This is a genomic window from Candidatus Eisenbacteria bacterium (assembly GCA_030017955.1).
GTDB lineage: Bacteria > Eisenbacteria > RBG-16-71-46 > JASEGR01 > JASEGR01 > JASEGR01.
The window spans coordinates 1-57,671 of record JASEGR010000003.1; the positions used below are offsets into that span (position 1 = coordinate 1).

The following is a 57,671-nucleotide window of genomic DNA, read 5'->3' on the forward strand; positions in this document are numbered from 1 at the left end:
TCAGAGGGGCGAGAAGCCCCTATGAAAGTGTCGTGTCGCGGTGCAAAAGACATAGACAAGGAACTTCCGGGACACGACACTAGACTCTGACCCGTGAAAGGTCATTAAATTGCAGAACAATGAGGCGGCTGAACTGAGGAGGCAGGGGACGGAGCTCCTCAGGAAATCCAAGCTTGATTCAGCGAGCAAAGTCTTTGAGAAACTTCTCGATCACAGGGACGCCGCACCGTACGACTTTGTTGTTGCGGCCGATACATTTGCAGGGGTGGGGCAGCTCGACAAGGCAGTAACGTGCTACGAGAGGGCCGTTGATTCCTATGAGAAAGAAGGGCTCAACGTGAACGCGGCTGCGGTCTGCAAGAAGATCATAAGACTCGGGTTAGGAGGGTCTGGAATTCATGAGAGACTCGGGCGACTCTACATGACAGAGGGATTCGTCAAGGAGGCTCAAGGGAGTTTCCTGACATGTGCCGAGCTCAGGGCAAGGCAAGGTGAATGGGACACCACCCTGGAGGCGCTTGCATCGGCGTCGGAGGAATCCGTTCTCGATGCCGACTCTGCGCTCAGATTATCGGAGCTCCTCGTCGATGCCGGGAGGAAGAAAGAGGCAGCGGCAATGCTGAGGTCGCACCTCGGGAACTTCGAGAGTTCCCGAAAGCTTGATGAAGCGGAGACCGTGAGAGAAAAGCTCGCAGTAATTGAGGGAAGCCCGGTCGGCGAAACTCCGGCGCTTGAGATCGAGGACCTTGAGAAAATTGTCAGGGAATATGGCGACATTCTTTCGAAAAAGGGAGAGGAATACGGAGGACACTTCGAACTGGCGCAGGCATACATGGAGATCGATAACTATGCCGATGCGATTGAGGAATTCGTCCTGGCATCCAGGGAAGATTCTCTCCGGGAACGCTCACTTGAGCTCATAGATATATGCAGGGAGAAAATGGAAGAGAAAGAGGAGGAATGGTTCTGAAGAAGAGAGTATCTCCAAAGAGAACTCCAGACTTGTCCTACGTCGATCTGCACATTCACTCGATCTACTCCGACAGTTCAAGCACGCCTCATGATATTCTGAAAGCAGCTCAGGAGAAACCGCTCGCGGCAATTTCTTTGACAGATCATGATTCTGCAGGTGGAATCTCCAGCCTTGTTGAACTCGCAGAAGGTTCGGGTATTGAAATCATCCCAGGCGTCGAGCTGAGCGTAACTGATGGAAAGGCCGACATCCACATTCTGGGATACTTCATCGACTACAGAGATGAGTGGTTTGTGTCACAATTAGCGATATTCAAGCTTGCAAGATTGGAGCGCGCAAAGAAGATCCTCCTCAAACTCAAAGAGCTCAAGATAGAGCTTGATATTGAGTCGGTTCTGGAGATTGCCGAGATGGGGGCGGTCGGGAGACCGCATATCGCAGAGGCATTGCTCAGAAGCGGCCATGTCGGAACATTTGAGGAGGCATTTCACCGCTACATAGGCCACAATTCGCCTGCCTACGTTCCGAAATTGGTCCTTGAGCCGAAAGAGGCATTTGACTTGATAAAGAAAGTCGACGGCGTATCTGTGCTTGCCCACCCAGGGACGATGATGAGAGATGACCTGATTCCCGAGTTCGTTGAGCAGGGCCTGGATGGGCTCGAGGTATGGCACCCGAAGCATGACAGGGATACTGCAAAGTATTACAAAGAGATTGCCAAGAGATATGACCTTGTCGTGACAGGCGGGTCGGATAGTCACGGCCTCCTGGCAGGTGGAAGCGAAATCGGAAGCGGCAAAGTCCCTTTTGAGATCGTGGAGAAACTCAGGGAAAGAAAACGCTCGCCAAAGTCCGACTCCACTCGGACTGTCTAACAACGAGTTTATTCTTCGTTATCTCCTCGCTGGACCTCATTTCCGCAAAATAACTCTTGACACTCTGCATACGTAAACATAATCTGACAGAAATGTCATAAGGAAGCGGGTTGAAGCTACGATTCTAGGGAAGCTGGTGAAAATCCAGCGCGGCCCCGCCACTGTAAGCGACAACGAAAGCTAGATTATTGCCACTGGGACATCCCCGGGAAGGCCTAGCAAGTAGGCAGCCGGTCGCAAGCCAGGAAACCTGCCCGCATCCTCTCAATCTAGGGCCTTCGATGGGAAGGCAGGATGAGATGTTACCCCGTGCGAAGGCGGGGTTTTTTTGTTGCCGGGGGAACATCGAACAAGACTGTGAAAGGAGACTCCAGTTCTATGAATCGCGAAGAGACGGGGAAGGGAAGAGGTGAACTTCAATCGTATCCTGGCTCAATTCTCGCAATTGGAGATGACGAGACACATCAGAAACTGCGGAGACTGCAGCGGCTTTCTCTTATTGCGCTTCTTATTGCGCTTTCAGTTGCCGGGGGATATGCAGTTCCATTTCCGAATGTTGAGCTGATTACCTTTTTCGTTTTTGTCTCCGGCTATATTCTTGGGATATCCGGGGGATTGGCTGTCGGCATATCATCTGAGCTGATCTATAGCCTGCTTAATCCGATGGGAGCGCCATTTCCACTGGTTCTCATATCTCAGATTGCCGGTATGGGCGTGGCAGGGGCGTGCGGAGGTCTCGCGAGAAAAGTCATCGCAAAGACGCACTTCCCGGAGAATCCCGGCAGTGTGGGTTCTGCAAGGGCCCTGGATAGCGGTGAAAGATCTTTTCGGAAGGCCCGCACCGGAGTTCTCTGCATATTGCTCTTTCTTCTCGGATTCTTGGTGACAATTTCCTTTGACCTCATAACGAACATTGCCCTTGCCTTAACAATTGGTGACGGGAGTCTGGCCAAAGTCGGAGTTGTGCTTGTCGGCGGCGCCTACTTTGCGCTCCTTCACTCCGTGAGCAATGCAATCATTTTTGGTGTTGCGGGAGCGGCTGCTCTGAGGTTTCTCGGTTCGAAGTTGCAGACAATAGCTCCCGGATGCCTGGTCCTCGTCGCTGTCGGCCTCCTGTCGTCGACAGGGCTCGCATCCGGTGGAGATGATGCTGACACCGCACGGGTGAAGAGCGATATCGCTTCGTTGCCGAAGGAAATGCTTGCCGCAAGAACCGGCATGACGGGAGAGATTGCCACGATTGTTCCGGAGATAGTCGTAACGGCCACAAGGCTTGGGCTTTCTCCATTCAGACTTCCGGTCTCGGTTGTCCTCTTGTCGCACGATGATATCGAGAGGAAGCCGGGAGTATCATGCGGAGACATAGTGAATGAGGCGCCCGGAGCAGCACTTGGAGACTACGGCGGGAAGGGACAGCTTCAGGTTCTTTCGCTCCGCGGCTCAAGCAGCGAGCAGGTACAGGTCCTCATCGACGGTATCCCGGTCAAGAGCCCTCAGAATGGCGGTTTCGATTTCAACCTCGTATCTCCCAAGGAAATCGAAAGCATCGAGATCGTGAAGGGCGTTGGCTCGAGTCTGTATGGCGCAGACGGGGTCGGCGGACTTGTGAATCTGGTCACAAGACGAAGGAATGAAGCCGGTCCGTACTCGAGCGTCAGACTTCAGAATGGCATGTTTGGCGGGAAGAGGTACATGGCAGAAGTTTCGAGAAGTCTCTACACTACTCTCACAGTGCACTTACTCTTTGACCTCGAGCAGAGCTCCGGCGCGAGAGAAAACAGCATCTTCGACTCGAACCGATATTTTGGAAAGGTGAGATGGGATGCGACTAACTCACTGTCTTTGCAATATGTTGGAAAGCTTGTCTCAAGTGAATGTGGAACGCCTGGCCCAGAACCCGATCCTTCTGAGCTAACCGGAAGTCTCGGCTACGACATCTACACAAACTACTATCGAGCAGTGAACCTGGGGCTCGGCGATTCCCGGGTTTCCTCACTTGCGAACAGAGTAGACGGGAGATTCTTTCTCTCGACGCTGTCTCTCGATGCCGCAGGTCCCGCGGAGACCAGGAATTCCTTCAAGCTCTTCAGATTAACGGAGCAGTCGCTTTTCAAGAGCGTCTTCATCAACGTTGACTATGACACGTTGTTCAATCCCTATCCTCTCTTCTATGACGGAGAGGAGGACAGCAAGACAGAAACGCGTGGCTTCAGGGTCGAGAGCTCAAGAAAGGGGAAATCCTACGGTATCTCTGCCGGACTTGAGGGAAGGCAGGACGAGCTTCGCTTCTCAAGAAAAGCACTGCCAAGGGGCGCCGGGGCTTCAGGTCTGACCACGCTCCACCCCGCTGTCTCTTCGTTTGGTGTTTTTTCTGAGGCGCACATCTCTCCGCTCAGGAGAGCGAGTGTCTCGACCGGGGTTCGCCTGGACCGGCACTCGACGTATGGAGTTGAAGTCAACCCGTGGCTTGGTCTCTCCTTCTTCGTGCGGGAGAACGTGGCGATGCAAGCCTCCCTGGCAAGAGGCTTCAGGGCACCGACATTCAACGACCTCTACTGGCCAGAAGATTCATGGACAAAGGGAAATCCTCACATAAAACCTGAAAGGAGCGTGAGCGGCTCTCTTGTAGGAAAGTACTCCGGCGGGTTCACCGGCATCGAGGCAAGCCTATTCAGGACAGACGCAACGAATCTGATTGAATGGGCGCCGGATCCGCTCGATACGTTTTATCAGAAATGGATGCCCACAAATGTCGGGAAGTCGCTCACCAGAGGAGGAGAGGTCGAGCTGTCAGTCGGCCGTGGAGAGAGCCGGATTGCCTCATTTACCTACACATATCTTGAGGCGAAGGACAAAAGAAGCAATCTCCCGCTTCTCTATAGACCGAAGCACAAGGCGGGTGGGGATATTCACTTGGGATTCTGGCTCTTCTCACGAAGTCTCAGGGTATCGCCCGGGATAGCTGGTGAGTTCGTCGGAACCAGATTCCGGGAGGGTGGAGCCGGGAAAACCATGCCTTGGTACAGCCTTCTTCACGCCAATCTTCGTCTTCAAATCACGGATGTGACATTCTATGGCTCGCTGAGAAATCTGACCGATGCAACGTACGAGACAAGAAAAGGCTACCCGATGCCGGGCAGAAACTATGTCTTCGGATTCTCCTGGGAGTTCTTGGACTAGTTAACGTCTGATCCTGGCACGTCAGACGGTTGACGCAATCCGGCATCTGAGCTAGGGTTTTTACTGAAACCCCGGATGTAGATAGAGTCCCATCATCTCCTTTCCTCCATACGTACTTCCTTTCTGAACCAGAGAGTTACCGACTGACCTGGAGGCACTATGCTCACAAGGCAGGAGAGAGTATTCATTGCAGTTCTTGTTCTCGCGGTTGCATGTGGCGGAATCGTCCGTGAGCTCAAGAGCAGGAATCCGGAGTTTGCCAGGGATTTTCTCATCGAACGGCCTGAGAAAGAACTCACTAAGGACGACGGAGAAACAGATGCAGCAAACACAGCTTCTGGTATGTATGTTCCGATGCCTTCTCCAGCGAACATGTCGGAGGAGAAAGACCGCTACTTCCCCGGGGGAGAACAGCAAGGAAACTTAACCGGTTATCACAAGAAACCCGGGAGCTTTGGGAGGGTGAACATAAACACTGCCACTCAGGAAGAGCTCGAAGCGCTCCCGGGCATAGGGCCGGCCCTTTCGGCCAGAATCATCAAATACAGGAATGAAAACGGGCCCTTCGAATCAGTTGACGGACTTCTCTCGGTGCGGGGAATAGGGAGGAAAACTCTCGAAAAGCTCAGAAGCGAGCTTCAGCCGGTGGAATGACGAAGAACATGTCCCGGGAGTTCAAATAAACCTCACGGGAATGCCCCGAAAATCCCAAGAATAACCTCAACTTTGGCAGGCCCAAGCCGATTCGTTAATAAAGGGAAATTTGCGGCAGGAGTCCGACCTACCGACGGCCACATGCGTACACTTACACAGGAAACACTAGGAAAAAAGCTTGTCGAAGCCGGCCTAGTCGCGCGCGAGAAGCTCGAAGAGGCAACTCAGCAGAGGAAATCATCCGGCGGGAGCCTGACTCAGAACCTGGTGAGAGTCGGGGCGATTGCCGAGTGCGAGCTCCTGAACTTCATCGCGGCGAACTACAACGTGAGATCGTTGGATCTCACGCCGGATATTATCGAGCAGGCAGCTGTCGATCTCATTCCATCGGAAGTTGCGACGCGGTTCCAGTTGATCCCTATCCGGCGGACCGGCAGAAAACTAGTCGTGGCAATGGCTGATCCGGGGAATTTCTTCGCGATAGACGACATCAAGTTCATCACCGGGTGCGATGTTGAGCCTGTCGTATGCAACGAGACTCAGATCAAGAAGGCCATCGACAGGTTCTACGGTTCGTCAGGTGGCTCGCTTGATGATCTTGTAAAGGGACTCACTGAGGAGCTTGAGATTGTTGAGAGGACCGAGGAGACAGATATTGGTCAACTCTCAGAAGAAGAACAAGCTCCAATCGTCAGACTTGCAAATAGTCTGATTGCGGATGCTGTCAGAAGAGGAGCCTCCGATATTCACATCGAACCCTATGAGAACCACTTCAGAGTCAGGTTCAGGATAGATGGTGTCCTGAGGGAGGTGGCGTCGCCGCCCTTCAAGAGCAAGAGCGCGGTTATCTCAAGGCTCAAGATTCTTTCCGAGCTTGATATCTCGGAGAAGAGGCTCCCCCAGGACGGGAGGATCGGGATCAGAATCGCGGAAAAGACTGTCGATCTGAGAGTCTCGACGCTGCCGACGGTGCATGGGGAGAAGGTTGTCCTCAGAATCCTGGACAGGTCAACACTTACAGTCGACCTGGGGAGACTCGGATTTCCTGAGTCCGGACTCCAGAACTTCAGACAGGCGATAAAGAGTCCGTATGGAATGGTGCTCGTCACGGGTCCCACCGGCAGCGGGAAGACAACGACCCTCTATTCCGCGCTGAGTTTCATAAATACTCCGGAGGTCAATATAATGACTGCGGAAGACCCGGTCGAGTTCAGCATGGACGGCATCAATCAGATTCAGATCAATGAACCGATAGGACTTACGTTCGCCGCCGCACTCAGATCATTCTTGAGGCAGGATCCGAACATAATAATGGTGGGAGAGATCAGGGACGGAGAGACAGGCTCAATAGCAACGAGGGCGGCACTGACCGGGCATCTGGTTCTGTCCACGCTGCACACAAACGATGCTCCGAGCGCTGTATCTAGGATGATAGACATGGGAATTGAGCCCTTCCTTGTTGCTGCCTCAACCAATCTGATTCTTGCGCAACGGCTCTTGAGAAAGGTGTGCAAATCCTGCAAGGAAGAAATAAAACTCCACCCTGAGACACTGGAGGAATGCGGGATCGAACCGGAAGAAGAGAAGGATTGCCATTTCATGAAAGGAAGAGGATGTTCAGAGTGCGACGGATCCGGATACAGGGGAAGAACAGGCGCTTACGAGGTCCTTCCCGTCTCTCCGGCAGTAAAAGACCTGATCCTTGACAGAGCGCCCACTTCCGAGATCAAGAAGCAAGCCATAGCCGAAGGGATGAAGACCCTGAGAGTGGACGGCATCGAAAAACTCAAGATGGGAATCACGACGGCCGAAGAAGTTCTGAAGGAAACAGCACTGGATACTTGAGAAGACGGCCTAAGGAGCGATCATGCCATCTATCAAAGAGTTGCTTGAGGAGATGACTGAGAGAAATGCTTCAGACCTCTACATAGGTCCTGGAGTATCGCCGGTGCTCAGGATTGACGGTGAGCTTGTTGGAATGAAAGAGGAGCCCCTTACCGCAGAGGCAGCAAAGAGTCTGTGCTATTCGATGCTTTCGGAAGACCAGATAGCGAAGTTTGAGAACGAGAAGGAGCTTGATCTGTCCTTCGGTATGCCGGGGTTGAGCCGTTTCAGAGCGAACGTGTTCTTCCAGAGAGGTGTCGTCTCATCCTCGATAAGGCAAATACCGTTCACCATTCCGTCGCCAGAAGAGCTTGGCCTCCCGAGACTGGTGGCAAACATGATTTCAAAATCTAAGGGTCTAATTCTTGTCACGGGTCCGACTGGATGCGGGAAATCGACCACGCTGGCATCTATGGTGAAGGTCATAAACGAACAGAGAGCCGTCCATATCATAACAATTGAAGACCCCATAGAATATGTGCACGGTCACAAGAAGAGCATAGTTGACCAGAGGGAAGTCGGCTCGGACACAAAGTCGTTCGCAAAAGCCCTCAAGTACGTTCTCAGACAGGACCCCGACGTTATCCTGGTAGGGGAGATGCGTGATCTTGAAACGATTGCAGCTGCTCTCACGATTGCTGAAACAGGGCACCTTGTCCTTGCTACCCTGCACACAAATTCGGCCTCAGAGTCAGTGAACAGGATAGTTGATGTCTTCCCCGCGGAACAGCAGCACCAAATACTCTCCCAAATTGCATTTGTTATTGAGGGAGTAATAACGCAGCAGCTGATCCCCAGAATGGGTAGACCAGGAAGAGTACTGGCTGCTGAGATTCTCATTGCTACTCCTGCGGTCAGAAGCGTTATTCGCGAAGGCAAGATACACCAGCTTTATAGCCTCATCCAAACGGGACAGAAGCATGGAATGCAGACAATGAACCACTCCCTCTGCCATGCCGTTGTTTCGCGGTTGATTTCCCAAGACGATGCAATGGGCCACTCCCCGGACCCAAAGGAATTGCTGGACCTCCTGACGAGGAGAAAAGAAGAGGTCTCGATCGGAGCATAGAGCGCGGAGGATAATCCTCAGGTGCCGACGACATTTGTTTGGAAAGGAAAAACATTTTCCGGCCAGCAGGCAAAGGGAGAACTCACATTTGAGACGAAAGCGGAGCTCACGGGTTACCTGAGAAGAAAGAAGATAGTTGCCACTTCGGTGACCGAGAAAAAGGGAGAAAGAAGATGGCGTTTGAGGCGAAGGAAAGGCGTCACGACAAAGGACCTCGCCGTTTTCACCCGGCAGTTGGCGACGATGATTAACTCCGGTCTTCCCATATCGCAATGCCTCGACATCCTGTCGAAACAGAGCGATAAGGGACCGTTCAGGGAGATGACCAGACAGGTTCTTCATGACGTTGAAGCCGGGTCATCGCTGGCCGAGGCGATGGGAAAGCACAAAACCTTCTTCGATGATTTGTACATAAATCTCGTAGAGGTTGGAGAGGCGAGTGGAGCGCTTGATCAGATGTTCACAAGGCTTTCAGGATATCTTGAGAAATCAGCGGCGCTCAAGAGAAAAGTAAAAAGTGCAATGACTTATCCTGTCATGGTGACAGCGGTAGCCCTGGGAGCGAGCTGCTTCATGTTGGTTTTCATAGTGCCTACTTTTTCCAGGATATTCATTGAGTTCGGAGGTCAGCTTCCGCTTCCCACCAGGATTGTCATCGGCTTGTCCAACTTCCTGCAAAAATTCTGGTGGGCTCTTGGAGTCTTTGTCTTTCTTCTTGCCGTCGGCTTCAAGCAGGCAAAGAAGTCAAAAGGAGCAAGAGAGTTTATTGACAGACTCAAACTCAAAGTTCCGGTCTTCGGTGATGTCTTGAGAAAGGCTTCGGTTGCGAGATTCACAAGAACTCTGGGGACTCTCGTCACGAGCGGCGTACCGATTCTGAAGGGACTTGAGATTACAGCCAAGGTGGCAGGCAACAAGGTCATAGAGAATGCAGTCCTTGCTACCAGAGCGAGCGTCAAGGAAGGCGAGACGATATCAAGCCCGCTTGCGGAGTCCGGAGCGTTTCCGCCAATGGTGGTCAAGATGATAAACGTCGGAGAAGAAACCGGCGCGCTCGACGCCATGCTCAACAAGGTCGCTGATTTCTACGAAGATGAAGTCTGGGCCGCCGTTGAAGGGCTTACGGCAGTGATCGAGCCGGCAATGATCGTTGTCATGGGCCTTCTGGTTGGAGGAATGCTTGTTTCGATGTATTTGCCTATGTTCAAACTTGTAACGGTGATTTCGGGATGAAAAAGCAAGTCACACACGAGAAGGTGCCTTTGGCTGCAGCCGGCGGAGCCGCTCTAGTAAGTCTCTTGACTATGGGCGGTTCCATGCTGGTCGTCATTCCTCTTACTCTGTCACTGGTCCTGGCAGTCACGAGTCTTTGTCTTGCGAGGAAGAAAAGGGAACTGAGCGAGAGGACCGATGATCTTGAAGATCTCAAAGTCAATACCGAATGTATGATTGAGAGCCTATCTTCAGGTCTTATCACAATTGACGCCGATGGACGAATTCTATCTTTCAACAGGGCAGGGAGAAAAATACTGGGGATTGGCGAGAGGGAAGTGTGCGGGATGTTCCTGAGAGAAGTCTTCACTGAATCACAAACAGGTTTCGTTGAAAGACTCTTTGAAACCTACATCAGAGGTGAGGGCAAACAACGGTTCGAGATGTCCTTTGCCAAAACCGACGGGGAAAGCATGCCTCTTGGCGTGAACACCTCGGTTCTCCGCGACGGAGCGGGGTCCAAGATGGGTGTGATTGCGGTGTTCCAGGATCTTACGCAGGTAAAGAAGACTGAGGAGATTTCCAGGAGAAAGGACCGTCTGGCAGCGATCGGGGAGCTCTCTGCAGTGATTGCCCACGAGATAAGAAACAGTCTGGGCCCTATTTCAGGTTCGGTGGACCTCTTGATGCAGGAGTCAAATCAGCCCGAAACTGAAAGGAGGCTTCTGTCGATAGTTTCTGTTGAGTCAAGAAGACTGCAGAGATTCGTTTCTGAACTCCTCGAGTACGCTGAAGACAGACCGATTCATTCTGAAGAGGTCGACGTTGAGAGTCTTCTTGGGGAAGTGGTGGCAATCTCCATGAGACACCCCAGCTATTGCGACGGAATTTCAGTCAGACTCAGCTGTGAACCGGCAGGTCTGACTGCGGCAATCGACGCTGACCTCTTGAGAAGAACCCTTCTCAATCTCGGCATAAATGCTTTCGAGGCGATTGGAATGGTAGGGACCTTGACGATCGAGGCCTGCGTTGAGAAGAAAGAGCCTGGGGTTGATGGAGGGAGCAGAGAGAAGGACGAAGAACTTGTCATAAGATTTTCGGATGACGGACCAGGTATGAGTGAAGGGGAATTGAAACAAGCGTTGGAGCCGTTTTTCTCAACGAAGCGCGGAGGTACTGGTCTCGGTCTCTCGATTGTCCAGAAGACGGTCGAGCAGCACGGCGGAACGTTGGCAATACGGAGCACCCGGGGACTTGGCACTACGGTGACGCTCAGGATTCCAAGAACAGATGAAGAGTCCCGGGGAGACGCGGTGAGTGTTGGAACAAAAAAAGGAGTGCCGGATTGAATCGGGCCAAGATACTTATCGTTGACGACGAGCCCAGTGCACGCGAGTTTCTCAGCGTTCTCCTTGGCAAGGAAGGACACGAGGTCAAACAATCGAGCTCGGCTGAGGGGGCACTGGGCAGGCTGAAAGACGATTCGTTTGACCTCATAATCGCGGACTTGAAGATGTCAGGCATGGACGGCATCGACCTCCTTTCCCGCGTGAAGAAGATGGATCCTTCAGTGCCGGTCATAATCATGACGGGACATGCCTCTCAGAGATCGGCGATCGATGCACTCAATCTTGGAGCTTTTCAATACCTCGAGAAGGACTGGAGAGGCGATGAGATCAAACTTGTCGTGCGGAATGCGCTTCAGATGAGGAGGATACAAAGAGAAAACGTCCTGCTCAAGAAGGAACTTAAGCGCGGCCATGAGGAACGGGAAACGATTGGGAAGAGCGATGGAATGCGCGACGTGTTCAAAATGGTGGAGAAGGTGGCCGACACCGATTCGACCATCCTGATTTGCGGGGAAAGCGGGACAGGAAAGGAGCTGATCGCAAGGGAAATACACTACAGGAGCCAGAGAGCAAACTCTTCCTTTGTCTCAATAAACTGCGGTGCCCTTCCAAAGGACCTCCTGGAGAGTAATCTCTTCGGACATGTAAAGGGGTCATTTACCGGAGCCGTGAAGGATAATGCGGGCCTTCTTGTCGTTGCCGAAGGCGGGACATTCTTCCTGGATGAAGTAGGGGAAACTCTTCCTGCTACACAGGTGAAGCTGCTCAGGGCACTTCAAGAGAGAGAGATAATCCCTGTCGGAGGCTTGAGTCCGATCAAGATAGACGTTAGATTGATAGCTGCCACGAATGCCGATCTGGAAAAGCAGATCGCCGAAGGACGGTTCAGGGCCGACCTTTACTACAGACTGAACGTGATTCAGATAAGACTCCCTCCGCTTCGGGAAAGGAGCGATGACATTCCGCTTCTCATCAATCACTTCCTGAAGAAGCTTTGCGGGAAAGGCGAGCCCAAGACGCTCAGCAAGGAAGCGCACGAGCTTCTTCTGCGTTACCACTGGCCGGGAAACGTCAGGGAGCTTGAGAACGTGATCGAACGTGCAATCATCTTGAGTGAGGCAGATGAGATTACGCCTCAGGACCTGCCGGATAGATTGAGAGAGAAGAGGGACTCAATGCCGGGGCTCTTGATCGGCCCGCCGACAATGACATTGGAGGAACTTGAGAAGCAATACATCATGAAGGTGCTTGAGTGCACGAAGAACCGGAAGAAACGTGCCTCCGAGATACTTGGAATAAACCCGTCAACGCTGTACAGGAAGCTGGTGAGCTACGGACTTATCAGCGAATCAAAGGAGAAGGTCCTGGTTGAGCAATGGTGATTGCAAAGTTCACTCTCTTTTTGCGAAATGCAACCCGGAAGAGCAGCGGCAGAAAGCATCGTCCAGCCCTTCTTTGCCCTGCACACAGACTTATGAAACGCGAAACCAGGGCACAAAAGTTGCCTAATGTAACATGCGAACCGTACCGATAGTAACGAACAGGTGGGAAATACGCCATGTAGAAAGGGGGTGCTTAAGATGCTCAAGAACAGAAAGGGTTTCTCGCTTATCGAGCTAATGATTGTGGTGGTAATCATAGGAATACTTGTTGCCATCGCAGTTCCAAACTTTATCTCGATGCAGAACAGGGCAAAAGAGGGAAGCGTTAAGGCAAACATGCACACTTTCCAGCTCGCCATGGAAGACTACGCCGTCCAGAACGACGGAACGTATGCGGTTGCAGCCGACAAGGATGACGTGGAGGCACTTTTCCCGGGCGGAGCGTGGCCTAAGAACCCGTTCACAGGCTCGGCGTACGCAGACGCAGACGTAGGGTTTGGAGCGGATCCTGACGCTGCCGGTGAGATGGCTGCCAACCCGGCAACGGCAAGTGGCTACACAATAAAGGGCTATGGGAAGAGCGCTATCCTGGCGCTGACTCTGACAAACGGCTCGTAATGCGTGAAATTGCCCTGGTCAAAGAGAGAGGCGGTAGAACCCTGCTGCCTCTCTCTTCTTTTCCCGGTCTTCAACGGCCGGCGGGAGAGTCCGAGCCGCAGGTCCGCGCTGAAGCTGCAGTCAAAGTTGAGGGAATCGGCAAGTGCTTCAAATCGCCATTCCTCAGGACCAGGAAGTGGGCCGTGCGTTCGGTCTCGCTTGAGGTAAGGAGCGGGGAGATTTTTGGCCTCCTTGGGCCAAACGGTGCGGGGAAAACGACGACTTTGAAACTTCTGAGCGGTCTCATATTACCGACCGAAGGGACCGGCTCGATACTAGGAAAGCCAATCGGAGATCCGGAGGCAAGGCGTGAGCTGGGATTCCTTCCAGAGAATCCGTCCTTCTACGAGAGGATTACGGTGGACGCCGTTCTCAAGTTCGCTGCTCGGTTGGCAGGAGTCTCAAAAAAAGGCACAAACGCGAGAGTGAGGCAGCTCATTTCTCTCCTGCGGCTCGACGAATGGGCTCGGACTGAAGCGAGGAAACTCTCCAAAGGCACTCTCCAAAAGTTGGGCATCGCGCAAGCTATCGTAGGCAGTCCGAAGCTTCTTATTCTCGATGAGCCGATGAGTTCACTCGATCCAATTGGAAGAAGAGAGGTGAGAGAGCTTCTCCTCTCAATGAAGGAAAGCGGGGTCACAATTCTATTCTCAACGCACATCCTTCCTGACGTAGAGGCCTTGTGCGACAGGGTCGGAATAATGAAGGAGGGAAGAATAAGCCGGATCCTCAACTTGAACGAGACCGCAAGGAACTCGGAATCCTACGAGATTCTGATTAGACATCCCAGACACGTAGTCGTTGAGAAACTCTCAAAGATATCGGAGGAAACGAGGCCGTCAAGAGAGGGTATCGCAGCGGTTCTCGACAGCAACCAGGCCCTGAAGAGAGCACTGATGATTGTTCTCGAAGAGGATGCTGAGCTCCTCGCCGTATCAAGGAAAGGCGAGAAACTGGAGGAATCTTTCATCAGGGAGGTGACAGAAGTTTGAGGATTTCCGCAATTGTGCTGAACACGTTCAGAGAGGCCATAAGGGAAAAAGCCCTGTATCTCGTTGTTGCGTTCGGAATTCTCCTCATCATCAGCGGGCGGCTGGTGACACCGCTCGCCCTCGGCGAGGAAGCGAAGATAATGACAGACCTGGGGCTATCGGCTCTCTCTCTTTTTTCACTTCTTATAGTTGTTCTTGTCGGGACTTCCCTCCTGAGAAAAGAGATGGAACGCCATACCGCTTATTCCGTCCTCTCCAAGCCCGTGAGGAGGGAGGAGTTCATTCTGGGGAAATACCTTGGGCTTCTGCTCACGGTCACGCTCGCCATTTTTCTCATGTCTCTTATTCTCATTCTCACTTTGAGAATGACCACCGGAAAATGGGAGCCAGTGATGCTTCTTGGCGCATTTTTTGCGTTTCTCGAAGCGGTTGTTCTGACCGGCGCGGCAGTTTTCTTCTCCACTTTCGCCGGCTCCGTGACCAGTTCGCTCTTCATCCTCTCGATTTACGTTCTTGGAGAGACAAGCGGAAGCCTGAAATACTGGGTCGACAGGGGCGGCTCACAACTGGGAAAAGGGGCAGTCTCACTTGCGTATTACATGCTTCCCAATCTCACAGCGCTGAATGTGAGAGGGGAGCTGGTTCACGGTGTTCCAGTCACCGCGGAGAGAATTATCTTCTGCTTCAGCTATTCACTGCTTTATGCATTCGCAACTCTTGCCATTGCCGTGCTGGTTTTCCGAAGGAGAGATCTGGCTTGAAAATAAAGTGAGGATTGCATCCAAATGCCTGCTGCCGGAAAAATCTCAACGACTCTGATTCTGCTCTCTGCTCTCGTATCATTTGCGATCGCCTGCTCGCTTGCCGACAGGATCGAGCGCGGGCGGGAGGATTTTTTGAAGGGAGAGCTCATGTACTTCCCGTCAGGGCTCTTTATCAAGGAATTTTCGCTGGGTCATGCTCCCCTGATGGCAGATCTCATTTGGCTCCGGGGGATTCAGTACTACGGCGAGCACAAACTCACCGATAGGAATTTCAAATACTTGTCACACATTTTCAACACGCTTACAACGCTGGATCCACAGTTCTCTGCAGGGTACATATTCGGCTCGCTGATTATCTCGCAGGAGGCCGGGGAGACCGCTTCTGCCATACACCTCCTTGAGAAGGGAGTAAGAGAAAACCCTGGCAATTGGGAACTTCTTTTCGAGACCGGATTCACTTACTACGTTTTTCTCTCCGATTATAGAAAGTCTGCCCAGTACTTTCGGCTTGCCGCACAGATCCCGAACTGCCCCGAGTACGTAACTCGATTTGCCGCCTACAGTTCGTCCAAGTCGGGCGATGTCGATTTTGCAATCAAACTCTGGGCTGAATTGATGAGAAATACAAAGAATCAACAAATGAGGGAAATTGCCGAAAGAAATATTAGGAAGCTTACTCTAAGAAGGAGTTAGTGTTGGAAAGGTTTATCCACATGTCCTGTCTTTTTGTCCTTGGCGCGGTGATGGGAAGTTTCCTGAATGTCTGCATCCACAGAATCCCGAGAGGGATGTCCATCGTCACGCCACGGTCGCACTGCCCAAAGTGTCTGGCAAAGATACGGGCAGTCGATAACATTCCAGTCCTGAGCTACATCATCCTTCGCGGCAGATGCCGCGTCTGTCACGAAAGGATCAGCCTGCGCTATATCGCAGTTGAACTCCTTCTCGGCGTTCTTTTTGTCCTTGGCGGGATCGTCTTTGAGCCGGGCTGGAGACTCTTTTTTCTACTTGCGTTCATTTCGCTCGTTCTGAGCTCGATCATGACCGATCTCGAACTGCGCATAATACCGGACCGATTCAGCCTGACAGGACTCGGCCTGGGTGTGATATTCGCGCTATTCCTGGATGGAAACTGGGTCAAGGGAATAGGGGGGGCAATCTTCGGCGGAGGAAGCTTGTTCCTTGTGGGCTGGGCTTACAAGAGATTCAGAGGGATAGATGGAATGGGCGGAGGCGACATCAAGATGGCAGCGATGATCGGCGCATTCCTGGGAATGGGGGGCGCGTTCTATTCTATTTTCTTCGCCTCCCTTGCCGGATCACTGTATGGCATTGCCTCAATTGTCTTGAAAAAGGGAACCATGAAAACTGAACTTCCGTTCGGGGTATTTCTCGGAATTAGTTCTGTTGCCGTGCTCTTCTGTCAGGAATTGCTCCTTATCCGGGCGATTCCCGCTCTGTGGGGATGGGGATAGTCTCATGCTCTGGAAGAAGAAAGAGGGAATCGGGCTCGACATAGGATCAAGCGCAGCAAAGCTCGTCGTCCTTTCGAGAGCAGGAAAGAGGCTTCAGATCTCCCGGTACGGCATTCGGGAGCTGCCCCCGGAGGCAATTGTCGGTGGAGAGATCATTGATAGAGAGCTTGTCGTACGCGCCGTCTCCGAGCTGTCGGAAGAGCTCAAGGTGAAGGGTAGAAACGTCGTGACTGCGCTTTCAGGCAGAGGCGTGATTGTAAAGCGAATAACGACGGAAATGGTCGCAAAAGAGGCGCTAAGAGAGGCCGTGTTCTGCGCTGCAGAAGAGCATATACCGTTCGACATAAATGATGTGGCAATGGATTTTCACGTTCTTAAGAGCGAAGGCAAGCCAAAGACCCTGGATGTCCTCCTTGTCGCAGTCAGGAAGGAGACGGTTTCCAACCTCCTGCAGCTATTGAAAGAGGCCGGGATTGGAGCCTCTGTCGTCGATATAAACCCCATGGCTGTTCTCAACTCTGTCAGTTATTCGGAGGATATATCCAAGACCGAGATCTTCGCCGTGGTCGATGTTGGCGCCGAGTCAACATGCATAACCATATCAAGGGAATCAGAACCATTCCTGAGCTGGCACGTCTCAACCGGTGCCAGAAGCTTCGCCCAGGCACTTCAGAAAGGCCTCAGCGTCACGCAGGCCGAGGCTCTGAAGATATTGATGGGAGAAGATGGAAAGGAGAAGGATGAGGTCGTCAGTCTCATCCTGCCCGGCTTGGAGGAGATTGCCGCTTCTCTGGAGAGGGCTGTTTCCTACCTTTCGGATACAGGCGCCGGAGAGAAATTGGACAAGCTTTTTCTGTGCGGCGGAGGCTCCGCTTCCCTTGGCCTCACCGACTTCTTCTCGGAGAGATTTCCTGTCAATGTGAAGGTCGCAGACACGGTTCACAAAATGGGGAGTGCACCTTCTCCTCTAGGCTCCAGATTGGCGGTTGCCATCGGCCTGGCTCTCAGGGAGGTCACGTAGAAATGCTTCCCGGCAATTGCCTTGGACGCGCCGTCGACACAGATAGGGAGGGCGGCAAATAGAATGATAAGAATCAACCTTGTTCCAGAAGAAGATAGAGACCGAGGTGCGCTCGGTGAAAGGCCTCGCGCCATCTCCGTCTTTTCGAAATCATTTCTCACTGTCTCACTCTTCATTGTGTTCGCCGGGACATTTTTTCAGATCGAACAGGGGAGAAGGGTATCTGAAGCTCTCTCTGAACTGGAGAAGAACATTGAGTTGAGAAAGAAAACGTCTTCAGAGATTTTGACGAGAGAAAGGGAGCTGCTCAAGCTCAAGGAGTACTTTGCAGGGATTCAAAGTCTGACCGGACAAAGGGGAGTCCCGGTCCTGGTTCTGGAAGAACTCTCGAGAAAACTTCCCGGCGATCTTTGGTACACCAGCGTTTTCCAGAGCGGGTCCCGGGAGATAACTATCGAGGGAGTCTCTTTCTCAAATCTAAGGGTTGCCCAGCTGATGGGTGGAATAGACCGGTCCACAATCTTCGAGGGTACGAAACTGCTGTATTCGGAGAAAGGCACGGTATCCGGGAGAGATGTTGTGAAATTCAAGCTTACGGCAGTAGTGAGCTTCGGCGGAGTCAGTGAGCCTGCCCCGAGGAGGAAAGGATGAACCAACTCGGCATCTTGAGAAAAGGCGGACCAAAGATAACGATCATCTTCTCGGTTCTCATCCTCCTGATTGATCTTGTCCTTCCTGGAATACCGTTCTCGTACTCAAGCTTCGCGACAAGGACAAAGGAGAAGGAGGAGAGGCTCGATTCCCTTGAACAGGAATCAGTCAGACTCGGGAGAAAGCTCTCTGGCCGGAAGGAAACGATGGATGAGCTTGCTGCTCTTCGCGAGAGATGGAATGTGGAGAAAGACCTCATTCCTGCAGAGCCGGATGTTGCCTCAATGCTTACGATGATCTCGCTTACCGCGATCGGCTGCGGTGTGACGATACTTCTTGTGAAGCCCGAACAGAAAAGGATCGTCAGGGGAATGACGGAGCTGCCTGTTTCTATCACGGTTGCCGGCGGCTACCACGAGACTGCCCGTTTCATCTCTGACATATTGAATCTTCCCAGACTCCTGAACGTAAGCCAGGTCAAGTTTCAATCGTACACGAAGGGCGGTCTGGATGAGACTGTAGAGGCAACGATGATAGTAACCGGGTATTCACATGGCGAGGCCGCAGGCAAATAGCCCTATGAAAAATATCCTTGAACGGCTGATGTTAGCGGCGTTTCGAGCTCAACTTCTGGAAAGGACTGTCAGATGGTTCGGGAACGCTCCGGTGCGCTGCTTGTTTCACCTGGGCATCGCTGCACTTCTGCTTGTTTCGACAGGGACGGCAGGATCGAATACCGATACTGGAAAGGAGGGCTCCGCCCGGCAGGCGACCGGCGTGGAGAAGAAGGATGGAAGAGAGCTCCCATCGAACCCGGAGAAGAAGCTTGCCAACAACGGCATTTCTCCGGCAAAGAAAACGATGAACCCGGAAATAGGGTCTGTCCCCAGAACCTCCTACCAGTCCAGCAGGAGGAGAGACCCATTCTACTCGCTGCTTGACGGGGAATTTGAGTCTGAGTTCCCGGTGAAGCTCCCGAACATTGGAGAATGCTACCTGGTCGGAGTCGTGTGGGGAGAGGGAGAGTGGCTTGCCATTCTTGAGGACAAAGACGACAGGAGCTACATAGTCAGGGAAGGTGATCCGGTGATAGACGGCTACACCATTCAGGTGCGGAAGAAAGAAGTAATCTTCACGCAAAGAGGATACGGGGAAACACGGACAGTGAGTTTAAAACTCAGAGATAGGGAGAAGGCCAGTGGTACTAAGAACAAAGCAGGTTAAGATCATCATTTTCTCTGCTCTCTTCCTTGCGTGTGCCGTGGGGAACGGGAGTTGTCTCTCAGTCACCGGCATGACTCTCAGGCAGCTGGGCGAGATAGACGAAGTGACTATCTCATCGGATGGGCCGCTGAGCCACAGGGATTTTCCTACCACAGCGCCTGACAGGATAGTCATCGACCTTTTCGATGCAACTATGAAGCTCAGCGACACCCTGATCAACGGCTCAGAGAGCCGGTTCGTCAGGGAGATAAAGGCCGAAGAGTGGCTAAGCGAACCGGGGCCCCTTACCAGGATCTCGATTTTGCTGACAAAGAGAAGTTCGTACTCGGTGCGGACAACGGCGTCCGGAATTGTTGTCTCGGTGCGGAGCAAAAAGGAAAAGAATTCATTACAGTCGAACGTGTCTTCCAAGATCCAGGGTTCAAAGCCCGGTCTGATCTCGATGAATATTCAGGCAGCGGACATAGTATCTGTTCTGAGGAGCATTGCAGAATACAGCGGAAGAAACATCGTTGCTACAAAGGACGTCAAGGGAGAGGTGACTGTCTCGCTCAAGGATGTTCCCTGGAGAGAGGCCTTGAACGCGATCGCAAATGCCCACGGATACGGGGTTGTCGAGGGGGACGAGATAATAACCGTCTCAAGTCTTCAGGATATCAGGGCTGAACAGCTGAGTGCGGACGAAGCAGAAAGAAAGAAGGAAGACTACCTGCCGCTTGAGATAAAAGTGGTCCGGGTGAAATTCGCAAACGCGAATGAGCTTTCCAAACCGCTCGCAAGAGTCCTGTCGAGAAGAGGAACAATCGAAGTTGACGAGAGGACCGGTTCCCTGATCGTAAGAGACATCGCCTCGTCGATTGCCGAGCTTGAGAAACTTGTCGCTGAACTTGATACCCCGACCCCACAGGTCGAGATCACTGCAAGACTCGTTGACATCGACGTCACCGCATCAAGAGAACTCGGAGTCGTGTGGTCCGGCGGAAGGACAGAGTCGGCAGGCGGATGGCAGGGGAAAACCGGCGTGAATTCGCCGGTGGGCAGCGCCATTGGAACGATGAACTTCAGGACGACCGGAGGCACACTGGGGCTCGATGCTATTCTTCAGGCCCTTGAGTCAGAGAACAAGGCAACCATAATCTCAAATCCGAGGATCACTACTGCAGACAACAGGGAAGCCAGAATAATCGTCGGGAAGAAGATTCCTCTGATAGTGTCAGACATCGCAGGCAATCCAATCACCCAGCTTACTACCATCGGAATCCAACTCCTGGTCAGGCCGCACATAATCTCGGACGGAAGAATAACGATGGACCTTCATCCCGAGGTAAGCGATCTGTCTGCACAGGCCACAGTCCAAGGCGGCGTAATCATAAATACGAGTGAAGCCGACACAAGAGTGACAGTTCTTGATGGGGAGACTGCAGTAATCGGAGGCTTGACCAGGACGAACGAAAGTGTCCTGAAGAGACGTGTTCCTCTTCTCGCCAGGATTCCTCTCCTGGGCAGGCTCTTCGGTTCATCCAGTCTGTCAAAGTCCAAGAGAGAGCTTGTCATCTTTGTCACACCCAAAATCATAGAGCCGGACGCCAGGCAGACGAAAAAGGACTAGCCCTCAATCGCCGCTTGGCCGGGACAGCGCCGGGGTCGAAGAAGAGCGGGACAGAAATTTCCCAGCCGGATAACAATTCCCGGATCAGCGCCAATCCGCAACTTGACAAAAGTTCAAGCTCACCTTAAGGTCTAACCGCATTCAGCAGACTTGAAATGGTTCTTGATTCAGGGAAATTCTTCGCCATGAGGTGACATTAATCATTTGAGATCGATACTGCCTGGTCTTCTTGGCGCCTCACTTCTCATCTCGTTCGTTCACGCTGCGATTCCGAGCCACTGGCTTCCGTTTGTTCTTGTGGGAAGGACACGGAGATGGAGCAAAGCAAAGACTCTTCTGGTCACGCTAATAGCCGGCGGCGGGCATGTCCTCACTACGGCAGTTCTTGGCGCCCTGGTGGCAGTCACCGGAATGAACCTCTTCGACAGATTCGGGACTGCCGCACAGATTCTGGCCGGGACAATCCTCATTCTCTTCGGAACAGTCTACTTCATCACATCCCGAATCAGGCACGGGAGAAGCCACGGCCACAGTCACGCGGTCTCAGAGTATGCATCAATTCTTTCCCTTCTCCTTGTCTTGAGCCTTTCCCCGTGTGAGGGAATGCTTCCAATCTACCTGGTTGTAAGCAAATTTGGCTGGCCTGCTTTCTTCCTTGCGTCCACCGTGCTTGCGCTTGGAACACTCTTTGGAATGTTTCTCTTTGTGAGTGCGGCCATGAGCGGCATGGAACGTTTTAAGTTGACATCCTTGGAAAAACACGAGGGGCTTCTCATCGGAGGCATGATGATCGGACTCGGAGTCCTCGTTTTCCTTGTCGGCTAGTGTGTGCCGGCCAGATCTTTAGGGAACTCGCCATTGAAGAAACGCATTCTTAAGCTTTCGGTACTCCTCGATTCTGACAGTGATTGTGACAGATGTGTGGAAAGACTTAAGGGCCTGCTGGCTCGAATCAGGGGAGTGAGTCTTGCGAAAATTGACCCGTCGAGCCGGACGGTCGCCGTCACTTACGACCCGCAGGCAGTCACAATGGACACCCTTGACTCTCTCGCACGGGAAGCGGGCGTCACAATATCCACGAGATTCGCTCACAAGAGATGGGCCGTCACCGGTCTCGATTGTCCTGATTGTGCGTCGAAGATTGAGAAGAATGTTTCTCTCGTGGATGGGGTATTTTGGGTGGGAGTTTCTCTCCCTCTTTCCATCCTTGAGGTTGAATATGACAGGGAGAAAACGAGAGAAGAAGAAATTGTCTCCCGCGTGAGGAGACTCGGGTATGGCCTGAGAGACAAAAAGAAGGAAGTGCAGCCCGGACACAGGAGATGGGTTCCGATCTCAATCTCTGGAATGTTCCTCCTTCTCGGCTTCATTTCCCATCACATGGGGAATTTGTGGCTTTCCGGCTCTCTGTTTCTTGTTTCCGTTCTGATTTCAGGACTTCCAACCGTGCGAAAAGCATTCTACTCGCTTTTGTCGCGTTCTCCGGATGTCAGCCTACTCATGTCAATTTCTGCGGTGGGAGCAGGGGCAATAGGGGAGTGGCCCGAAGGGGCAACGGTGCTTTTTCTCTTCAGTCTGGGAAACAGACTCCAGTTCTACACGATGGAGAAGACAAGACATGCTATCAAGTCACTGGTCGAAGCTTCACCCGACGAAGCAATGGTTGAAATCGACGGAGCGTTGGTAAGGAAGCCTGTCAGAGACCTGCTGCCTGGTGACACGGCGCTGGTAAGGCCAGGAGACAAGATTCCAGCCGATGGAGAGATTGCTTCGGGCAGTTCATACATAAACGAGTCAACAATCACGGGGGAAGCCACACCCAGGGAGAAGCGCGCCGGGGACGAAGTTTACGCTGGAACGATAAATGAAGGAAATCCTATCAGGATAATTGTCCGCAAGAAGTCCAAGGACAGCAGGGTTGCAAGAATAGTAACCCTCGTTGAAGAGGCGCAGCTGAGAAAGGCGCCGTCTCAGAGTTTCATCGAATCCTTTTCGAGATACTACACGCCCTCTGTTGTTCTTGTGTCCTTGCTCGTTTTCGCCGTACCTGTATTGGCGATGGGAGGCGAAGTAAGAGAATGGCTCTACCGGGCGCTCACAATTCTTGTTATCTCCTGTCCCTGCGCGCTCGTCATTTCCATCCCGGTTGCCGTTCTTGCGGCAATCGGAAATGCGTCAAGGAACGGGATACTCATAAAAGGCGGAGTGTTCCTGGAAGAACTCGGCAGAGCAAAGGTGTTTGCTTTTGACAAGACCGGAACAATTACCAGGGGGACTTCCGCTTTTTGCTCGTTAGATGCGTTTGGGCGAAGCGAGGATGATGCGCTCGCACTGGCCGCATCTTTGGAGAAGGAATCAACACATACGGTCGCAAAGGCCATACTGCATGAGGCAAGACACAGGAAGATAGAATTCAGAAAGACTTTCGATCCGGTTTCCTACCCGGGAAGAGGGGTCTCTGCAACGATTGACGGCGAAAGATTCTATCTCGGGAAGGAAGAGCTTCTTGATTCTGCAGGGATATGTTTTGACGCAAGCCCCTTTCATCTTTCCGGGACTGAGAGAAAAGAAAATCTCGTTTTCCTCGGGAGCAGCGGAAAACTGGTTGCAGTCTTTTTCCTGAGTGACAGGCCAAGGGAGGAGGCGAAAACCGCAGTGGGTGCCCTGAGCGCAATGAACGCAGCAAGGACAGTTTTGCTCTCCGGCGACACCGCCGAGAATACCGCCTCGGCCGGTTCCGAGATCGGAGTCAGCGAGAGTGTCGGGAATCTCAAGCCCGAGGATAAGGTCGAGATAATCGAAAGACTCAGGAAGGAAATAGGACCGGTGGTTATGGTCGGAGACGGTATAAACGATGCTCCCGGGCTCGCGGCGGCAAATGTGGGAATTGCCATGGGGGGAGCAGGAACGGATGTTGCACTCGAGACTGCCGATATCGTACTGGCAACTGACGACCTCATGAAGATTCCCTACGCTTTCTCGCTCAGTAAGAAGACGAAGCGAGTTGTGCTCCAGAATGTGGTCTTCTCAATTACGATTAAACTCCTCTTTCTCCTCATGGCTTTTCCGGGGTTCCTCACACTCTGGGTTGCCGTACTGGGTGACGTCGGCAGCTCCCTCCTCGTCACGTTGAACGGAATGCGCTTGCTCGGGCCGGGGGATACGGATGGGAAAACGCCCTTGCAGAAAGCAACGCGCGTCTAGCATATTGCAACGAAAGCCGCACCGTCAGATCCCGTCAATCAGATCCGGCGGCCAGGCGTTTGCGTAGTTCTCCGGAGGAAATCTCCGGATTCGGCAGGGATGCGCGCTGGTTGGGCTTTCTGGGCATGATTCTGGCGCGCTAATCAACTGACTGCTTTTCACCGTTCTCTCACCGGATCTTCTGCGACTCTGCATGCCTTGAGGCTGCCGCGGACGGCGGCTGGTATGCAATATGCGACTCTCTCACTTGGAGGAGGTGGCGAATACCTTGAGAAGAACACCAGGTTTGAATCTCCTCTCTGAAAAGAGAGGTTTCACCCTCGTTGAGATTTGTGTCTCGTTCCTCCTAATGGCTCTCTTTTTTGCCGGGCTCGCCCAGTCATTCCCTCTCGCACTTAAGCTCGTGGTCGAGGGAAAGTTGCGAAATGAGGCCGCCGCGCTCGCCCAGGGAAAGATGGAGGAGCTCAAGTCGTACGGGTACGGGAGCGGCTTTCTCATTTCTGGATCCGATGAAGTTAGGGGGAAATACCGGAGAAGCTGGAATGTTACCCAGAATTCGCCGGTGCCGAGGATGAACGAGATAGTAGTCACCGTGAGCTGGAATCTGGGCTCGAAGGAACGCACTTTGGAGTTCAGGAACTATGTTGCACAGTAGAAACAGATTGCGTCTCGGGAAAGCCGGAGTCACAGTGGCCGAGCTTCTCGTCGTCATGGCGCTCCTTGCCCTTCTGCTTCTTTCTGTCTACAGGGTCTTGATAAAATCGGTTGAGTCTTCGATATCGGGACAGAGCCTGCAGGAGGTTGAGCAGCTGGCGAACATGGCGTCTCAGTGGATCGTGAATGACCTCAGACCGGCCGGCTACACTCTTGGTGTCGGCGACACGGCGTTTGCCCAAGCGACAACGGAGGAGATAGAGTTCCTGGGAGACATTGATGCCGATGGAACATCCGAAAGAGTCAAATACTATCTCGGCACTACCCAGGAGCTTTCCCGGACAATAAACCCAAGAGACAGATATCTGTACCGCTCGATTGACGGCGAATCGCCTGGAAGAAGAGTTACGGAGGGAATTGTCAGCTTGCAGTTTGACTTCTTCGACAATGCAAGAGTATCTCTTCTGGACCATTCGGTGGAACCCCCGGCTGTGAGAGCTGATCCGTTTCTCGCCGACAAGAATGCAAACGGAATATCGGACGTCGTAGACATCAGGCTTGTTTCGGTTTCGATCCTGTGCGAGAGCGGAAAACAGGCTCCCAAGTCGGCTGGGAACTACTTCAAGACCACGGTCGTTACATCCGTCGCTCCTCCGAACCTTCCAATTCTTGCGCGTGGACTTAGGGGAACTGCTCCACCATCTGAGCCGGGGGGAGAAGGCGGCATGGTTCCAGCCTCGATTCTTTTCTCTGCCAGCCCTGAGACAATCATTGCCGACGGGTTGAGCACATCAGAGCTCACCGCGCTGGTCACCGATCAGGCGGGAGTCGGCATAAGCGGCCTTACGGTTTCGATGACGGTGCTTTCCGGACCAGGAAATCTGGGAAATGTTGCAGACGCTGGAACCGGTGAATACGAGGCCACATTCATGTCCTCGGCCAGCATTGGCACCGCACTCATAGAGGCATCGACATCAGAACTTGCAGACACCACATCGGTCGTGCTTGTTCTGCCTGCCGCAAGCATCGGGCTTACGGCCGATCCTGACAGGATATTCGCGGATGGGAGCTCCACATCTATAATCAAGGCTTTTGTGAAGGATGCAAATGGCAATAGACTTGCTGGCGTGAACGTCAGAATGAGTTTCACACAGAGGGTCGGAGATGACGCCCTGTCTTCGGTGAGCTATCAATCATCTGATACCAGCTATGTTGCCACCTACACTAGCGCTACCAGACCCGGCGTGGCAACGATACTCTGCCAGGCAGAGGGGCTAAGCGGGACCGTCGATGTGCTCAACTACTGGTATCATGTGCTGCCGGTCAGCGAAAGGGTGCTGCACGTGAAGCTTGCCGACATTCAGGAAGACGTAGACCAAGACCTGGATATTTTCGTCGGAAGACCTTATCCCGCCTCTGAGATTGTGGTCTTCACCAATTCGGGAGCAGAAAACGGGCATATGAGGGAGTTCGGTGCCGTCTATTTCGACGCTCTCGATGCCCCGTTGGGGATGGCAGTCGAGAAGATGAGAGATGACAGGTTTGACGTGGTAGTCGCTACAGGTTCCAACAGCTACCAGAAGATGCAGGAGATCTTCAACGGTGACCCCAGGGGCACCCTGACATCTTCCACCATCTACGAAAGGTCTTTTGGAGGAAAGACGGTGTCTCTTGCAACAGGGAAACTCTACTATCAAGCGGGAACGCCGGACAACTCTATTGACTGCGTCGTGGGCACAGATGCAGGACAATTTGAAATCTGGCTCAACGACGGCAGCGGGGGCAGGAATTCGCTTTTCTACAACAATACTTTTCCGAAAGGCGGGAGATTCTTGAGTGGCATCCCCTATGCGGTCAAGACAGGAGATGCAAGAGAGGATGCTTCCGGGGATGTGGACATTTTCATAGGAGCAGGGACAAGTCTCGAGCTCTGGTTTGCCAACCCGGGTGCGGATTTCGGCAAACAGTCCAGCTCAAGGCCCAACGATGTCTTCGGTGAAGGAAGCAAGATTCTCAGCCTTGATGTGGGAGATATTGAAAAGGATGGCTATATCGACATCGTTGCGGGAGAGGAAAACGGGGTGATTCAAGTTTTCAAGAACAATGGAAAAAAGAAGGCAGGCGATTTCATAAGGACGGGGCGCTTCCAGGCCGGCGGCAGTGTCTATTGTCTCAAGCTGTGTGATCTAAACAAAGACGGGTGGCTCGATCTGGTTGCAGGAACGTCAAATAACGAATTTGAGGTGAGACTGTCGAATGGAAACGGCTCCTTTCTTCAGCCGACTGCGTACGCTACAGCCATGTTCGGAGTCGTCAGCACCGTCGATTGCGGGGACATGAAGAAAGATGGAGGACAAGGCAACATAGATATAGTTGTCGGAGTGAACCTGTTCGCAGGGTTCGGGTTTGTTGAAATATGGTCCAACAATGGAAATGGCACCTTTCGCGGCCCGGATATACCGTGAATTCTTAGAGGGAGGCACAACAATGAATCTCAGAGAGAAGGGCATTGCACTCGTGACAGTTCTGCTCGTAGGTGTTTGCCTCTTTCTCTTCACCGCCGCTGCCGTCATCGTTGCTCAAAATGCGATGAGGCATGCAAGGAAGCAGGCAAACGAAACGAAGGTTCAGTATGTGGCCGAAGCCGGCCTTGAGAGAGCCCTGGCAAATCTAGCCCAAAATTCAAGCTGGCTCAACTTAGATCAAGGAGACCCGAACTTCAACGACGTGCCGTTCCAGCGGGGAATATTCGACGTCGATCCGATTATCGTTGATGGGAGCGACAGGATTGTCACTTCGCACGGATACATTCCTACAAAGGCAAATCCGCTCGCCGAGTTGACCGTGCGGGCAAGGGTCACGCCTGTTCCGCTGGCTTTTCGCCACGCACTCTTTTCGGCAGGGGAGTTCGAAGGTGAAGGCAGCGCTGGAACAATAGCGAGGGGATCTCTGTTTGCGTCGAAAGGATACACGCAGAATTTCAACCGCTTCGTCTTTGACACAACCGCGGCAAAAGCAAATCAATATTTCATAGAGACACCTTCAAACCAAGTCGCACAGTCTCTTCTTTCGGATTATGGTCCATATGTCAGATCCGGTTCCCAGGTGAATGATATATCGCTTCCGGACATAGACTATCTTGAGCTGACAAACCCAGGCAATTTCCCGGGGCAGGACGTTTACATGCTCACCCCTCCGACAATTGACCACCCTGAAGGTTCCCTGTGGACCGAGGGCGGGAAATACTACTATGCACTAGGCCCTTCATCTGATAAGGGAGAGAACAAGCTCTATCTCGATATTGCTCTGATCAACTCAACACTAGGGGGAACGTCGGAGACAGGGTCAATCGTTGCTGTGGATTTCGCGAGTTACTTCGACAGTTATCAGAGAATGGAGGATGAGCTTGTGATAACGAATCCAGGAGGGCTTCGCGGTGGATTAGCCACGACCTCATCCAGCATAGTCGCATACGCTTCACAGGGGGGAACGGCTACAAGGGACTGCGGGGCCGTGATCCAGGTCACAGGGGCCGATGTGACATTCGCCCCGAGAAACAGGTTTGCCCTTGTTGGCGGGGACATTAACATCATCAATACAAGCGGTACCGTAAAGATAGGAACTCCAACCTTCCCTGCCATTGCCTTCGGAACATCCACACTGCAGGGCTCCGGCACAGTTGACCTCTGGCCTGGTACATACCGGGGGGAACAAGGTCATATCGAGATCTACGGCTCCATTGTCTCTTCCAGCGATGTTGCGACAATTCACGGAAAGGGAAACGGGACCAGTGTGACGATCTGGTATGACGAAAGAGTCCTTGACAGCCAGGCTTCCGGCTTCCAGAAAGCCCTTATTGGCGGGGATTGCTATCTGGAGAGAAAGAGTATCGCAAGGATAAGGTGACACTGGACGGCGCTTGTTGGATGCCGACTTGCCGGGGATGTCCTTTCCCTCCTGCCGAAAATGTCGATCCTTCTTAGACTCGCTCACTCGAATTTGCGAACTCGGGCTTCGCCCTCAGACAGCGCAAATTCGTCCCTTTCAGGGTCGTTCTCTCGTCCAAGAAGGGAGTCCAGAGATTTTCAGAAGTCGGTTCAAGGACATCCCCGGGCCTCCCAGAGGACGGCGTGCTATCTCAAAGGGCCACCCCCTTTCCAACTTCTCATTGATTTAATACCCCTCCTGAGATTAGTATCGAATCCATGATGGATGCCTCGTTGATTGAACCCTGTGGCCCCGGCCGAGCACGCCCTCGCCGCAGAACTGTCCGGGAAGGCCAGAATTCATGGTCCTGCACCTATGTTCAATGAGGGCGGGCAAGAGTGAGGGTCACGGGGGGAAGTCTCAAAGGGAGAGAGCTGGCGGCCCCCAAGGGCAGAGCCGTGAGGCCCACCTCCGGGAAGGTCAGAGAATCAATCTTCAGTGTGATCGGGCCACGGATTGCCGGAAGCAGAGTCCTCGATCTCTTCTGCGGAGTCGGGACACTCGGCATTGAGGCAATGTCAAGAGGAGCAAGGGAAGCAGTCTTCCTCGAGACATCCCCGGCGGCATTGAAATTCCTGGAGCGGAATCTCTCGACTCTTGGCATTCGGGACGTCGCCAAAGTGATCAAGTCAGACTGCCGCAGTTTCCTGAGGTCGAAAGCACCGTGTAGGGAGTTCGACCTTGTCTTTGCAGATCCGCCCTATTCACTGAAGTGCGGCCGCGAGATCGTTGAGCTCCTTGAGGAGCAAGACATTCTTTGTCCCGGCGCGCTAGTCGTTTTCGAGCACTCAAGATTTGAGGATCTTCCGGACCGAACCGGCAAGCTTCTTCTTGCAAAGCGGAGACGGTTTGGTGATTCGGTTTTCTCTATCTACGAAGCAAGTGCCAAGGAGGGGAAATGAGATCTGCGATTTTTCCCGGAACGTTTGACCCCGTAACAATGGGGCATCTTGACCTGATTGAGAGGGGCCTCAAGATGTTTGACAGAATCATTGTCGCCGTTTCGAGCAAGCCTGACAAGGATTTGCTGTTCTCAGTTGAAGAGAGGGTCGAGATGATCAGGGAAGCAACCAAGGGCATGAAAAACGTTGAGGTCTCGCACTTTTCAGGCCTGCTTGTCGATTATGCAAGGAAGGCCGGGATTGAGATCGTGATACGCGGTCTCAGGGCTGTGTCCGATTTTGAATACGAGTTCCAGATGGCGCTTATGAATAGAAAGCTTTCAGGCTCTATCGAGGCGGTTTTCCTCATGCCGAGCGAGCAATACTCGTACCTGAATTCGACAGTCGTGAAGGAAATAGCGAGGATGGGCGGCAACGTCAGTGAACTCGTCCCGCCTTCAGTGGCAACAAGATTGAAGGAAAGATTGGGTTAGAGTTTGAAGCTTATTCACGACATATGGAAGAGGGCCAGGGAGAAGCACGCGAGGATTGCTCTTCCTGAGTCGGAGGACGAAAGGACGCTCAGCGCCATCAGCGAAGTCAGAGAGAGGGACCTCGCTGAAATCGTGCTAGTTGGCGACGGGAAGAAAATTGCAGGAAGAGTGGCTCAGGCAGGTATCGACCCAGCGTCTATTGAGATTATCGATCTTTCTTCGGAAGAATCGTACGAGAAATACCTGAAGCTAATGTTGGACCACGGCGCCCGTGGGAGAATTTGGGAGAAAGAAGTTCCCGAGCTCGCAAGGAATCCTCTTTTTGTTTCTGCACTCCTCTTGGACACGTTCCAAGTGGACGGCGTCGTGGCAGGGGTGAATACAAAATCATCAGATGTCATTCGTGCAGGTTTGAAACTTATTGGTACTAAAGAACCTAACGGCCTAGTTTCAAGTTTCATGTTAATGATCTTGCCTGAGGGAGGACAAAACCCGGAGAGGGTGCTCCTGTTTTCGGATTGTGCCGTTGTTCCCGAGCCGACTCCGGAGGGACTTGCAACCATAGCCTTCTCATCTGCCCTGAGTTTCAGAGCAGTAGTTGGTGAAGAGCCCAGGGTTGCAATGCTTTCTTTTTCGACAAAGGGCAGCGCGTCTCATCCGCGAACGGATAAGGTGAGGGAAGCAACAGCCATCGCAAGGGACCGTCATCCGGACCTCGCCATAGACGGCGAGTTTCAGGCAGATGCTGCGCTCGTCCCGTCTGTGTGCAGGACGAAGGCCCCCGGCAGTGTTCTGAAGGGCGATGCCAACGTCTTGGTCTTCCCTGATCTTGACAGTGGAAACATAGCTTATAAGCTTGTGGAAAGACTTGCAGGTGCAAGGGCCTATGGCCCAATACTTCAAGGTCTCAAGAGGCCTCTGAATGACCTTTCACGCGGTGCAGATTCCGACGCAATAGTCAACGTGATAGCAATAACTGCTCTTCAGAAGGAGATAGTCAGAAGTGCCGACCTATGAGTACGAATGCCCCCGGTGCGGGCGCATGTTTGAATTGTTTACGTCCATGCTTGATGAGAAGGAAAAGCGATGTCCAAAATGCAGGGGAATCGGGAAGAAGCTTCCTGGGTCGGGAGCGGGGTTTATATTCAAGGGCAGCGGATTCTACTCGACAGACTATAGAAGCGAGAAATATCACAAGGAGAAAGAAAAGGAAAAGGGACCGTTGAAGGAGACGAAATCAGAAAAGAAAAAGAAATTAGACAAGTAGAGAATAGCCTGAGGTCGGCCCTTGAGCCGTCAGCCGTTCTTTCGTCTCGGGAGGAAAGGATCTGCTATTCGTTTGATGCAACGACACTGTCCCGCCTGCCCGACCTCGTAGCACTTCCTTCCACAACTGAAGATGTACAGGCAATTCTGAGGATTTGCCGGAAGTACAGAGTCCCAGTCACTCCCAGAGGGGCCGGAACCGGCATGAGCGGAGGTTCCGTGCCAATCGAGGGCGGCGTTGTGGTCTCGATGGAAAGGATGAACAGCATTCTCTCGCTTTGTCCAGAGGAAAACAAGGTGACCGTCGGACCTGGACTGATAAACGGAGAACTGCAAAAAGTGCTGATGGAGCGGGGACATTTCTTCCCGCCAGACCCGTCGAGCATGGATTTCTCAAGCATCGGGGGAAATGTTGCACTCAACGCAAGCGGCCCGAGGTGCTTCAAGTACGGCGCGACCAAACGCTACGTCGAGGCCTTCGAGTTCGTCACGATCGAGGGTGACGTCCTGGAGGTCGATGCGCGAAATCCCTTACCGGGATTGGGAGATATGCTGTCGATTCTTGTGGGGAGCGAGGGCACGCTGGGAGTCCTTACCCGGCTTGATCTCAGGACGGTGCGCCTCCCCGAGATGACAACGTGTTTTCTGGCAAATTTCAAGGACTTCTCGCATGCAGGAGGAACGGTATCGGTGTTTCTTTCTCAGAAAGTGATCCCATCGGTCATCGAAATAATCGACGGGAATACCGTAAGATGCGTGGAGGAGTTCGCAAGGACAGGTCTGGCATCCGGCGATGGGACTTTGATGCTGGTTGAGGTTGACGGCCCGGAAGATGAGGTCAGAAGTGGAAGTTCTGCAGTCGAAGAGATTCTCCGGTCTTCGGCCACGTATGTCAGGAGGGCAGAGGAAAAGGGAGAGAGGGATAAGTTGTGGAAACTCAGGAAGTCGATTTCTCCCTCACTTGCGAGGATCGGCCCGACCAAAATAAACGAGGATGTGTGTGTGCCGAGAACGAAAATTCCGGAGCTCGCCAGCGCAGTCGATAAAATGATAAAGAAGTATGGATTGAAGATCTTTCTTTTCGGTCACGCCGGAGACGGGAACATTCACGTTAATATAATGACTGACAGGAGAAACCTTGATGAAATGAAGCGTGTAGAAGAGGCAGTGCGGGTTTTGTTTGACACCACGCTGTCCCTTGGAGGGACTCTCTCCGGGGAACATGGCATAGGTCTTACGAAGAAGGAATTTCTCAAGGACGAGGTTGGGGAATATGGTATGATGGCCTTCAGGAAAGTGAAAGACGCATTCGACCCGGCGGGAATGCTCAATCCAGGAAAGCTCCTTGACTCAACCCGATTTGACAGGGGTTGCCACGTCTGATAGTCATCGTGATGCGCCGGAGACTGCATGATCCATGTTCATCGACAGGGTGACAATTGAAGTTGAGGCAGGGAGAGGAGGAGACGGCTGCGTAAGCTTCAGAAGAGAGAAGTTTGTCCAAAAGGGAGGACCTGACGGTGGGAAGGGAGGGAATGGCGGAGACGTCATTCTTGCCGGTGCACGGAATATCCATACTCTCCTGGATTTCAGATGGAGGAGAATCTTCCGGGCAGAGAGGGGCGGCCACGGCAAGGGGAAAAATATGACCGGAGCGTCCGGAAAAGAACTTGTTCTTGGGATTCCCCTGGGCACAGTGGTGGAGGACGTGGTGACGCAGGAATTCCTTGGCGAGATAGTAAAGGAAGGCGACAGGCTCCGGGTTGCGAAGGGCGGGACTGGCGGAAAGGGAAACGTAGCGTATCGGACTTCCACCGACCGCGCACCCACGCGGAGGGAGCATGGCACCGATGGAGAGAAGAGGAATCTCAAACTCGAGCTCAAGCTGATAGCGGATGTGGGAATAGTAGGTCTTCCGAATGCAGGGAAATCTTCACTCCTGAGAAGGGTGTCCCGTGCGACTCCCAAGATAGGCGACTATCCGTTCACGACTACACATCCGAATCTGGGATTTGTCGGAGCCGGCAATTCCGGGGGTTTCGTTATGGCGGATATTCCGGGGCTCGTAGAAGGCGCCCATCGCGGAAAAGGAATGGGCCTCGATTTTTTGAGACACATCGAGCGGACAAGGGTTTTGCTCTTTCTTCTTGATGGCGGCGCGGGTGACGTGACGCGCCAGTATGAAATCTTGAAAGAAGAGCTGAGCTCCTACGGAGAGAAGCTCCTTCAGAAACCCAGGGCGATCTGCATAAACAAGATCGATCTTCTTCAAGAATCGCTTGATAAATTACCTGTAACGATTGACGATGAAAAGATATACAATATATCTGCCCTCACAGGGCAGGGAATAGGTGAGCTTGTGTCAGCACTGGGCGCTCTACTTGAATATGCCCGGGAAATCTGACTAGGAGGAAAACTTGGCAGACGAAAGGCTTCCGCTCAGCAGCACGCTGCGGTCTCTGAAGATGAGAGACCTTGAGGGTCAGCTCTCGGCCATTGCCGAGCTCAAGAGGGAGAAGAGCCCGAAATCACTTCAGACTCTCCTTGAGTTTCTCTGTGACGAAAGTTGGTTTCTCAGGGAAAAAGCTGCCGATGCTCTTATGGAGGTGGGCGCTTCGGTGGTGCCTGAACTTCTCAAGCTTGCCCAGAACAGTCTTTGGTTCACGAGGGCATGCGCGGCGCGTATTCTTGGAAGGGCCGGCTCTCCCGAGTGTACTGCAAGGTTGGTCGAGCTTTTTGCGGACAGGAATCGGACAGTCAGAGACTCGGCATTGGATGCCATTCTGGAACTTGCAGCTCAGGACGGGGGAGAGTCCCTGGCAATATCATTAGTCGCCATTCCGCCGGGGATGAGGGAAACTTTCCTCGGGAGTCTCAGGAAGGCGAATGCGCCGTTTGCAGAGAAAGTTGTTGGAATGATGCAGGGGAGAAACCCTGCCCAGGACGGAACGGCAGGCGTTGAACAAGAGAGAGAGTCTGAAATAATCGACGTTCGAGACATCATCTCGAGGCCCGGAAGTGACAAGCCGGCGCAATAGCCGTCTTCTCTTGTAGAGCTTGGTCAGGCTTCTTCAGAATGTGATTCAGCACGGGGTGCGGGGCGGGGATGACGTTCAAGATGGACGATGAAGAACTAAGGGCGAAGGTTGCCCTTTCAATGTTTCTGGGAACGAGCGAAGCCGGGCTCGTGAGATTGCTTAAAACTTTCGGCTCCGCAAGGGAGATTCTGAGATCTGGTGTCTTGAGCCGGGGATTATTTCCGGATCTCGATTGGATAGGCGGGAGTATCCTCGGGGACGACAGGGTAGAAAGAGCTCTTCGGATATTGACTGCGGGTTCAGTAAGAGTCACGTCCATCCTTGAACCTGACTATCCGGCCAGTCTCGGCTTGATTTCGAATCCGCCGCCTATTCTGTACGCCAGAGGGAGGCTTCCGGGCAAAGACGAACCGCTTATTTCGCTGGTGGGGAGGAGAAACCCGTCAGCAAGCGGGAGAAGTATGGCCTATGAGCTGGGGAGGAGTCTTGCACTTTCGGGGATCGGAGTCGTGAGCGGTCTGGCCCGCGGGATAGACTCTGAGGCGCACAGGGGAACCCTGGAGGGAGGAGGATACGCAGTAGCAGTCCTCGGCACGGGAATTGATGTTCCTTATCCGGTCGAGAATAGAGGCCTTATGGAATCGATTGCAGAGAAGGGATGCGTCTTGAGCGAATTTTCTCCGGGCACTCCGCCCACGAGATACAATTTTCCAAGGAGGAACCGGCTCATCAGCGGGCTGACCCTCGGGATTGTCGTTATCGAGGCCGGTATGAGGAGCGGTTCACTTACGACCGCACGTAGTGCGGAATCGCAGGGGAAACGCATCTTTGTGGTTCCGGGAGACCCGACTTTCCCTGGAACAGCCGGCAGTAACACGCTTCTCAGGAGAGGCGCAATTCCAGTTCTTTCGGCATCCGACGTCGTTAGCAGGATTCCGGGGACCTCTGCGCCCCCGGAGAGGAGACCTGAAAGCAAGCGCCACGACCTTCATGGAGTTGACAAAAGGATATTCGATGCGCTTCATTCAGGACCTATGGACATAAATTCCATAGTCGAGGAGACGGCCTTACCAGCCAACGTCATTCTCTCTGCGCTTGTCAGGCTGGAGCTCGACGACGCTGTTGAAAGAATTCCTGGAAATATCTTTAGAATAAGGCCCCGATTCCGCGCGGCCCGGTTACCTTTAGGAAGTAATGGAGGTCAACGCACAAAGTGAAAGAGCCTGTTGTGGCAGTTGCCCGCTCAAGGGGCTACACAAGAGAAGAAATATCCGATTCGCTAAGATACTGCCTTCATCCATTTGGAGGCATGGAGAAATTCGTGAGACACGGTGACACAGTGCTCGTCAAGCCTAACCTTCTCTCAGCGAGGAACCCTGACAGGGGCATTACAACACATCCGGTCATTGTACGGTGTCTCTGCGCGATGGTCAAAGAGGAAGGCGGAGTTCCGGTGATAGGAGACAGCCCGGCCGGGGCGGAAAAAGGGATAGAACGGTTGTGGCGGGAGACAGGGATGCTCGATGTCTCAAGGGAGGAAAGGGTCGACCTGGTGAACTTTGAATCAAGCGGCACTGTGGAAATGTCCGTAAACGGAAGCAAATACTATGTTGCGAAGCCGGTCATAAACGTCGATCTTGTAATCAATGTTCCGAAGCTCAAGACTCACTCTCTTGTGCTCTATACAGGCGCTCTCAAGAACACTTTTGGCATTCTCCCGGGATTTCAGAAAAGCGGGTTCCATAAATCTCAGCCTTCAGTGACGCAATTCTCCCAGGTTCTTGCAGACGTGTTCTCACTTGTTAGGCCCGCACTGACCGTGATGGACGCCGTTGTCGCGATGGAGGGCGACGGGCCGGCATCAGGAAAACTGAGAGAGACCGGGATGCTCGTGGCAAGCGAGGATGCGGTTGCGCTCGACGCCGTTGTCTCACGATTGATTGGCCTTTCGAGAAAAGAGATGAAGATTCTCGACATGGCCGAAAGAATGGGGCTGGGAAGTGCGAACCTTGACAAAATCCGGATTGCCGGTCCGCAGTTTCGTGATCTTATGATTGACGGCTTTTCTCTTCCATCAAACCGGACTTACCGCAATCTTGCTCCATTTGCAATTCGTGCACTGGGAGGACTTGCCTGGATAAGGCCAGTCGAAGACAGGGAGAAATGCACTCTGTGCGAGATCTGTGTCAGCAACTGCCCGGTATCTGCCATAAGGGTCAAGAAGAAATCGCTCAAGTTTGACTACGACAAGTGCATTGACTGCATGTGCTGCCATGAAATCTGTCCGGAGAATGCCGTCAAACTGAAGAAGAGCTTTCTGGGAAGGTTCATCTGGTGATGAGACGGGTGTCGCATTTCATCGAATACCTCCTGGTCCTTTCCGTTGTGAAACTGGGCTGCATCCTGCCGTTGCGGGCTTCTCTCTTTGCAGGACGCCTCATAGGGAAAACTGCCTTCAACCTCGTCCGTGCCAGGCAGCGTGTCACCATTGCGAATCTTGAAGCGGCCTTCGGAAAAGAGAAAACCCGCGAGGAGATAGTGGGGATTGCGAAGCGGTGCTACGAGAATATCGGCCAGACTTTCATAGAATTCGGAAGATTCCCGGTCACGAAACCCGAGACTATCAGAAAGCTTGTCCGGATTGAGGGCCTTGAGCATCTGAGGGATGCCATGGCCGCGGGCAAGGGCGGGCTCTTTGTGGCAGGGCATTTCGGGAGCTGGGAGTTAATGGGCGCGTCGTTTTTTGCCTACGGATTTCCTGTGAGTTTTCTTGTAGGCGAACAGAGTAACAGGGCAGTTGACAATATGATGAACAGATACAGGGAAGCGTGCGGCATCAAGATAATTCCGATGGGAATCAGCATGAGAAAGGTTCTCAAGACTCTCAGATCGAATGAATTTGTTGCGCTGCTTTCGGACCAGGACGCAGGAAGGAAGGGGGTCTTCGTCGACTTCTTTGGAAGAAAAGCTTCAACTCCTTTCGGTCCCGCGGCCTTCTCCCTGAGGACCGGTTCTCCAATAATAGTGTGCTCCATAGTGCGGGGGGAGCGTGGAAAGCACACGGTGATCCTGGAGAAGCCCGTCTATCCGGAACCGAGCGGCGACGAGCAACGCGACATCGAACGGTACACTCAGCTTTACACCTCCGTCATTGAGAAATATGTGAGGCAGTATCCCGACCACTGGTACTGGCTGCACAGACGCTGGAAAACCTCACCCAAATAAGACCCAAAGTTTCAGATTCGATTGCCGCTAACAGAGTTAACTCTTTGGCACATCATGCCGATGAATAAATAAGGCGGAAGAAGGTACCGCCACCGGTCAGGGGGTGAGAAGATGAAGAGAGGCAGAATACTTGTGGTGGACGACGAGGAGGACGTTCTAACAACACTGAGGCACGTTTTTGAGCTGAACGGGTTCGATGTGCTGCTTGCAAGAAACGGAGCAGAGACTCTCGACATTGCCAGAAGGGAATCGCCGGATCTGATAGTCCTCGATGTGATGCTTCCGGGTCAAAATGGTTATGAGATCTCGAGGATTCTCAAGGAGGAGATTGAAAAAGGCAGTATCCGCCGCGACATGAAAATCGTCATCCTCACCGCCAGGAAACTGGATTCCAGCGAAAGGGAAGAGTTCATATCCACCTGGGCAAAGGCCGACGGGTACCTCTACAAGCCGTTCAAGATGGAGGAACTCATCGAGACTGTTGAAACGCTTCTGGGCGTGAAGCCGGCCCACGCGAGAACTTAAGGAGCCCGGGAGTATTGAAGAGGGTCAATATCAGGAAAGAGGTTGTCTCTTTCTTCGACGGATGACAGGAAAGTGATTTCTTCCACGGAGAGCCTCTCCCCGTGTTTCAGTTTCTCCAGAAGTCTTATTAGACTTGTGAAGTCTTCGTAGTGCCTCTCAACTCTTCCTTCGGCGTAGTCTCTTGCACTCCAGGTCGAGATAAGAAACTGCCAGTCGGATGATTCCAGGAGAAGAAGTTCTCTTATTGCCTGTTTGAGAACCCTGTAGAACTCGCTTCGATCCGCCTGCCTGGCTTCCGCCGAGATTGAATTCATCGATAGTTCCGCCTCATGTATAAGCTTCCATGTCCATTCTGTCCAACTGTTCAGCCAGACATAATGAAACCCGCCTTCGCCCCACGATCCTTCCGGGAGAGAGACAACGGTCCGGGGAGGAAATTTCTCCAGATACCTGCGAGGGCTGAGCGCCTCGATCATGTCATCCTCATCGATTATTCTCAGCACAGTCTCAAACCACTGAACTCCTTCGAACCACCAATGGCCAAGAAGTTCGGTGTCATAGGGAGCACAGAGCATTCCTGGCGTTCCGAATCTCTTGTGGTGTCCGATCAGAGCTTCTTTCACAAGCGAAACGAAGTGCATAGCATTCTCAGGGATTCTTCCGAATGCATTCTCCGGCACGTAGGTTTCCTTTCTCGCAAGGTCACTCTTTGAGGCAGTCACCCTCCAGTACCGGATTCCTCCCGGAAAATGCTTCTTGTGAAACTCAAGATAGTTGCCGTCTCCCGGGTAGCCGCGCTCGCCGCTCCACACCTGCACTGCCGTTCTGGGGTCCCTGGTGAAAAACGAGATTGGCTCTCTCAGGTGAGGTTCAGATGGTGAAGAAACAAGGTAGGGGACAAGATGTGACCTCTCCTGAACAGGCTTCTCAACCATCTCCAGAATAGATCTTTCCCACATCTCCTTGAGCGCCTTGAACCTGTCAAGATAGACTCCAATCGCCTTCCCGCCTTTCAACATGTGGGAATCAACGAAGAAAAACTTGATGTGAGCCTCGCCCAGAAATTCTTCTACACCTCTTCTCTCAAAGGAAAGTTTGTCCGAAACCGGGGACGTCCAGTGGTAGCGGGGCCTGTAGGCACACTCTGGCAGCCAGATGCCTTTCGGTTCCTCACCGAAGTGTCTCATGTAGGAACTCTTTCCGACGAGGATCTGCGCCTTGACTGCCTCATCCGTGCCGAGAAGAGGGAGATAGCCGTGAGTCGCCGCCGAAGTAAGAATTTCGACGCTTCCCTCATCGCGGAGTCTGCGGAAACCTCCGATTATGTCTCCCGAATAACGTTCCCTGAAGCTCCTAAGGACATTTTCGTAGAACCGCTCCCAAAAAGCCGTGAGCGCGTTGAACTCTGTCTTCCCCGAACCAGAAAAGTCCTTCCTGTCATTTCTCACTGCCTCCAGTCTGTTTTCGAGATATGCCGTGAACTCCTCTTTGAAGGCCTGACTTGAGAGCTGCTCGCAAAGGACTGGTGTCAAGCCGACTGCGCAGGAGGGATTCCCGCCCCTCTCGAGAATCGAGGTCAAGACATTGAGAAGAGGAATGTAAGATTCGGCGGATGCCTCATTCAGCCAGTCAGTGCCGTGAGGCCACCTGCCGTGCGACATAACATACGGAATGTGTGAATGGAGGACGAAAGAGAAGTAGCCGAGAGGGTTCTTAGTTTTCAGAATCCGATGTCCTTCTTCGAGGGTTCGCCTGGGAAAATCTTTATCGGCCCGTACTGTTCCTCAAACTTCTTTATGTTCGTGTCCAGGGCATTGAGAAGGGATTTCGCATGCTGGGGGGTCATCACGATTCTGGCGTAAACCCTGCTCTTCGGAACGCCGGGCATGAATCTCGCAAAATCGATTATGAATTCGGAAGGCGAGTGCGCTATGAAGGCAATGTTGGAATAGATGCCTTCGGCCTCTTTCTCGCCAAGCTCCACGCTTATCTGCGGCTGCGGAATCGGCTGCTGTTTCTCCATCTTGCGCGACCTCCGTCTGAAGAAAGCCAGTTTGAGATCCCCGTCTCTGTTTACGTCGAATGGGTTCTGACAGGATCAAGAACCGGTGCTCCGATCTCAGAGATTCTTGACCGGGCTCCATGGAATCGTTGAACTTGAAAGAGATTATGGTGAATGAAGTACCATGTCAAGGAGAAACGGGGCATGCTCCGAATTCGGGGACACATCTCTAAGCCTGTTTGGGGAATCAGACCCTGGCTCAGGCGTTGAATCCTCTCAAGCTAGCTCCTGGCTTAGCCGATTTAATCCTAGGAAGGTGGTCAGTCGCTGGTCCTAGCAGCATTACAGTTGACATGGCACAGTCTGTTTCCTAATCTGAGCGTGACGAAGGGGCTTCCAGGACAAGGCTGTCTTCTGCGGGGGAAATCCGTCAGTGGAGACCAACATAACCTCAAAGGATGCTCTTGAAGAGAAGTGTGTGCTTCTCAACAAGAAGCTCGAAGAACTTTCCCTGATATTCAGAATAATGAATCTTCTCCACAGCACCATGGAGGTCGAGAAGATTCTGAAAATCGCACTTACCTCAGTGACGACCGGGACGGCGCTTGGTTTCAACAGAGCTCTAATTTTCCTCGTTGACGAGGAAAACGGAGTCCTTGAGGGCAAGATGGGTGTCGGTCCGAAGAACATGGAAGAGGCAGCAAGAGTCTGGGAGGAGTTGGGAAAATCGTCTCTCCCGTTTGAGGCATTTGCGGCAATGGCTGCGGAAGATGCTCAGCTCGCAGAGAAAAGTCCTCTCACGAGCCTGGTGCAGACTCTGAGTTTCCCGCTCGAGAGGGATACTGACGTAACAGTTGATTCTCTTCTTGAGAAGCAGTGCGTGATCGTAAGGAATGCCCCGTTTGACCCGCGGGTAAGCGCAAGATTCAATGCGGTTTTCGAGTCGAGAGAGTTTCTGGTCACTCCAGTAGTGACAAAAGTGAAACCGGTGGGAGTCATCGTTGCGGACAACCATTACACTGGCAGGCCCATCCTGGAGGAGGACTGCGCGATCCTTTCCTCAGTCGCGCACCAGGTAGGATTGGCGCTCGACAACGCCAGAACATACGCCGACGTAAAAAGACGACTTTCGGAAATCTCAACACTCCAGGAGATGGGGAAGAAGATCATCTCAATGATGGATTTGAGGAGCGAGCTGGTCACTGTCGCAAAGGTCTCGTCCACGGTGCTTGGTGCAAGAGGGAGCGTCATCTGGCTTACCCAGAACGAGGATGAGCTCACGGCCATCGCGAGATTCGCCGAGAAGGACAGCAGCGAACTGGAATCTGCCATTCCGCTTCTTGAAGAGGCTGCCGCCTGGTCTGTCTCCGAGGGCACCCCTCTACTCGTAAGAAATTCTTCCGAAGATGAAAGGTTCTCCGGCTGGGAAAAACCCGGGTTCTCGTTTCTTGTCGTTCCGCTTGTCTCAAAAAGCCGCACGATAGGTGCGATAGCCGTTTACGGAAAAGAGAGACGGAACATCTTTGAGTCACCGACTTTCAACAGGAATGACGAGCAGTTCCTTACTATTCTTGCAGATGAAACCTCGGTCGCGGTTGAAAACGCCAGGCTGTTTGATGAGGTAAGGAGGAGTGAGGCAAGACTGAGGGAGACCCAGGCGCTTCTCCTTCACTCCGAGAAGCTGGCGGCTCTTGGTGAGATGAGCGCAAAGGTCGCCCACGAGATAAGGAATCCCCTGGCGTCAATTGGCGGTTTTGCCAGAAGGGCAGCCAAGAACATGGGAGAACAGGACCCGAACAGAGAATATCTTCAGGTAATCGTGAGAGAAACCGACCGGCTCGAGAGGATTCTGACGGAGCAACTTCAGTTTGCCCAGCTTTCCAGACCGACCCTGAAGCTTGAAAACATGAATGCAATCATCCAGGAGACTCTCCAATTGATCTCGGATGACATTGCGAAGAAGAAGGCAAGACTTCTCAAGAAATTCTCGCTTGATCTTCCGAAGCTCCTTCTTGATGCGGACAAAATGAAGCAGGTCTTCCTGAACATATTTCAGAATGCCCTGGAGTTCATGCCGAAGGGGGGAAGGCTTAGAGTCGAAAGCAGTCTCACGCAGGCCGACGTGCTCGTGGAGATTGCCAACGACGGGCCAAAGATCCCCGGCGAGATGCTGGACAGGATCTTTGTTCCATTTGCGACGTCCAAGAAACACGGTTCCGGTCTTGGACTTGCCGTCGCGTATCAGATCGTACGGGAGCACGGCGGAGAAATCAATGCCCGCAGCGAAGGCGACTGGAGCGCGATTTTCACTGTGAGCGTTCCCATCAAAGGCAATGAAGATAGAAGGAGGATGTCGGATAGACGGTCGTCAAACACCGACAGACGCGGGAGAATGAAGTGGATGAACCCGTCCTAGTTTTGGGGAGCCGGCCTTGGTCTTTCCAAATGCCTTCGTTTCATTAGACGGCAGCGGCGGGCGGCTTCTGATGGCTCAAGGAAGGAGGTGGCAGGGTGAAGAAAGTTTTGGTAGTTGAGGATGATGACAGTCTGAGACTTCTCTACACAAGCGAGCTCTCCGATGACGGCTACGAAGTCCTTCCTGTATCATGTGGCGATGAAGCGCTGGAAGTCTTCAAAGAAAAGAAGCCGGATCTTGTTGTTCTTGACATCAGGTTGAGCGGGATGAGCGGCCTCGAAATACTCGGGGAAATGCTCAAGGTGAAGAAAGACATCCACGTGGTGATAAACTCGGCGTATCCTAACTTCCAGAGGGAGTTTGCCACCTGGGGAGCGGATGCTTATCTCGTGAAATCGTCGGACACGTCGGTTCTTCGTGAGACAGTGAAGAGCATCCTCGAAGAGAAGCCGGCGAGTACGTCTGTGTGAATAGAACTGTAGTCACTCATTCTGTTGTTAGGTCTGAGAAGTGCAGCAGTTGGATTTCTGCCGCCCATAGTCCTGTTTGAATTCCCTTGACCAGAAGCCCTTCTCCATGCTAAGAAAGGTCTTGCATACGGGTGTGCGACCCTAGCTCAGTCGGTAGAGCACCAGACTGAAAATCTGGGTGTCCGCAGTTCAATTCTGCGGGGTCGCACCATTTCTTGAAGCCCACGAGGCCTGCAAAGACCGTCCTCGGGTTCCGGCTGCTGTTCCCTGGCTTAAGGCCTGCACATGCCTCGCCGAATCAGGGCAAAGTTCAAACGGAGAAGCTGGTGTAGCTCAGCAGGTAGAGCAACGCACTCGTAATGCGTAGGTCAGCGGTTCGATTCCGCTCACCAGCTCCACGTACAGACAGTCTCTCAAGTACTGAGAGGAATCGAAGCCGACCCGAGCGCCTCCTGTGGAGGATGAAGCGAGGGCGGCCGGCGACGGAGGAGGAGCGGGAGCGACGGGGGAGGAGGATTCCGCTCACCAGCTCCAGATGCTTGTTCCTTACCGAGTTGTGAATTGGATAATGCGAGAAGAGGCTAAATGTGACTGCTGATCCGATTGTGAGCGTCTCCGGCGTAAGAGGCATTGTCGGGGAATCCCTGACGTCCGACTTTGCGCTCAGGCTTGGTTCAGCCTTTGGGACGACTCGCGGTGCCGGAAGGATAGTAGTCGGCAGAGATACCAGACCGTCCGGCAGAACACTCGTCCGGGCAGTCCTCGCCGGACTATCATCCGTCGGATGTCACTGCATCGATACGGGAATTGTGCCCACACCAACCGTTCTCTGTATGGTCGGAGAAGCCGAAGCGAAGGGCGGCATCATCATTACTGCCAGCCATAACGGGCCTGAGTGGAATGGCCTGAAATTTGTCTCCGGTGATGGAAGTTTCCTGGATGAGAAGGGAATGAAGGAAGTCGTGTCTCTTGCCGAGGGCCGCGACGGGTTTGCGTGGAAGGGATACAAGTCGCTTGGAGAATCCTGGCCGAATGCGTGGGCTCCATACCGGCACGTAAGAAGAATCACCGAATCCAAGGCCATCGATGTCTGGGGTCTGAGAAAAAGGAACTTCTCAGTGGTTGCCGACTGCGTAAATGGAGCCGCATCTACCGTGCTTCCCGTTTTGCTGAGCGAGCTCGGCTGCAAGGTAAACCTGATCTTTGATTCCCTGAGCGGGGAGTTTCCTCGCGGCCCGGAACCGGTGGCTGAGAACATCGGTATGCTTGGTGACGAGGTGAAGAAAAGAGGGGCGGATATTGGCTTTGCTTTTGACCCTGACGGGGATAGAATCAGTATCGTAGCGAGCAGTGGAAGACCTTTTGGAGAAGAGAACTCCATTGTGCTTGCCTCCAGACTCATTCTCACGAAACTGGGAGGCACGCTCGTTGTGAACGCTTCCACGACATCTGCTGTCGATGAGATCGCCAGCCGGGCCGGCTGCAAAGTGGTGAGATCAAAAGTCGGTGAAAGAAACGTGGTCGAGCTCATGAGGAAGCACGGTGCAATTTTAGGCGGAGAGGGGAATGGCGGTGTGATTCTTCCACAGGTAAACTGGGGCAGGGATGGAATTGCCGCCTCGGCCCTTTTTCTTCAGGCTTTGCTTGAGTGGGGAGGCGACTCCGATACTCTCCTCGATTCCCTTCCAAAGTACTTCATGGTGAAGGAGAAGATTACCTGCGAAAAGCCGCTCAAAGAAGTTGAGGCAGTCCTGCTTGGTGCCTTTGCTCCCACAAGCATAGATAGGACCGATGGGATAAAACTCTTTTTTGAGGATGGCTGGCTTCACGTTAGAAAATCCGGGACTGAGCCGGTTGTCAGGATCATGGGAGAGGCCAGGGTAAAAGGAAAAGCAGAGGCAATGGTCGGGGAAGCCATTTCCAGTCTTGGAAAGACCGGGGCGTGAGAGAAAAGCGGATCACGAAGAGCGTGCATCATGAGACTTTGTCAAGAACGGTGATACGAACTTAGTTTGCGGGCCGTTTGGATCTGGCAACCGAAGGCTGTAAAGGAGAAAAGCAATGTGTGGAATTGTGGCTTATGTCGGCAAGAAAGAGTGCAAGCCTATTCTCCTCGAAGGCATAAAGAGGCTTGAGTACCGCGGATATGATTCGGCTGGCATAGCGATTATCGGAAAGGATGGAGTCCTAATCGAGAAAACGGCCGGGAAGATTGCAACCCTCGAGGCAAAACTTCTCTCAATCCCGATGTCTGGGACGTCGGGGGTCGCACATACGCGGTGGGCGACCCATGGTGAGCCGACGGATGAGAATGCCCATCCGCATCTTGACTGCAAGGGAGAGATTGCGGTTGTCCACAACGGAATCATCGAGAATTACATGGTGCTGAAGAGCAAACTGGAGAGCGAGGGGCACAAGTTCAGGACCGAGACCGACACCGAAGTCCTTGCTCATTTCATAGAGAAATACTACTCCGGAGACCTTGTCGAAGCGGTTCGACAGACCCTCACGATGGTCGAAGGAACCTATGGCATTGCAGTCATATGTTCGAAGGAACCTGGCAGGGTCGTGGGTGCAAGAAATGGCAGTCCGCTGGTGGTTGGAATCGGCCGCGGAGAATATTTCCTCGCCTCAGACGTTTCCGCCGTCCTCAGACACACCAACCAGGTCATCTATCTTGATGACAGGGAGCTCGTGGTGATTGACACCGAGGGATTCAGCACGTCCACGATTGAAAACGAGAAGGTTCATAAAACCATTGAGGAGGTTGAGTGGAATCTTGAAATGGCCGAGAAGGCCGGGTTCAAGCATTTCATGTTGAAAGAGATCTTTGAGCAGCCACAGTCCATAAAGAACACAATGAGGGGAAGGCTGATCCTTGACGACGGTGGAGCAAGACTCGGCGGGCTTAATGCGGCCGAGTCCGAACTGAGGGCGGTCAACCGGATAATTATCACCGCCTGCGGGACCTCGTGGCATGCGGCTACGATTGGCGAGTACATGATTGAGGAACATGCCCGAATCCCGGTCGAAGTCGAGTACGCGTCCGAGTTCAGGTACAGAAACCCGGTCATAAGAGACGGCACCGTTGTCATCGTGATAAGCCAGTCCGGCGAGACCGCTGACACCCTGGCCGCAATGAGGGAGGCCAAGCGCAAGGGTGCAAAGACATGGGGAATCTGTAACGTCGTCGGCAGCACGATCGCAAGGGAGGCAAGCGGAGGAATCTACATCCATGCGGGTCCCGAGATAGGCGTTGCCTCAACCAAAGCATTCACGTCTCAGGTGGTGGCGCTTGCCGTTCTCACGGTGCTCCTCGGAAGGCTCAAATCCATGTCCAGAGATACCGGAAAGCAGATTGTGACCGAGCTTCTGAGGATACCCGGGAAGATGGAGCAGATTCTGAAGAAGAACAAGGAGATCGAATCCATTGCCGAGGAGTACTACAGGCACGAGAACTTCCTCTATCTCGGAAGGGGATACAACTTCCCAGTCGCCCTTGAAGGGGCGCTCAAGCTCAAGGAGATCTCATATATCCACGCGGAAGGATATCCTGCCGCTGAGATGAAACACGGGCCCATTGCATTGATCGACCAGAACATGCCTGTGGTCTTCATTTGCACAAAGGACAGCGCGTACGAGAAGATAATGAGCAACATGGAGGAAGTCAAAGCTAGAAAGGGCAGAATCATAGCAATCGCAAGCGAAGGAGACAAAGAAATCTCGAAGAAGACTGATCATGTCATTTACATTCCCGAGACGGTTGAGCTTCTTACGCCGCTGCTTTCGGTGATTCCTCTCCAGCTGCTTGCCTATTACATCGCAGTAAAGAGAGGATGTGATGTTGACCAGCCGAGGAATCTTGCGAAATCCGTCACAGTCGAATAGCAGAAGAATGGGAGAGCGTGACCGATGAGCCCGCTGGAGCGGACACAGATTCGCGGCCTTGCGGCTTGCCCTCTGCATAGGCGTGCCGCTCAGCTCGCATCACGGCCGCTGGAATTGTCCCGGGACCATGAGAAGAATGAGGGGAAAACAGTATGAGAGAGATTAGGACTAACCAAGCCCCGGCCGCAATCGGGCCCTACAGCCAGGGAATCCAGGTCGAGCCCAAAAGGATGTTCTTCTTTTCCGGACAACTCGGAATCGACCCGCAGACAGGGAGCCTGGTGGCGGGCGGCATTGAAGCAGAGGTCAGGCAGGCTCTGACCAATGTGAAAAACCTGCTCTCATCAGAAGCGATGAATTTTGACAATGTGGTAAAAGTCACAGTCTTCCTCTCCGGAATGGAACATTTCGAAAGCATGAACAATATCTATTCAACACATTTCCTGAACTTTCGTCCTGCGAGAAGCTGCGTGGCCGTGAAGGGACTACCGAAATCTGCCCTCGTCGAAATTGAGGTAGTCGCAGTGAAGGAGTGAGTTGAGGCCCTGCGACCTCCTATTCCATGGGCTAGTGCACCGTAACATAAGTAAGTTGACATTCACATTGCCGCTGAACGGTGCACTGCTGGGGGTTTTAGGGGGTCGAGCCCGACCCCCTAAGGGGTTACAGTTGCGAAAGTTGCCGGTGGCAAGTTTCGAAACGTCATAGGGGCGATAGCCCCTGTGAAAGTGCTGGGTCACCCCATAATAAGTCCGTGAGTTTATGTGACACAGCACTAGGAGGCCCGAGCAGCAGGCAATCTCCAGAGTGAGCTACCCGGAAGCCCAGCTCCAGGAAGAATCAGGAGGCTGGGCTCAATCAGAAAAGGAGTAGGAGTAGACTTCACCTCAATAAGAGGAGATGGCGGTGACCAAAGAGGAACTGAGCCGGCTGACGCAGGAAGTCTCCTGCGCAGGCTGAGCGGCAAAACTGGGTCCGGCGGACCTTTCGAAAGTCCTTAAGACAGTCCCAAAGCAGAAGGACAAGCGGCTCCTGGTCGGGCTTCACACTTTGGATGATGCCGGCGTCTACAAAATCGGGAAAGACCTGGCTATTGTCCAAACAGTCGATTTCTTTCCGCCGGTCGTGGACGATCCGTATGACTTTGGGATGATAGCTGCGGCGAACGCCCTCAGTGATGTGTACGCCATGGGAGGAACTCCGCTCACTGCAATGAGCATAGTCTGCTTTCCGAGCGAAAGAAAGAATATCGGAGTCCTCGCAAGAATTCTGAAGGGCGGGACCGACAAACTCAGGGAAGCAGGCACAGTGCTCGTAGGCGGTCATTCTGTGAAGGACAATGAGCTCAAATTCGGTTTTTCCGTCACAGGGACAGTCAATCCGAGGAAAATCGTGTCCAATGCCGGAGCCAAGCCGGGAGACGCTTTGATACTCACAAAGCCTCTCGGCACCGGTGTTCTCACAACTGCGCTCAAAATGGGAATCTTGTCGGAAAATGGCAGAAGAACGGTGACCCGTGTCATGTCGTCGCTCAATTCCACTGCTTCGAGATTGATGTGTAAGTTCGGCGCTGATTCCTGTACGGACATCACGGGTTTCGGTCTCGGAGGCCATGCCTGGGAGATGGCACGGGCAAGCAAAGTGACTCTTAGATTCTATTCGGCAAAAATCCCGGTTCTTCCAGGAGTCCGCGAGCTTGTTGAGAAAAAGTCCGTTCCCGGCGGGACAATATCCAACAAGGAATTTCTTAAAAGAGACGTATTGATCCACAGCTCTGCGGCGGGGCTATCCCCTCTGATATTCTTTGACCCGCAAACCTCCGGCGGCCTCCTGATCAGCATCAGTCAGAAGCGGACAGAAGCTCTATTGAAAGAACTTCGAAAGAGCGGGATAAGGGACGCGGCGCTTGTCGGGGAAGTGGTGAGAAGAAAGAAGGCGCTGGTTGAGGTTTTCTAGCAGCGAGTGCGTGGAAGGGGGTTCCGGAATAGAGGTTTTCTCAGTGTCTTCTGCGATTGGCCGGGAGCGAATGGGCTCTGGTGGGCCCCGAGGACTTCAAATCCTTAAGTCGGGCGCCAATACCGTCCGGGGTGGGTTCGATTCCCACGCGTTCCCGCCATCTCGTTCGTGGTCACAGCAAGGCTTGCGTGTGGCGCTTCTGGCTGCTCTCCTGCTTTGCGTCTTGGCGCAAGGATCTCCTGCTGCCGTCTCGACCGTGGACACCTCGAAGGCGGGATTTTTCGGTACTCCATTTTTTGTGATGATGAGGTCCGGCGTTATTCCTGGATGGGGACAGGTTCACAACCATAAGTACTTGAAGGGAGCGGGCGTGTTCCTTCTCGAAGGCGCACTGGCTTTCAAAATCTATGATGAGAACAGAAAGGTGAATGACTATTGGACGAAGCATGTTGGCGCCGCCACCTACCCCGAGCAAGTACGTTACTTTGACCTCTACGCCTTTCATTACGACAGGCGAAGCAATTACATCTGGTGGCTTGCTGGTACCACAGTATTGAGCCTCGTTGATGCGTACGTTGACGCACATCTGAGAGGTTTTGACGAAGAGGTAGCGAGGGAAACTGCCGTTGACCTTGCGGTCATACGCCGCAGCGGGGAGGCCGTAGCAGTAGTGGTGAGAAAGACATTCTAGAATCGAAGATGGAAGAAAACTCAAATACAAGAAACTTCTGCATAATTGCCCATATTGACCATGGCAAGTCCACCCTTGCGGATAGATTTCTCGAGCTTACGGGAGCAATCCCGAAGAGCGAGATGAAGGAGCAGGTTCTGGACGACATGGATCTCGAACGAGAGCGGGGCATAACAATAAAATCGCACCCCGTCACTATGCATTACAAGGCAAAGGATGGGAACACGTACCTTCTGAATCTGATAGATACCCCAGGTCATGTTGATTTTTGCTACGAAGTGTCGAGAAGTTTGGCGGCATGCGAGGGCGCAGTTCTTCTCGTTGATGCATCCCAGGGAGTCGAGGCGCAGACCATAAGCAACCTCTTCCTGGCCAGGGATGCGAACCTTGCAATTGTTCCCGTGATTAATAAAATCGACCTCCCAACGGCTCACATCTCGAACACAGTAAAAGAAATGATTGATGTGCTCAGCTCCAGGGAAGACGAAATAGTACTTGCAAGCGCGAAGGAGGGGACAGGAGTGGAAGAGATTCTTGAAGCGGTAATAACGAGAGTCCCTTCTCCGCCCGGCAGTTCGAGAGGTTTTCTCAAGGCGCTGATCTTCGATTCAGTTTTCGATCAGTTCAGAGGTGTTGTGCCCTACGTGAGAATCTTCGACGGCTCCGTGAAGACAGGGAAAAAGATCGTCCTCCTTTCCTCGATGAAGAGTTTTGAGGTTGTTGAAGTTGGAATCTTCAAGCCGGCGATGACGCCGGTTGATGAACTTCATGCCGGTGATGTCGGTTACATTGTGGCCGGGGTCAAGGATATACAGGATGCAAAGGTCGGAGACACCATCGGCGAGGAGGGTGATCCGGCGCCCACAGCGCTTCCCGGATACCGTCAGATGAAACCGATGGTATTCAGCGGGCTCTATCCCGTAAACGCTGAGGGATACGAGAACTTGCGAGATGCACTTGGCAAACTGTCGCTCAACGATGCATCCCTATCATATGAAGCGGAAAGTTCTGTGGCGCTCGGTTTCGGTTTCAGATGCGGGTTTCTCGGGCTTCTCCATCTTGAGATTGTGCAGGAACGCCTCGAGAGGGAGTATGATGTCAGCCTCGTCGCTACATTTCCCAGCGTCGGTTACAGAGTCGTTTTGAAAGACGGTACTTCAATCATGGTCCACAACCCCGTCAACATGCCTGCCCCGGGCAGAATTGACAGAATTGAGGAGCCCTACGTCAGCGCAGAGATTATTACGCCGCCTGAGCATCTCGGGGGAATTCTGAAACTTGCACAGGAGAAAAGAGGTATATATGTGAGCATGGAGTTTCTTGAAGCAGACAGGGTGAGACTCAAGTATCTAATGCCGTTGTCCGAGATCGTTGTCGATTTCTACGACAAGCTCAAATCCGTTTCAAGGGGATATGCATCATTTGACTATGAGTATGCAGCCCACAGGGAATCAAAACTCGTGAAACTTGATATACTCCTCAACGGCGACCCGGTCGATGCGCTTTCCCAGGTCGTCCACGACGAGAAGGCATACGAGAGAGGGAGAACCATAGCGTCCGCTCTGAGGAAACTTATCCCGAAGCACATGTTCCAGATTGCCATACAGGCAAGTATCGGCGGCAAAGTGATCGCGAGAGAAACAATCTCGGCATTGAGAAAAGACGTGACGGCAAAATGTTATGGAGGAGATATCACAAGAAAACGAAAGCTGCTTGAAAAGCAGAAGGAAGGGAAGAAGAGGATGAAACGGATTGGGAGTGTTGACATTCCCCAGGAAGCTTTCCTTTCCGTCTTGAGAAGCAGGGAAACCGGGTAGGAGGGAGCCGTGGCAAATAGGAAAGAGCTCAAGAAACGGTCTTTGAAAAGCACAGTCAGAGAGTATCTCGAGGCGATTGCCCTTGCGATTGTCGTTACGCTTTTCGTGAGGGCCTTCATTATTCAAGCGTTCAGGATCCCGACTGGTTCGATGACCGATACTCTTCTCGAGGGGGATTTCCTTTTTGTCAGCAAGTTCATCTATGGCGCACAGGTCCCTTTCACCAACTGGCATCTCCCCAAAATCAGAGAGCCGAGGCCGGGAGATATAATTGTCTTCAAATATCCCGAAGACCCGAAGAGGGATTTTATCAAGAGATGCGTGGCCGTTGGCGGGCAGACGATAGAGATTCGGAACAAAGAAATGTATGTAGACGGACGGAAGCAGAACGCCGGTTATGTGAAGCACGTCGATGATCGCATATACTCGGCATTCGAAAGCCCAAGAGACAATTTTGGGCCTTTCTATGTGCCAAAAGGATACCTTTTCATGATGGGTGATAACCGCGACAACAGTCACGACAGCCGCTTCTGGGGTCCTCTTGATGAGAAACTCGTGAAGGGAGAGGCGCTCGTCCTTTACTGGTCATGGGACAGGGAGCATTTCAGACCAAGATTCAGCAGGCTATTTCACCTGATAAAATGAGCGAGCACATCCTCTCCCCTCTGGGGAGAGGACCGAGGTGAGGGGATTGCCATCTGATTCATCCCTGGGACTCTATCTCCACATTCCATTCTGCAGAAAGAAGTGCAGCTACTGTTCGTTCATGTCAGTAGTTCCACAAGATGACCTTCTGCGCAGGTTTGCGGCTTGTCTCAAACGTGAGATTGATCTCAACCGGGATCTTCTCTCTCAGAGGAAGATTGCGACGGTCTATGTCGGCGGCGGAACTCCGGGCGTTCTCGGTGAGCGTCTCCTCGATATTATCCGGTGTCTTTCCGGGAACTTTGATCTAAGCGATATTGTCGAATTCACAGTCGAGCTCAATCCTGAATCTTCGCCAGTCGAGCTCCTCAGAGGAATCAGAAAACTCGGGGTAAACAGAGTGAGCATCGGAGTTCAATCATTCCAGGATTCCCTGCTCTCCACGCTTGGCAGGATTCACACCCCAGACATGGCGAGGACAGCTTACTCGCGGGCGAGGGAAGCCGGATTCCAGAACGTCTCCATCGACCTAATGGCCGGAATCCCTGGCCAGAATCCTGAGCTGCTGAAAGAAGATCTGGAACAAGCGGTCTCGCTGCTGCCCGAGCACATATCGTACTACCTTCTTACGCCCGAGAGCATGACACCGCTCTCTCATGCCATTACATCAGGGTATGCCCATCTCCCGGCCGACTCTCTCGCCAGAAGAATGCTTCTCCATGTTTCGAAGTTTCTGAAACAGAATGACTATGAAAGATACGAGACATCCAACTTCGCCAGACCAGCGTTCGAGTCGCGGCATAATATAAATTACTGGAAAAGGGGCGAGTACCTTGGGCTAGGGCCGTCTGCCTGTTCTCATCTGTCCGGGAAGAGATGGAGGAACAATCCAGACCTGGAGAAATATCTTTCCTCTTTGGAAGATTCGAGAGTTCCAATGGTTGACGAGGAAGTGCTGACAAGCCGCGAGATTCTAACAGAGAGCTTCATGCTCGGCTTGAGAATGAAAGAGGGCATCCCTCTTGAATCGCTAAGAGAAACTATCCCTCCTGAAAAGAATGAATCTCTTATGCTGCTTGTGTCATCTCTTTCCGAACAAGGGCTTCTCAGTCAAAAGGGAGGCAATCTTTCCATAACTGAAGAAGGGCTCCCGGTCTCAGATTCCATAATCGTTGAGCTTGTTTCCTCACTGTGAGTTTTGCTTCCTTCCTACCGGCATCATACCTAATGGCTGTTCTTCTTCCGGCATATTCAGAACCTTCTTCGTTTTGTCATCATCAAAGGCCCCGATGAATACTGTTCCCAACTCTAGCGAGATTGCCTGCAAATAGACATTCTGGGCCGCGCAGCCAACTTCCATGTGCGCGTATCTTGTGCCTCTCTCCCCATATTTCACAGTTGTTCGTTGATAAACTGCTGTGAATACTATGACTGCAGCGGCATCTTTAACCAAAGACTGGCGAACAACAACGTTGCATAGATCCGCTCTTCTATCTCCTTCCATCACTTCTATCAGTTCGCGCCCGTGGGGCTTGTACTTGTAAACGCCACGTGAAAGGTCGGTCACATTGCCTGCCACAATATAGAGTTCAAGCGGGTACAGAGCTCCAGCAGAAGGAGATGTTCTGAAGCTTCTCGCTGAATCTGTTATTCCCTGAGCTGCCCACAGAAGCTGTGATACTTCAGCTAGTGTCAGTGGTTCATCGTTGTAACCTCTGACCGACCTTCTCTCAAGCAGAGCTTTTTCCACCGAGGTTTTGCCATCGTACTTGGGTTGAGGGAGTTTTATTGCTTGCTGGTTCAAAACGGATTTGTGCCTCATTTTTTGGGGTGCCAATGTAACAGCCAACACCACCCCTGCAGACATCAGAATTACAACTGATATCAAAGCGTACTTCTTCGCTCTGGTCATTGTTTGTTCTCCTCGCGTATTGGACTAAACTCTTAGGCGTTTGATCTTTTCCACCCAATTCCGTTCCAACGAATAGCGGCAAGGATACCATTCCCAAGTTAGAGGATATTAAGAGACACGGCAAGTGGAAATACGGGGCAGTGCATCTTATTCATCGAGCGTGTGCCGGGCGAAAAGATACCTATCTCCCCAAGCCGTGGGAAACTCCCCTTTACCTGTGCTTGCTTGAAGGAGGCGCGTAGAAGTGATATTCTTAAGTATTGGTACCTTATCGGACCGCCCGTGGATGGGCCCGGGCATCAGACTTGGAACCTCCGAACTTGCCAAAGGCCACTCAAATACTAGCGTTTTCTGCCATCCTGGTGCTTGCTGCTGTCCCGGCTTACCTTTTCTCGGCTCCTATTCATACGACATACCTCTGGCATATGCATCAGCCAATCTACTGGCCTGACAAAAGCACGTGGAATCCGTGGAGATATGAGACTGCTTTCGAAACCGTAACTCTGGGACATTCACAGAGTGATGTTTTCTCCATATTCAACTGGGTGGTGGTCCCCGATATTCACATTGCAAGGGCGTGCAAAGACTATCCGTTCGCCGGCCAGGAGGACAACTGCGATCCGCCAAACCAAGCCGACAAGATAAATCCGCCTCAAGGCACCTACACGAAAACGAGCATTTCGAGAGGAGTGGCCGTAAAGGTGCCGCCCGGATACGCAGAAAGACCGCACTACGCAAAGTACATCGACCCCGGAACCGGGACGGAATACAAGATCCTGGTCATCCCTTCGGCGATGGCACCGAGTTGGAATGAAGGATACGGCATGTACGGAACGAGTGAGATTGACTCGATGGCCCGGTTCAATGATCCGGCGCACCCAATTCTTGTTCTGTTCAGCCACGATGGAGACAACGCCTGGTCAGGCGGATACTCTTATTACTACGAGAATGTATCAAGCTTCAGCCATCAGGCGGTCTCAAGAGGCTACGAGCCGACAACGGTGGAAGAGTACCTTCAGGATCATCCTGTTGATCTGAACGACATCGTTCATGTCGAAGCGGAAGATAGCCAGGGCAATGTAAAGAGAACTCCGATTCAGCACGTCTGGATCGGGACCGGGGCCGGTGGAGATGAGGCTTGCTTCTGGGAACCGGAAACTCCTTCTTTAGGCGACACTCTCTCCATCTTCTACAGCGCGGTTTATGGCACGCTTCCTGACACAGCAAGCAGAGTCTTCATCCGCATCGGACATAGCGGGTGGAAAGACATTCTCACGCCTGACCCAGCAATGGTTTTTGATGCCGAAAGAGATTACTGGAAGTACCGCTATGCAATTCCGTCTCAGGCAACCTCCGTCGATTTCGTTTTCAACGATGGGAGAGGGAATTGGGACAATAACAGTGGTGATGATTGGACAGTACCCGTATCGGGAACCATTCAATTTGTGATGGACGGCGTGCTCGATTCGTCTGCTGTGAAGATCGCAAGTTCAAGCGGAATCGATCTGCGGGCTTGTGTGAGCGGTACGGTTCTTTACTTCGCCACTCAGGGGGTCCTATCTACAAACGGTGTGGATCACTTCGTTTTCGTTTCGACTTCGCCGGGAAGCTTGAAATCGGCACCCTGGGCAAAGTCCGGGAGTGTGGCTTCCTGGAACTACTTCCTCGGCGGTGAAGATTCAAACAACTGGTGCGGCTGGTTTGACGGGGCAGGAACGTTAGTGAATTCATCTTCTCTTGGGAAGGCGCAAGGAGCTGCGCTTGAGGGAACGATAGACCTGGAGGCTCTATTCAGGACTATGCCAAGAAGGTCCTCTACCTGAAATAGAATAACGAGCTCCGCTGCCCCTCATCAACCTCTCCCCCTCGGGGAGAGGATCAAGGTGAGGGGAACTTGCCCTGCGACGCTCCCTTTTCGGGGAGACAGGAACCCAGGAATCTCATTATGTTCGCTCCAACGCCATCTTACCTTACAGTTGTACACAATGTCTTATTTCTTCACATTAGCCGCTAATTCTGACAGAATACCTGCTCGGCCCAGCACCCGAGACGTTCCGGGCCATGAAGGAACTGAGTCCCAGTAATCCAAGCATCGTGTATAATGGCGGGTGGTCAAATAGGTTGTGCTGTTCACCGCGCGGATCAAGCTGACTATCATGCGTCTCCACAACGGCTAGATCTCAGCTGCAGCCTATCCGCGGCAACCCCAGTGACAATAGGAAGCCTACCACCGAAATGAGACAGCATCAGGCAGCAGCGCGCGGTTCAAAACTGTCAGTTGCTCTTGTCCAGGATTGGCTCACCGGCATGAGGGGAGGGGAGAAGTGCCTCAGCGCCTTCTGCGAGCTCTTCCCTGATGCTCCGGTATTCACGTTGATTCACAAGAAGGGAACTATCTGGAAGAGCATAGAAGATCACCGTATCGAGACATCTTTCATCGAGAAGCTTCCCTTCGCGTTCAAATCTCACCAGAAATACCTTCCACTTTTCCCGGCTGCCATCGAGCGGTTCGACCTGCGGGGATTCGATCTTGTCATATCTTCGAGCCACTGCGTTGCCAAGGGTGTGCTCACATTTCCAGGAACTACTCACATCTGCTACTGTCACACTCCCATGAGGTATGCATGGGACATGTATTGGGACTACTTCGGGCCCGAGAGGGAGCGCGGAATAAAGGGGAAATTCATTTCGGTCGTCCTGAGCTATCTGAGAACGTGGGATGTGGCATCATCGCAGAGAGTGGATCACTTCATCGCCAATTCGGAGAACGTGAAGAAGAAGATTGCCAAGTACTACGGGAGAGATTCCGAGGTCATCCATCCCTGGGTTGATACGGAAACCTTCGTAGAAAACGGAAACCCTGGTGATTACTATCTCATTGTTTCCGCACTCGTTCCTTACAAGAGAATCGACCTTGCCATTGAGGCAACTAGAAGACTCAATGCCCCTCTCGTAATCGTCGGAAATGGAGTTGAAAGGAAGAGGCTTGAGAAGCAGGCGGGCCCGAATGTGAAGTTCACCGGATGGCTTGATGGCCAAACGCTTTCGAAGTATTACTCGGGCGCAAAGGCGGTGATCCTTCCAGGAGAGGAGGATTTCGGAATAGTGCCTCTTGAGGCGCAATCTTGCAGGAGGCCGGTCGTCGCTTACGGAGCCGGAGGAGCCCTCGAGACCGTGGAAGAGGGGAAGACAGGATTCTTCTTCTATCCGCACACCGTTGAATCCCTGATCGAAGCTCTCGTCAAAGTCGGAAAGGAAAAGCTTGATGGGGATGCGATGAGAAAGAACGCTCTCAGATTCACAAAAGAGAACTTCAAAGAAAAGATCAAAGCTTCGATAGAAACAAAGCTGGGGGAGCGAAGTTTTGGGTAAGATCGAAAGGCGAAAGAGGGAGACGAAGCTGCAATCCTTCTGGCTTTTGTCCGACTTTGCGTCAATTCTGATTTCGTTCTGCCTCGCATACTCTTTGAGATTTGGCTGGCCGTTGAGCAAGATCTTCCCGGTCGCGAAAGGTGTCCCATCGTTCACCCTGTATTTCCTGACAGCAGTTTTCCTCGGAGTCTTGTGGCCTGTTATCTTCCGGACATTTGGATTGTACAGCGTGCGGAGGTCGCTTGCCATCGGCCAGG

The 57,671-nt window shown here is 52.6% G+C and carries 51 protein-coding genes, 3 tRNA genes and 1 riboswitch (1 of these 55 running past the window's edge); of the genes, 51 read left to right on the forward strand and 3 right to left on the reverse strand.

What is annotated here, in order from left to right; translation table 11 throughout:
* Window positions 1-109: 109 nt before the first annotated feature.
* From QME66_00690 to QME66_00860, 35 genes are all read left to right on the forward strand, one after another.
* Window positions 110-970, forward strand: coding sequence for a hypothetical protein (locus QME66_00690; GenBank protein MDI6807486.1), 861 nt, complete (start codon window positions 110-112; stop codon window positions 968-970).
* Window positions 961-1,848: a PHP domain-containing protein gene (locus QME66_00695; GenBank protein ID MDI6807487.1), complete on the forward strand. Its 888-nt coding sequence runs from the start codon at window positions 961-963 to the stop codon at window positions 1,846-1,848. The genes QME66_00690 and QME66_00695 overlap by 10 nt, the downstream gene beginning before the upstream one ends.
* A gap of 90 nt (window positions 1,849-1,938) precedes the next feature.
* A riboswitch (cobalamin riboswitch) is annotated at window positions 1,939-2,121 on the forward strand.
* 105 nt (window positions 2,122-2,226) lie between these two features.
* Window positions 2,227-5,028 carry a TonB-dependent receptor gene (locus tag QME66_00700; GenBank protein ID MDI6807488.1) on the forward strand — a complete coding sequence of 934 codons (2,802 nt, stop codon included), beginning with the start codon at window positions 2,227-2,229 and terminating at the stop codon, window positions 5,026-5,028.
* A 159-nt stretch (window positions 5,029-5,187) separates the two neighbouring features.
* Window positions 5,188-5,682, forward strand: a complete 495-nt coding sequence (locus QME66_00705) for a helix-hairpin-helix domain-containing protein (protein ID MDI6807489.1) — start codon at window positions 5,188-5,190, stop codon at window positions 5,680-5,682.
* 141 nt (window positions 5,683-5,823) lie between these two features.
* Window positions 5,824-7,527 (forward strand): type IV-A pilus assembly ATPase PilB, encoded by a 1,704-nt coding sequence (gene pilB, locus QME66_00710; GenBank protein ID MDI6807490.1) that lies wholly within the window; start codon window positions 5,824-5,826, stop codon window positions 7,525-7,527.
* Between the two features lie 22 nt (window positions 7,528-7,549).
* A complete protein-coding gene (locus QME66_00715; GenBank protein MDI6807491.1) occupies window positions 7,550-8,635 on the forward strand; it encodes a type IV pilus twitching motility protein PilT in 1,086 nt (361 codons plus the stop codon).
* Window positions 8,636-8,656: 21 nt separating this feature from the next.
* A complete protein-coding gene (locus QME66_00720; protein ID MDI6807492.1) occupies window positions 8,657-9,868 on the forward strand; it encodes a type II secretion system F family protein in 1,212 nt (403 codons plus the stop codon).
* Window positions 9,865-11,196: a PAS domain S-box protein gene (locus QME66_00725; GenBank protein MDI6807493.1), complete on the forward strand. Its 1,332-nt coding sequence runs from the start codon at window positions 9,865-9,867 to the stop codon at window positions 11,194-11,196. The genes QME66_00720 and QME66_00725 overlap by 4 nt, the downstream gene beginning before the upstream one ends.
* The gene (locus tag QME66_00730) at window positions 11,193-12,578 is read left to right on the forward strand and encodes a sigma-54 dependent transcriptional regulator (GenBank protein MDI6807494.1); all 1,386 of its coding nucleotides are present in this window, start codon (window positions 11,193-11,195) and stop codon (window positions 12,576-12,578) included. The genes QME66_00725 and QME66_00730 overlap by 4 nt, the downstream gene beginning before the upstream one ends.
* 198 nt (window positions 12,579-12,776) lie before the next feature.
* On the forward strand, window positions 12,777-13,196 hold the full coding sequence (locus tag QME66_00735; protein ID MDI6807495.1) for a type II secretion system protein: 420 nt from the start codon (window positions 12,777-12,779) through the stop codon (window positions 13,194-13,196).
* Window positions 13,196-14,227 carry an ABC transporter ATP-binding protein gene (locus QME66_00740; protein ID MDI6807496.1) on the forward strand — a complete coding sequence of 344 codons (1,032 nt, stop codon included), beginning with the start codon at window positions 13,196-13,198 and terminating at the stop codon, window positions 14,225-14,227. The genes QME66_00735 and QME66_00740 overlap by 1 nt, the downstream gene beginning before the upstream one ends.
* A complete protein-coding gene (locus QME66_00745; GenBank protein ID MDI6807497.1) occupies window positions 14,224-14,988 on the forward strand; it encodes an ABC transporter permease in 765 nt (254 codons plus the stop codon). The genes QME66_00740 and QME66_00745 overlap by 4 nt, the downstream gene beginning before the upstream one ends.
* Window positions 14,989-15,012: 24 nt before the next feature.
* On the forward strand, window positions 15,013-15,684 hold the full coding sequence (locus QME66_00750) for a hypothetical protein (GenBank protein MDI6807498.1): 672 nt from the start codon (window positions 15,013-15,015) through the stop codon (window positions 15,682-15,684).
* A gap of 2 nt (window positions 15,685-15,686) precedes the next feature.
* Window positions 15,687-16,466, forward strand: coding sequence for a prepilin peptidase (locus tag QME66_00755; protein ID MDI6807499.1), 780 nt, complete (start codon window positions 15,687-15,689; stop codon window positions 16,464-16,466).
* A gap of 4 nt (window positions 16,467-16,470) precedes the next feature.
* Window positions 16,471-17,487, forward strand: a complete 1,017-nt coding sequence (gene pilM / locus QME66_00760) for a type IV pilus assembly protein PilM (GenBank protein ID MDI6807500.1) — start codon at window positions 16,471-16,473, stop codon at window positions 17,485-17,487.
* A gap of 63 nt (window positions 17,488-17,550) precedes the next feature.
* Window positions 17,551-18,138, forward strand: a complete 588-nt coding sequence (locus tag QME66_00765; GenBank protein MDI6807501.1) for a PilN domain-containing protein — start codon at window positions 17,551-17,553, stop codon at window positions 18,136-18,138.
* Window positions 18,135-18,713 carry a type 4a pilus biogenesis protein PilO gene (gene pilO / locus QME66_00770; protein MDI6807502.1) on the forward strand — a complete coding sequence of 193 codons (579 nt, stop codon included), beginning with the start codon at window positions 18,135-18,137 and terminating at the stop codon, window positions 18,711-18,713. The genes QME66_00765 and pilO overlap by 4 nt, the downstream gene beginning before the upstream one ends.
* Window positions 18,714-18,717: 4 nt before the next feature.
* Window positions 18,718-19,362: a hypothetical protein gene (locus QME66_00775; GenBank protein MDI6807503.1), complete on the forward strand. Its 645-nt coding sequence runs from the start codon at window positions 18,718-18,720 to the stop codon at window positions 19,360-19,362.
* Window positions 19,337-20,971: a secretin N-terminal domain-containing protein gene (locus QME66_00780; protein ID MDI6807504.1), complete on the forward strand. Its 1,635-nt coding sequence runs from the start codon at window positions 19,337-19,339 to the stop codon at window positions 20,969-20,971. The genes QME66_00775 and QME66_00780 overlap by 26 nt, the downstream gene beginning before the upstream one ends.
* A 204-nt stretch (window positions 20,972-21,175) precedes the next feature.
* Window positions 21,176-21,796: a hypothetical protein gene (locus tag QME66_00785; GenBank protein MDI6807505.1), complete on the forward strand. Its 621-nt coding sequence runs from the start codon at window positions 21,176-21,178 to the stop codon at window positions 21,794-21,796.
* A 33-nt stretch (window positions 21,797-21,829) separates the two neighbouring features.
* Complete coding sequence (locus tag QME66_00790) at window positions 21,830-24,175, forward strand: heavy metal translocating P-type ATPase (GenBank protein MDI6807506.1); 2,346 nt, start codon at window positions 21,830-21,832, stop codon at window positions 24,173-24,175.
* A 268-nt stretch (window positions 24,176-24,443) separates the two neighbouring features.
* The gene (locus QME66_00795) at window positions 24,444-24,830 is read left to right on the forward strand and encodes a type II secretion system protein (protein MDI6807507.1); all 387 of its coding nucleotides are present in this window, start codon (window positions 24,444-24,446) and stop codon (window positions 24,828-24,830) included.
* On the forward strand, window positions 24,817-27,294 hold the full coding sequence (locus QME66_00800; GenBank protein ID MDI6807508.1) for an invasin domain 3-containing protein: 2,478 nt from the start codon (window positions 24,817-24,819) through the stop codon (window positions 27,292-27,294). The genes QME66_00795 and QME66_00800 overlap by 14 nt, the downstream gene beginning before the upstream one ends.
* A gap of 22 nt (window positions 27,295-27,316) precedes the next feature.
* Window positions 27,317-28,735 carry a hypothetical protein gene (locus QME66_00805; GenBank protein MDI6807509.1) on the forward strand — a complete coding sequence of 473 codons (1,419 nt, stop codon included), beginning with the start codon at window positions 27,317-27,319 and terminating at the stop codon, window positions 28,733-28,735.
* A 419-nt stretch (window positions 28,736-29,154) separates the two neighbouring features.
* Window positions 29,155-29,718, forward strand: a complete 564-nt coding sequence (gene rsmD / locus QME66_00810; protein MDI6807510.1) for a 16S rRNA (guanine(966)-N(2))-methyltransferase RsmD — start codon at window positions 29,155-29,157, stop codon at window positions 29,716-29,718.
* The gene (gene coaD, locus QME66_00815) at window positions 29,715-30,191 is read left to right on the forward strand and encodes a pantetheine-phosphate adenylyltransferase (protein MDI6807511.1); all 477 of its coding nucleotides are present in this window, start codon (window positions 29,715-29,717) and stop codon (window positions 30,189-30,191) included. The genes rsmD and coaD overlap by 4 nt, the downstream gene beginning before the upstream one ends.
* Window positions 30,192-30,194: 3 nt before the next feature.
* Window positions 30,195-31,208 carry a phosphate acetyltransferase gene (gene pta, locus QME66_00820; GenBank protein MDI6807512.1) on the forward strand — a complete coding sequence of 338 codons (1,014 nt, stop codon included), beginning with the start codon at window positions 30,195-30,197 and terminating at the stop codon, window positions 31,206-31,208.
* The gene (locus QME66_00825; protein MDI6807513.1) at window positions 31,195-31,458 is read left to right on the forward strand and encodes a zinc ribbon domain-containing protein; all 264 of its coding nucleotides are present in this window, start codon (window positions 31,195-31,197) and stop codon (window positions 31,456-31,458) included. The genes pta and QME66_00825 overlap by 14 nt, the downstream gene beginning before the upstream one ends.
* 95 nt (window positions 31,459-31,553) lie before the next feature.
* Entirely contained in the window at window positions 31,554-32,840 is a 1,287-nt protein-coding gene (locus QME66_00830; GenBank protein ID MDI6807514.1) for an FAD-linked oxidase C-terminal domain-containing protein, read from the forward strand.
* A 34-nt stretch (window positions 32,841-32,874) separates the two neighbouring features.
* Window positions 32,875-33,861, forward strand: coding sequence for a GTPase ObgE (obgE, locus tag QME66_00835; protein MDI6807515.1), 987 nt, complete (start codon window positions 32,875-32,877; stop codon window positions 33,859-33,861).
* A 13-nt stretch (window positions 33,862-33,874) separates the two neighbouring features.
* Window positions 33,875-34,495 (forward strand): HEAT repeat domain-containing protein, encoded by a 621-nt coding sequence (locus QME66_00840; GenBank protein MDI6807516.1) that lies wholly within the window; start codon window positions 33,875-33,877, stop codon window positions 34,493-34,495.
* Between the two features lie 68 nt (window positions 34,496-34,563).
* Window positions 34,564-35,712, forward strand: coding sequence for a DNA-processing protein DprA (dprA, locus tag QME66_00845; protein ID MDI6807517.1), 1,149 nt, complete (start codon window positions 34,564-34,566; stop codon window positions 35,710-35,712).
* A complete protein-coding gene (locus QME66_00850) occupies window positions 35,709-36,833 on the forward strand; it encodes a DUF362 domain-containing protein (protein MDI6807518.1) in 1,125 nt (374 codons plus the stop codon). The genes dprA and QME66_00850 overlap by 4 nt, the downstream gene beginning before the upstream one ends.
* Window positions 36,833-37,720 (forward strand): lysophospholipid acyltransferase family protein, encoded by an 888-nt coding sequence (locus tag QME66_00855; protein ID MDI6807519.1) that lies wholly within the window; start codon window positions 36,833-36,835, stop codon window positions 37,718-37,720. Before QME66_00850 ends, QME66_00855 begins: the two co-directional genes overlap by 1 nt.
* 111 nt (window positions 37,721-37,831) lie before the next feature.
* Window positions 37,832-38,245, forward strand: a complete 414-nt coding sequence (locus tag QME66_00860; GenBank protein MDI6807520.1) for a response regulator — start codon at window positions 37,832-37,834, stop codon at window positions 38,243-38,245.
* Here the strand turns inward: QME66_00860 and QME66_00865 are convergent.
* Together QME66_00865 and QME66_00870 are read right to left on the reverse strand one after the other, a co-directional pair.
* Entirely contained in the window at window positions 38,242-39,969 is a 1,728-nt protein-coding gene (locus QME66_00865; protein ID MDI6807521.1) for a DUF1957 domain-containing protein, read from the reverse strand. The two genes, QME66_00860 and QME66_00865, sit on opposite strands and share 4 nt — an antisense overlap.
* Window positions 39,966-40,268, reverse strand: a complete 303-nt coding sequence (locus QME66_00870) for a DUF3467 domain-containing protein (protein MDI6807522.1) — start codon at window positions 40,266-40,268, stop codon at window positions 39,966-39,968. Before QME66_00870 ends, QME66_00865 begins: the two co-directional genes overlap by 4 nt.
* A 412-nt stretch (window positions 40,269-40,680) precedes the next feature.
* On the opposite strand from QME66_00870, the gene QME66_00875 reads away from it, so the two are divergent.
* The 13 genes from QME66_00875 (at window position 40,681) to hemW (ending at window position 53,325) form a co-directional block, all read left to right on the forward strand.
* Complete coding sequence (locus tag QME66_00875) at window positions 40,681-42,663, forward strand: GAF domain-containing protein (GenBank protein MDI6807523.1); 1,983 nt, start codon at window positions 40,681-40,683, stop codon at window positions 42,661-42,663.
* Window positions 42,664-42,758: 95 nt separating this feature from the next.
* A complete protein-coding gene (locus QME66_00880; protein ID MDI6807524.1) occupies window positions 42,759-43,133 on the forward strand; it encodes a response regulator in 375 nt (124 codons plus the stop codon).
* 135 nt (window positions 43,134-43,268) lie between these two features.
* Window positions 43,269-43,344, forward strand: a tRNA-Phe gene (locus QME66_00885).
* A gap of 111 nt (window positions 43,345-43,455) precedes the next feature.
* Window positions 43,456-43,531: transfer RNA gene (locus tag QME66_00890), tRNA-Thr, on the forward strand.
* 189 nt (window positions 43,532-43,720) lie between these two features.
* Window positions 43,721-45,079 (forward strand): phosphoglucosamine mutase, encoded by a 1,359-nt coding sequence (glmM, locus tag QME66_00895; GenBank protein MDI6807525.1) that lies wholly within the window; start codon window positions 43,721-43,723, stop codon window positions 45,077-45,079.
* Window positions 45,080-45,194: 115 nt separating this feature from the next.
* Window positions 45,195-47,021 carry a glutamine--fructose-6-phosphate transaminase (isomerizing) gene (gene glmS / locus QME66_00900; protein ID MDI6807526.1) on the forward strand — a complete coding sequence of 609 codons (1,827 nt, stop codon included), beginning with the start codon at window positions 45,195-45,197 and terminating at the stop codon, window positions 47,019-47,021.
* A gap of 152 nt (window positions 47,022-47,173) precedes the next feature.
* Entirely contained in the window at window positions 47,174-47,557 is a 384-nt protein-coding gene (locus QME66_00905; protein ID MDI6807527.1) for a Rid family detoxifying hydrolase, read from the forward strand.
* Window positions 47,558-47,921: 364 nt separating this feature from the next.
* Complete coding sequence (gene selD, locus QME66_00910) at window positions 47,922-48,977, forward strand: selenide, water dikinase SelD (GenBank protein ID MDI6807528.1); 1,056 nt, start codon at window positions 47,922-47,924, stop codon at window positions 48,975-48,977.
* 62 nt (window positions 48,978-49,039) lie between these two features.
* Window positions 49,040-49,137: transfer RNA gene (locus QME66_00915), tRNA-Sec, on the forward strand.
* A 30-nt stretch (window positions 49,138-49,167) separates the two neighbouring features.
* On the forward strand, window positions 49,168-49,668 hold the full coding sequence (locus QME66_00920; protein ID MDI6807529.1) for a DUF5683 domain-containing protein: 501 nt from the start codon (window positions 49,168-49,170) through the stop codon (window positions 49,666-49,668).
* A gap of 8 nt (window positions 49,669-49,676) precedes the next feature.
* Window positions 49,677-51,485 (forward strand): translation elongation factor 4, encoded by a 1,809-nt coding sequence (gene lepA, locus QME66_00925; GenBank protein ID MDI6807530.1) that lies wholly within the window; start codon window positions 49,677-49,679, stop codon window positions 51,483-51,485.
* A 9-nt stretch (window positions 51,486-51,494) separates the two neighbouring features.
* Window positions 51,495-52,130: a signal peptidase I gene (gene lepB, locus QME66_00930; protein MDI6807531.1), complete on the forward strand. Its 636-nt coding sequence runs from the start codon at window positions 51,495-51,497 to the stop codon at window positions 52,128-52,130.
* 37 nt (window positions 52,131-52,167) lie between these two features.
* Entirely contained in the window at window positions 52,168-53,325 is a 1,158-nt protein-coding gene (gene hemW / locus QME66_00935) for a radical SAM family heme chaperone HemW (protein ID MDI6807532.1), read from the forward strand.
* Here the strand turns inward: hemW and QME66_00940 are convergent.
* A complete protein-coding gene (locus tag QME66_00940; protein MDI6807533.1) occupies window positions 53,317-53,952 on the reverse strand; it encodes a SagB/ThcOx family dehydrogenase in 636 nt (211 codons plus the stop codon). The two genes, hemW and QME66_00940, sit on opposite strands and share 9 nt — an antisense overlap.
* Window positions 53,953-54,362: 410 nt before the next feature.
* Here QME66_00940 and QME66_00945 point away from each other — a divergent pair, with 410 nt between their 5' ends.
* The 3 genes from QME66_00945 to QME66_00955 form a co-directional block, all read left to right on the forward strand.
* A complete protein-coding gene (locus QME66_00945; protein MDI6807534.1) occupies window positions 54,363-55,865 on the forward strand; it encodes a carbohydrate-binding protein in 1,503 nt (500 codons plus the stop codon).
* A gap of 412 nt (window positions 55,866-56,277) precedes the next feature.
* Window positions 56,278-57,414, forward strand: a complete 1,137-nt coding sequence (locus QME66_00950; GenBank protein MDI6807535.1) for a glycosyltransferase — start codon at window positions 56,278-56,280, stop codon at window positions 57,412-57,414.
* Window positions 57,407-57,671 carry the beginning of an undecaprenyl-phosphate glucose phosphotransferase gene (locus tag QME66_00955; GenBank protein MDI6807536.1) on the forward strand. Its footprint extends 1,148 nt past the window's final position, so the window shows 265 of its 1,413 coding nt (coding positions 1-265); its start codon is at window positions 57,407-57,409; its stop codon lies beyond the right edge, outside the window. Before QME66_00950 ends, QME66_00955 begins: the two co-directional genes overlap by 8 nt.

Bases quoted from the DNA above. Each gene is read 5' to 3' on its own strand.
- QME66_00750 (MDI6807498.1), top strand. From the start codon at position 15,013: ATGCCTGCTGCCGGAAAAATCTCAACGACTCTGATTCTGCTCTCTGCT.
- QME66_00735 (MDI6807495.1), top strand. From the start codon at position 12,777: ATGCTCAAGAACAGAAAGGGTTTCTCGCTTATCGAGCTAATGATTGTG.
- QME66_00950 (MDI6807535.1), top strand. From the start codon at position 56,278: ATGAGACAGCATCAGGCAGCAGCGCGCGGTTCAAAACTGTCAGTTGCT.
- QME66_00775 (MDI6807503.1), top strand. From the start codon at position 18,718: ATGAAAAATATCCTTGAACGGCTGATGTTAGCGGCGTTTCGAGCTCAA.
- pilB (MDI6807490.1), top strand. From the start codon at position 5,824: ATGCGTACACTTACACAGGAAACACTAGGAAAAAAGCTTGTCGAAGCC.
- obgE (MDI6807515.1), top strand. From the start codon at position 32,875: ATGTTCATCGACAGGGTGACAATTGAAGTTGAGGCAGGGAGAGGAGGA.
- lepA (MDI6807530.1), top strand. From the start codon at position 49,677: ATGGAAGAAAACTCAAATACAAGAAACTTCTGCATAATTGCCCATATT.
- QME66_00805 (MDI6807509.1), top strand. From the start codon at position 27,317: ATGAATCTCAGAGAGAAGGGCATTGCACTCGTGACAGTTCTGCTCGTA.
- QME66_00940 (MDI6807533.1), bottom strand. From the start codon at position 53,952: ATGAGGCACAAATCCGTTTTGAACCAGCAAGCAATAAAACTCCCTCAA.
- QME66_00905 (MDI6807527.1), top strand. From the start codon at position 47,174: ATGAGAGAGATTAGGACTAACCAAGCCCCGGCCGCAATCGGGCCCTAC.
- QME66_00855 (MDI6807519.1), top strand. From the start codon at position 36,833: ATGAGACGGGTGTCGCATTTCATCGAATACCTCCTGGTCCTTTCCGTT.
- QME66_00705 (MDI6807489.1), top strand. From the start codon at position 5,188: ATGCTCACAAGGCAGGAGAGAGTATTCATTGCAGTTCTTGTTCTCGCG.
- QME66_00695 (MDI6807487.1), top strand. From the start codon at position 961: ATGGTTCTGAAGAAGAGAGTATCTCCAAAGAGAACTCCAGACTTGTCC.
- coaD (MDI6807511.1), top strand. From the start codon at position 29,715: ATGAGATCTGCGATTTTTCCCGGAACGTTTGACCCCGTAACAATGGGG.
- QME66_00740 (MDI6807496.1), top strand. From the start codon at position 13,196: ATGCGTGAAATTGCCCTGGTCAAAGAGAGAGGCGGTAGAACCCTGCTG.
- dprA (MDI6807517.1), top strand. From the start codon at position 34,564: ATGACGTTCAAGATGGACGATGAAGAACTAAGGGCGAAGGTTGCCCTT.
- QME66_00870 (MDI6807522.1), bottom strand. From the start codon at position 40,268: ATGGAGAAACAGCAGCCGATTCCGCAGCCGCAGATAAGCGTGGAGCTT.
- QME66_00715 (MDI6807491.1), top strand. From the start codon at position 7,550: ATGCCATCTATCAAAGAGTTGCTTGAGGAGATGACTGAGAGAAATGCT.
- QME66_00765 (MDI6807501.1), top strand. From the start codon at position 17,551: ATGATAAGAATCAACCTTGTTCCAGAAGAAGATAGAGACCGAGGTGCG.
- QME66_00800 (MDI6807508.1), top strand. From the start codon at position 24,817: ATGTTGCACAGTAGAAACAGATTGCGTCTCGGGAAAGCCGGAGTCACA.
- glmS (MDI6807526.1), top strand. From the start codon at position 45,195: ATGTGTGGAATTGTGGCTTATGTCGGCAAGAAAGAGTGCAAGCCTATT.
- QME66_00860 (MDI6807520.1), top strand. From the start codon at position 37,832: ATGAAGAGAGGCAGAATACTTGTGGTGGACGACGAGGAGGACGTTCTA.
- QME66_00700 (MDI6807488.1), top strand. From the start codon at position 2,227: ATGAATCGCGAAGAGACGGGGAAGGGAAGAGGTGAACTTCAATCGTAT.
- pilO (MDI6807502.1), top strand. From the start codon at position 18,135: ATGAACCAACTCGGCATCTTGAGAAAAGGCGGACCAAAGATAACGATC.
- QME66_00725 (MDI6807493.1), top strand. From the start codon at position 9,865: ATGAAAAAGCAAGTCACACACGAGAAGGTGCCTTTGGCTGCAGCCGGC.
- pilM (MDI6807500.1), top strand. From the start codon at position 16,471: ATGCTCTGGAAGAAGAAAGAGGGAATCGGGCTCGACATAGGATCAAGC.